This window comes from Photobacterium carnosum, from assembly GCF_021236965.1.
Taxonomy (GTDB): Bacteria; Pseudomonadota; Gammaproteobacteria; order Enterobacterales; family Vibrionaceae; genus Photobacterium; species Photobacterium carnosum.
Map to the genome: position 1 here is coordinate 57672 of NZ_WMDN01000005.1, position 57671 is coordinate 115342.

Annotated in this window: 50 protein-coding genes (2 of these 50 cut by a window edge); 35 read left to right on the forward strand and 15 right to left on the reverse strand. The window is 38.7% G+C overall.

Going from position 1 to position 57671, the window contains the following annotated elements:
* The 4 genes from GLP24_RS06805 to GLP24_RS06820 all read left to right on the forward strand — a co-directional run.
* Nucleotides 1–767, forward strand: the 3' portion of a protein-coding gene (locus GLP24_RS06805) for a fumarate hydratase (protein ID WP_152652826.1). 748 nt of this gene lie to the left of the window's left edge; only the last 767 of its 1515 coding nucleotides appear in the window; its start codon lies beyond the left edge, outside the window; it ends in the stop codon at nt 765–767.
* Nucleotides 768–973: 206 nt separating this feature from the next.
* On the forward strand, nt 974–2011 hold the full coding sequence (locus GLP24_RS06810; RefSeq protein WP_232615757.1) for an efflux RND transporter periplasmic adaptor subunit: 1038 nt from the start codon (nt 974–976) through the stop codon (nt 2009–2011).
* Complete coding sequence (locus GLP24_RS06815) at nt 2008–3102, forward strand: efflux RND transporter periplasmic adaptor subunit (protein ID WP_232615758.1); 1095 nt, start codon at nt 2008–2010, stop codon at nt 3100–3102. The genes GLP24_RS06810 and GLP24_RS06815 overlap by 4 nt, the downstream gene beginning before the upstream one ends.
* Nucleotides 3102–6179, forward strand: a complete 3078-nt coding sequence (locus GLP24_RS06820) for an efflux RND transporter permease subunit (RefSeq protein ID WP_232615759.1) — start codon at nt 3102–3104, stop codon at nt 6177–6179. The genes GLP24_RS06815 and GLP24_RS06820 overlap by 1 nt, the downstream gene beginning before the upstream one ends.
* 99 nt (nt 6180–6278) lie before the next feature.
* Here the strand turns inward: GLP24_RS06820 and pyrC are convergent, their stop codons facing one another.
* A complete protein-coding gene (gene pyrC / locus GLP24_RS06825) occupies nt 6279–7310 on the reverse strand; it encodes a dihydroorotase (RefSeq protein ID WP_232615760.1) in 1032 nt (343 codons plus the stop codon).
* A gap of 183 nt (nt 7311–7493) precedes the next feature.
* Complete coding sequence (locus GLP24_RS06830) at nt 7494–9461, reverse strand: methyl-accepting chemotaxis protein (RefSeq protein ID WP_101767376.1); 1968 nt, start codon at nt 9459–9461, stop codon at nt 7494–7496.
* 388 nt (nt 9462–9849) lie between these two features.
* Between GLP24_RS06830 and hinT the strand changes: the two genes are divergently transcribed.
* The 6 genes from hinT to GLP24_RS06860 all read left to right on the forward strand — a co-directional run bounded on the left by hinT (nt 9850) and on the right by GLP24_RS06860 (nt 14617).
* The gene (hinT, locus tag GLP24_RS06835; protein WP_080173196.1) at nt 9850–10200 is read left to right on the forward strand and encodes a purine nucleoside phosphoramidase; all 351 of its coding nucleotides are present in this window, start codon (nt 9850–9852) and stop codon (nt 10198–10200) included.
* A gap of 211 nt (nt 10201–10411) precedes the next feature.
* Nucleotides 10412–10792: a YcfL family protein gene (locus GLP24_RS06840; protein WP_167388488.1), complete on the forward strand. Its 381-nt coding sequence runs from the start codon at nt 10412–10414 to the stop codon at nt 10790–10792.
* Between the two features lie 34 nt (nt 10793–10826).
* Nucleotides 10827–11420 carry a penicillin-binding protein activator LpoB gene (lpoB, locus tag GLP24_RS06845; RefSeq protein ID WP_232602402.1) on the forward strand — a complete coding sequence of 198 codons (594 nt, stop codon included), beginning with the start codon at nt 10827–10829 and terminating at the stop codon, nt 11418–11420.
* 35 nt (nt 11421–11455) lie between these two features.
* Nucleotides 11456–12385, forward strand: coding sequence for a phosphotransferase (locus GLP24_RS06850; protein WP_232615761.1), 930 nt, complete (start codon nt 11456–11458; stop codon nt 12383–12385).
* A 212-nt stretch (nt 12386–12597) separates the two neighbouring features.
* Nucleotides 12598–13137 (forward strand): alpha/beta hydrolase YcfP, encoded by a 540-nt coding sequence (gene ycfP, locus GLP24_RS06855; protein WP_221942579.1) that lies wholly within the window; start codon nt 12598–12600, stop codon nt 13135–13137.
* A 190-nt stretch (nt 13138–13327) separates the two neighbouring features.
* Nucleotides 13328–14617, forward strand: coding sequence for an NAD(P)/FAD-dependent oxidoreductase (locus GLP24_RS06860; protein WP_232600005.1), 1290 nt, complete (start codon nt 13328–13330; stop codon nt 14615–14617).
* An 86-nt stretch (nt 14618–14703) separates the two neighbouring features.
* On the opposite strand, the gene GLP24_RS06865 is transcribed toward GLP24_RS06860, so the two are convergent.
* The 5 genes from GLP24_RS06865 to GLP24_RS06885 form a co-directional block, all read right to left on the reverse strand.
* Nucleotides 14704–15177: an FKBP-type peptidyl-prolyl cis-trans isomerase gene (locus GLP24_RS06865; RefSeq protein WP_045039373.1), complete on the reverse strand. Its 474-nt coding sequence runs from the start codon at nt 15175–15177 to the stop codon at nt 14704–14706.
* Nucleotides 15178–15282: 105 nt separating this feature from the next.
* Nucleotides 15283–15531, reverse strand: a complete 249-nt coding sequence (locus GLP24_RS06870; RefSeq protein WP_232615762.1) for a YecH family metal-binding protein — start codon at nt 15529–15531, stop codon at nt 15283–15285.
* 100 nt (nt 15532–15631) lie between these two features.
* Complete coding sequence (locus tag GLP24_RS06875) at nt 15632–16183, reverse strand: GNAT family N-acetyltransferase (protein ID WP_152652816.1); 552 nt, start codon at nt 16181–16183, stop codon at nt 15632–15634.
* An 84-nt stretch (nt 16184–16267) separates the two neighbouring features.
* Entirely contained in the window at nt 16268–19726 is a 3459-nt protein-coding gene (gene mfd, locus GLP24_RS06880; RefSeq protein ID WP_101767010.1) for a transcription-repair coupling factor, read from the reverse strand.
* Entirely contained in the window at nt 19716–20300 is a 585-nt protein-coding gene (locus tag GLP24_RS06885; protein WP_152652815.1) for a PilZ domain-containing protein, read from the reverse strand. Before GLP24_RS06885 ends, mfd begins: the two co-directional genes overlap by 11 nt.
* Before the next feature lie 241 nt (nt 20301–20541).
* Between GLP24_RS06885 and lolC the strand changes: the two genes are divergently transcribed.
* The 4 genes from lolC (at nt 20542) to GLP24_RS06905 (ending at nt 24833) form a co-directional block, all read left to right on the forward strand.
* A complete protein-coding gene (lolC, locus tag GLP24_RS06890) occupies nt 20542–21750 on the forward strand; it encodes a lipoprotein-releasing ABC transporter permease subunit LolC (protein WP_101767008.1) in 1209 nt (402 codons plus the stop codon).
* Complete coding sequence (gene lolD, locus GLP24_RS06895) at nt 21743–22432, forward strand: lipoprotein-releasing ABC transporter ATP-binding protein LolD (protein WP_101767007.1); 690 nt, start codon at nt 21743–21745, stop codon at nt 22430–22432. Before lolC ends, lolD begins: the two co-directional genes overlap by 8 nt.
* Complete coding sequence (gene lolE / locus GLP24_RS06900; RefSeq protein WP_101767006.1) at nt 22432–23676, forward strand: lipoprotein-releasing ABC transporter permease subunit LolE; 1245 nt, start codon at nt 22432–22434, stop codon at nt 23674–23676. Before lolD ends, lolE begins: the two co-directional genes overlap by 1 nt.
* A 605-nt stretch (nt 23677–24281) precedes the next feature.
* Complete coding sequence (locus GLP24_RS06905; RefSeq protein WP_152652813.1) at nt 24282–24833, forward strand: outer membrane beta-barrel protein; 552 nt, start codon at nt 24282–24284, stop codon at nt 24831–24833.
* 105 nt (nt 24834–24938) lie between these two features.
* On the opposite strand, the gene GLP24_RS06910 is transcribed toward GLP24_RS06905, so the two are convergent.
* The 3 genes from GLP24_RS06910 to GLP24_RS06920 form a co-directional block, all read right to left on the reverse strand.
* Complete coding sequence (locus GLP24_RS06910) at nt 24939–25604, reverse strand: DedA family protein (protein WP_101767004.1); 666 nt, start codon at nt 25602–25604, stop codon at nt 24939–24941.
* Nucleotides 25605–26206: 602 nt separating this feature from the next.
* Complete coding sequence (locus tag GLP24_RS06915) at nt 26207–26764, reverse strand: HdeD family acid-resistance protein (protein WP_101767002.1); 558 nt, start codon at nt 26762–26764, stop codon at nt 26207–26209.
* A gap of 302 nt (nt 26765–27066) precedes the next feature.
* On the reverse strand, nt 27067–27591 hold the full coding sequence (locus GLP24_RS06920) for a DUF2062 domain-containing protein (protein ID WP_101767001.1): 525 nt from the start codon (nt 27589–27591) through the stop codon (nt 27067–27069).
* 29 nt (nt 27592–27620) lie between these two features.
* Here GLP24_RS06920 and GLP24_RS06925 point away from each other — a divergent pair, with 29 nt between their 5' ends.
* The 5 genes from GLP24_RS06925 (at nt 27621) to kdsB (ending at nt 33759) form a co-directional block, all read left to right on the forward strand.
* Entirely contained in the window at nt 27621–29918 is a 2298-nt protein-coding gene (locus GLP24_RS06925; protein ID WP_232615763.1) for a DNA internalization-related competence protein ComEC/Rec2, read from the forward strand.
* A 140-nt stretch (nt 29919–30058) separates the two neighbouring features.
* Nucleotides 30059–31816 carry a lipid A ABC transporter ATP-binding protein/permease MsbA gene (gene msbA, locus GLP24_RS06930; protein ID WP_232615764.1) on the forward strand — a complete coding sequence of 586 codons (1758 nt, stop codon included), beginning with the start codon at nt 30059–30061 and terminating at the stop codon, nt 31814–31816.
* A gap of 2 nt (nt 31817–31818) precedes the next feature.
* The gene (gene lpxK / locus GLP24_RS06935; protein WP_232615765.1) at nt 31819–32853 is read left to right on the forward strand and encodes a tetraacyldisaccharide 4'-kinase; all 1035 of its coding nucleotides are present in this window, start codon (nt 31819–31821) and stop codon (nt 32851–32853) included.
* Entirely contained in the window at nt 32834–33013 is a 180-nt protein-coding gene (locus GLP24_RS06940) for a Trm112 family protein (RefSeq protein ID WP_036795220.1), read from the forward strand. The genes lpxK and GLP24_RS06940 overlap by 20 nt, the downstream gene beginning before the upstream one ends.
* Nucleotides 33013–33759 carry a 3-deoxy-manno-octulosonate cytidylyltransferase gene (kdsB, locus tag GLP24_RS06945; RefSeq protein ID WP_101766997.1) on the forward strand — a complete coding sequence of 249 codons (747 nt, stop codon included), beginning with the start codon at nt 33013–33015 and terminating at the stop codon, nt 33757–33759. The genes GLP24_RS06940 and kdsB overlap by 1 nt, the downstream gene beginning before the upstream one ends.
* Nucleotides 33760–33855: 96 nt before the next feature.
* Here the strand turns inward: kdsB and GLP24_RS06950 are convergent, their stop codons facing one another.
* Both GLP24_RS06950 and elyC read right to left on the reverse strand, forming a co-directional pair.
* Nucleotides 33856–34092, reverse strand: coding sequence for an RNA recognition motif domain-containing protein (locus tag GLP24_RS06950; protein ID WP_101766996.1), 237 nt, complete (start codon nt 34090–34092; stop codon nt 33856–33858).
* Nucleotides 34093–34338: 246 nt separating this feature from the next.
* Nucleotides 34339–35112, reverse strand: a complete 774-nt coding sequence (gene elyC, locus GLP24_RS06955; RefSeq protein WP_232583214.1) for an envelope biogenesis factor ElyC — start codon at nt 35110–35112, stop codon at nt 34339–34341.
* A gap of 119 nt (nt 35113–35231) precedes the next feature.
* Between elyC and cmoM the strand changes: the two genes are divergently transcribed.
* The 9 genes from cmoM to GLP24_RS07000 all read left to right on the forward strand — a co-directional run bounded on the left by cmoM (nt 35232) and on the right by GLP24_RS07000 (nt 48168).
* Nucleotides 35232–36065 (forward strand): tRNA uridine 5-oxyacetic acid(34) methyltransferase CmoM, encoded by an 834-nt coding sequence (gene cmoM, locus GLP24_RS06960; protein ID WP_232583215.1) that lies wholly within the window; start codon nt 35232–35234, stop codon nt 36063–36065.
* Complete coding sequence (mukF, locus tag GLP24_RS06965; protein ID WP_232574893.1) at nt 36062–37384, forward strand: chromosome partition protein MukF; 1323 nt, start codon at nt 36062–36064, stop codon at nt 37382–37384. The genes cmoM and mukF overlap by 4 nt, the downstream gene beginning before the upstream one ends.
* The gene (gene mukE, locus GLP24_RS06970; RefSeq protein WP_101766992.1) at nt 37365–38111 is read left to right on the forward strand and encodes a chromosome partition protein MukE; all 747 of its coding nucleotides are present in this window, start codon (nt 37365–37367) and stop codon (nt 38109–38111) included. Before mukF ends, mukE begins: the two co-directional genes overlap by 20 nt.
* A complete protein-coding gene (gene mukB, locus GLP24_RS06975; protein WP_232615766.1) occupies nt 38111–42571 on the forward strand; it encodes a chromosome partition protein MukB in 4461 nt (1486 codons plus the stop codon). The genes mukE and mukB overlap by 1 nt, the downstream gene beginning before the upstream one ends.
* Nucleotides 42572–42784: 213 nt before the next feature.
* Complete coding sequence (locus GLP24_RS06980) at nt 42785–42955, forward strand: periplasmic nitrate reductase, NapE protein (RefSeq protein WP_232602410.1); 171 nt, start codon at nt 42785–42787, stop codon at nt 42953–42955.
* A 40-nt stretch (nt 42956–42995) separates the two neighbouring features.
* The gene (gene torC, locus GLP24_RS06985) at nt 42996–44180 is read left to right on the forward strand and encodes a pentaheme c-type cytochrome TorC (RefSeq protein WP_232615767.1); all 1185 of its coding nucleotides are present in this window, start codon (nt 42996–42998) and stop codon (nt 44178–44180) included.
* Between the two features lie 32 nt (nt 44181–44212).
* Complete coding sequence (gene torA / locus GLP24_RS06990) at nt 44213–46693, forward strand: trimethylamine-N-oxide reductase TorA (protein WP_232615768.1); 2481 nt, start codon at nt 44213–44215, stop codon at nt 46691–46693.
* A gap of 100 nt (nt 46694–46793) precedes the next feature.
* Nucleotides 46794–47249, forward strand: coding sequence for a group II truncated hemoglobin (locus tag GLP24_RS06995; RefSeq protein WP_232615769.1), 456 nt, complete (start codon nt 46794–46796; stop codon nt 47247–47249).
* Between the two features lie 139 nt (nt 47250–47388).
* The gene (locus GLP24_RS07000) at nt 47389–48168 is read left to right on the forward strand and encodes a TSUP family transporter (protein WP_101766987.1); all 780 of its coding nucleotides are present in this window, start codon (nt 47389–47391) and stop codon (nt 48166–48168) included.
* Here the strand turns inward: GLP24_RS07000 and GLP24_RS07005 are convergent.
* Complete coding sequence (locus GLP24_RS07005; protein WP_101766986.1) at nt 48119–48964, reverse strand: LysR family transcriptional regulator; 846 nt, start codon at nt 48962–48964, stop codon at nt 48119–48121. The genes GLP24_RS07000 and GLP24_RS07005 overlap by 50 nt on opposite strands.
* 97 nt (nt 48965–49061) lie before the next feature.
* On the opposite strand from GLP24_RS07005, the gene GLP24_RS07010 reads away from it, so the two are divergent.
* Complete coding sequence (locus tag GLP24_RS07010) at nt 49062–49391, forward strand: hypothetical protein (RefSeq protein WP_101766985.1); 330 nt, start codon at nt 49062–49064, stop codon at nt 49389–49391.
* A 52-nt stretch (nt 49392–49443) separates the two neighbouring features.
* Here the strand turns inward: GLP24_RS07010 and GLP24_RS07015 are convergent, their stop codons facing one another.
* Nucleotides 49444–49950 carry a MarR family winged helix-turn-helix transcriptional regulator gene (locus GLP24_RS07015; RefSeq protein WP_152652803.1) on the reverse strand — a complete coding sequence of 169 codons (507 nt, stop codon included), beginning with the start codon at nt 49948–49950 and terminating at the stop codon, nt 49444–49446.
* Between the two features lie 477 nt (nt 49951–50427).
* On the opposite strand from GLP24_RS07015, the gene GLP24_RS07020 reads away from it, so the two are divergent.
* The 6 genes from GLP24_RS07020 (at nt 50428) to uhpC (ending at nt 57192) form a co-directional block, all read left to right on the forward strand.
* A complete protein-coding gene (locus tag GLP24_RS07020) occupies nt 50428–52086 on the forward strand; it encodes a L,D-transpeptidase family protein (RefSeq protein WP_232615770.1) in 1659 nt (552 codons plus the stop codon).
* Nucleotides 52087–52286: 200 nt separating this feature from the next.
* Nucleotides 52287–52841, forward strand: a complete 555-nt coding sequence (locus GLP24_RS07025; protein ID WP_152652801.1) for a YcbK family protein — start codon at nt 52287–52289, stop codon at nt 52839–52841.
* An 80-nt stretch (nt 52842–52921) separates the two neighbouring features.
* The gene (locus tag GLP24_RS07030; RefSeq protein ID WP_232615771.1) at nt 52922–53575 is read left to right on the forward strand and encodes an MBL fold metallo-hydrolase; all 654 of its coding nucleotides are present in this window, start codon (nt 52922–52924) and stop codon (nt 53573–53575) included.
* Nucleotides 53576–53694: 119 nt separating this feature from the next.
* The gene (gene uhpA, locus GLP24_RS07035; RefSeq protein WP_101766980.1) at nt 53695–54303 is read left to right on the forward strand and encodes a transcriptional regulator UhpA; all 609 of its coding nucleotides are present in this window, start codon (nt 53695–53697) and stop codon (nt 54301–54303) included.
* Nucleotides 54303–55859: a signal transduction histidine-protein kinase/phosphatase UhpB gene (gene uhpB, locus GLP24_RS07040; RefSeq protein WP_101766979.1), complete on the forward strand. Its 1557-nt coding sequence runs from the start codon at nt 54303–54305 to the stop codon at nt 55857–55859. Before uhpA ends, uhpB begins: the two co-directional genes overlap by 1 nt.
* Before the next feature lie 37 nt (nt 55860–55896).
* Complete coding sequence (gene uhpC, locus GLP24_RS07045; RefSeq protein WP_221942555.1) at nt 55897–57192, forward strand: MFS transporter family glucose-6-phosphate receptor UhpC; 1296 nt, start codon at nt 55897–55899, stop codon at nt 57190–57192.
* Nucleotides 57193–57194: 2 nt separating this feature from the next.
* Here uhpC and GLP24_RS07050 read toward each other — a convergent pair whose 3' ends face one another.
* On the reverse strand, nt 57195–57671 hold the 3' portion of the coding sequence (locus GLP24_RS07050) for a DUF2982 domain-containing protein (RefSeq protein ID WP_232615772.1). 186 nt of this gene lie beyond the right edge of the window; only the last 477 of its 663 coding nucleotides appear in the window; the start codon falls outside the window, past its right edge; the stop codon is at nt 57195–57197.

Consider the following 57671-nt stretch of genomic DNA (forward strand, 5'->3'; position numbering starts at 1 on the left):
TAACCACGGTACTTGATGTTAAGATTAAAAGTGCACCAACGCATGCGGCATCTAAGCCGGTATGTATGATCCCTAACTGTGCCGCTACCCGTCATGTGCATTTTACTCTTGACGGTACAGGCCCCGCAGAATTGACACCACCAAAGCTTAGTGATTGGCCACAAGTAACATGGGATGTCGGCGACAATGTTCGTCGTGTTAACCTTGATAATGTGACGAAAGCTGATGTACAAGAATGGCGTTCAGGTGAAACAGTATTACTATCAGGTAAGATTTTAACAGGTCGAGATGCTGCCCATAAGCGTATTCAAGAAATGCTCGCTAATGGTGAAGGTTTGCCTGAAGGCGTTGATTTTACTAATCGCTTTATTTATTACGTTGGACCTGTTGATGCTGTACGTGATGAAGTTGTTGGGCCAGCAGGACCAACAACATCGACTCGCATGGATAAATTTACTGAAATGATGCTGGGTGAAGCTGGCCTTACGGGCATGATTGGTAAAGCTGAGCGTGGACCGGCAACGATTGAGTCGATAAAACAACATAAAGCCGTATATTTAATGGCGGTCGGTGGTGCGGCATACCTTGTTGCAAAAGCAATTAAAAAAGCACGAGTAGTGGCTTTTGCTGATTTAGGCATGGAAGCGATTTATGAATTTGAAGTAGAAGATATGCCAGTAACGGTGGCTGTCGATGCTGAAGGTGTTAATGCTCACCAAACAGGCCCTGACACATGGCGTGTGAACATAGCTGAAATGGCAAAATAAGCCATTTAGGTATAGTTGAATAAAAGGAGCCTTGTGCTCCTTTTTTATTGTCTTTTTTATATCGGCAAGGATTGTGATATTGGCTCTATTCTAATCAATTAAAAGAGCTTTTTAGGTTATCCACTTCTATTATTCATAGATATATTTCATTCGTACAATATTTTAACAATAGTAAATATTCAGTATGAAACATCATGGAGAGTAGTATGAGATATCGCTCTTTTGCGGCATTATTTATATGTTTAGCATTAAGTGGGTGCAAGGATGATCAAGCTGTTATTGCTGAGCCTGAATCTCGCCCTGTAAAATTACAATCCGTTTCAGTTGGTAATAATGAATCACAACGTGCATTTCCTGCCATTGTTGAAGCTGGAAATAAAGCGGTTTTAGCCTTTCGAGTTACAGGTCAACTTGCGAGTGTTGATGTCCATCCTGGTCAATTTGTAACGAAAGGGCAGACACTGGCCACATTAAATATTGATGAATTATCACTGTTGGTAAAACAATCCCAAGCGCAATATGATTTAGCCAATGTACAATTTAAGCGTGATAAAAAATTACGTGAAAAAAAAGTGGTATCAGAACTTGATTATGATACTGCGAAAGCGAATCTTAAGCAGGCTAAAGCCGCATTAGATAAAGAAAAATCAAATTTAAGTTATGCTAAGTTAATTGCACCTTATGATGGGCATATTTCTTTGTCTATGGTTGAAAACTATGAATATATTGGTGCTAAACAACCAGTAATGCATATTCAAAGTGCCAAATTAATCAATATGACATTTCAGCTTCCTGATTACCTCTTAGCGCGTTTTCAAGGACATGCTGAAAATATTAATCCTACCGTTGCGTTTGATACTTTAGCCAATCAAACTTTTCCTGCCCAATTTAAAGAAATTGATACTGAGCCTGACAGCAAAACATCCAGTTATAAAGTGACACTCTCAATGGCACGTCCTGATGGTAGTAATATTATGCCGGGAATGTCAGGCAGCGTGACAATTGTGCTGCCACAAGGTAATGCGGGAGCAATACCAGTTAGAGCCATCATGGTTGACGGTAATAAAAGCTATGTGTGGCGTGTTGATGATAAGCAGCAAGTTGTAAGAACCGAAGTGACATTAGACAGTAATAACCGTGTTATTGCAGGGCTGAATGATGGTGATGTTATAGCAACATCGGGTGTTTCTGAATTGCAATCAGGTAAAAAGGTCCGCTCATGGATCAAGGAGCGAGGACTATGATTAAACGTTATAGTTTATTGGCACTGTCAATCAGTACTGCGTTGTTACTTTTCGGGTGTGATAAACCGAGTGTTGAGCCGCGTGACGAGCAGCCGTTGGTAAAAGTACAACAGGTTAAATCAGGGAAACAATCACCTAAATTAACGTTTCCTGCAGTGGCATCTGCCGCAGATAAATCTGTTTTATCATTTCGTATTGCAGGAGAAGTGACACAAATATTAGTGCGCTCAGGAGATAGAGTTAAACAAGGCCAAGTGTTAGCTCGATTAGATCCCAGCGATTTTAAATTAGAAGTTGATGATGCTCAGGCCAAATACAATGTGATAAATAGCCAATATCGTCGCTCAGCCATATTATTAAAAAATGGTTATTTACCTCAATCTCAATTTGATGAGTTAAAAGCCAAGCGAAGTATTGCGAAAGCCAATCTTGATTTAGCCCAATTAAAATTAAGTTTTACGGTGCTTAAAGCCCCTTTTAGTGGTGTGATTTCCATTGTACCTGTTGAGCAATTTGAAAATATCAAAGTTGGTCAGCAAATGATGAATATTCATAGTACTGATTCTGTCGATATCGAGATCCAAGCGCCCGATATGATTTATTCCAAGCAAAGTATATTGGAGATTGATAAAGGGCAACGCACGACTGCGAAAGCGATTTTACCTAATGGTGAAAAATATGCGGTGACATTAAAAGAGTTTACGACCGAACCTGATCCCACATCCGGTTCATTTCTGGTGACTTTAACCATGCCAATGCCTAAAGATCAGTTCATTTTAGACGGTATGTCGATTGAAGTTGAAGCCGATGCGCAGAAGTTACAAGTTTATACGGTAGGGCAACAAATAGTGCCACTAGAAGCCTTATTTAATTTGGATGGCGATGATCTTGCTTCATTAAATAAATATGTATGGGTGCTCTCCGCGGATAATACGGTGTCAAAACGTCAAATTGTGACGGATAAGGTTGTACCTGAAGGTGTGCGGTTAAAATCCGGCGTTAAAGAAGGGGAAATAGTCGTTGTTACAGGCGTTAACCGCTTAAGAGATGGACAGAAAGTGGTGGTATTTACTCAGGAGGAGGCACAGTAATGAAACAAGATATCGCGACGTATTTTATTAAAAACAAAGTGATTAGCTGGATGCTTACACTGATATTTTTAGTTGGTGGCACTGTGTCTTTCTTTGGTCTTGGACAGTTAGAAGATCCGGCTTTTACGATTAAAGATGCCATGGTTGTTACTGCTTATCCTGGGGCTACACCGCAACAAGTAGAAGAAGAAGTGACTTATCCGATAGAGAAAGCAATTCAACAACTGACTTATGTTGATGAAGTTAATTCACTGTCTAGCCGAGGGCTCTCTCAAATTACAGTCACCATGAAAAATAATTATGGACCTGATGATTTACCGCAAATTTGGGATGAGTTACGACGTAAAGTGAATGATATTTCATCAAACTTGCCGCCGGGTGTTGCAAAGCCAAAAGTGATTGATGATTTTGGTGATGTATTCGGCGTTTTATTGGCGATCACAGGTGAGGGTTATAGTTATAAAGAGCTAAGTGATTACGTTGATTATTTACGCCGTGAAATTGAGCTAGTGAGTGGTGTTGGTAAGGTTTCTGTTACTGGTAATCAGCAAGAGCAAGTGTTTATTGAAATATCGATGCAACGCTTAAGCAGTTTAGGTATTTCACTGGATACGATTTATAACATTTTAGCGACCCAAAACTTAGTTACAAGTGCGGGAGCTGTGCGTATTGGTGATGAATATGTTCGGGTTCATCCGACGGGTGAGTTTAAGAATGTTGATGAGTTGGGTGATTTAATCATTACCGATAAAGGCGCAAATGGATTAATTTATTTGCGTGATGTTGCTGATATTAAGAAAGGTTTTAAAGAGATCCCAGATAATTTAGTCAGCTTTAATGGTCATCAAGCGCTTAATATGGGGGTGTCATTTGTCGAAGGCGTCAATGTTGTTGAAGTAGGTCAACGCGTGATGCAGCGATTGGCAGAGCTCAAAGAACAACAACCCGTTGGTATTGATATCGATGAGGTATATAGCCAGCCGACAGAAGTTGATAAATCAGTCAGTGGTTTCGTGGTTAGCTTAGGCCAAGCGGTTGCGATTGTTATTATTGTACTGCTGTTTTTTATGGGGTTGCGTTCAGGACTGTTAATTGGCCTTATCTTGCTATTAACCGTACTTGGTACCTTTGTGTTTATGAAGTGGATGGCAATAGATCTCCAACGTATATCATTAGGTGCATTGGTTATTGCACTGGGTATGCTGGTGGATAACGCCATTGTGGTGGTCGAAGGGATTCTGATCGGGATGCAAAAGGGGCGAACACGTGCGCAAGCTGCCTCAGACATTGTCACTCAAACTAAGTGGCCGTTACTGGGCGCAACCGTGATTGCGGTCATGGCTTTTGCGCCTATTGGTTTGTCGCAAGATTCAACCGGTGAATATTGCCGAACTTTATTTACCGTGTTGCTTATTTCACTGATGTTAAGTTGGTTTACTGCTATTTCATTAACGCCTTTTTTTGCTGATATTTTCTTTAAAAATGTCAACGTTGAACAAGGTGAAAATCAAAAAGATCCCTATAGTGGTATTTTCTTTGTGGTATACCGAAAGTCACTAGAGTTTTGTATGCGCCGTGCATGGCTAACGATATTGACATTGATTCTAATGCTTGGTGGCAGCTTATACGGCTTTACGTTGTTGAAACAATCATTCTTTCCTGCTTCAACAACACCTATGTTTATGGTCGATGTGTGGTTACCTGAAGGGACAGATATTCGTGCCACTAATACTACCTTGAAATCGTTAGAAAAAGTGGTGAATGCAGAAGACGGCGTTGATTACGTTAGTTCGAGTGCGGGTAAAGGCTCACAGCGGTTTATGCTGACCTATGCACCTGAGAAAAGCTATGCGTCTTACGGTGAATTGATTGTTCGAGTTAAGAGTTTTGAAGATGTGATCCCTGTTATGCGTAAATTTAGTCAATCGATGAATAAGGATCATCCAGAGGTTGAATACAAACTCAAACAGGTGATGTTAGGTCCGTCATCGGGTTCTAAAATTGAAGCACGTATTGTCGGTTCTGACCCGACGATCCTTCGAGGCATTGCGTCACAAGTGGTTGATGTTATGAATGCTGATCCTGGTGCCTTTAACATTCGTCATGACTGGCGAGAGCGTACTAAAGTTATAGAACCCGTGTTTAATGAAAGCCAAGCAAGACGTTACGGCATTACCAAAAAAGAGGTTGATGAACTGCTACAAATGGCGTTTTCAGGGATTAACATTGGATTGTACCGTGAAGGAACAAACTTGATGCCAATAGTCGCCCGATTACCAGAAGAAGAACGGGTTGATATTAGTACCATTGAAGGCATGAAGATTTGGAGCCCAGCCATTCAAGGTTATATTCCATTACAACAAGTGGTATTAGGCGTTAATGTGCGCTGGGAAGATCCATTAGTGGTGCGTAAAAACCGAAAACGTATGCTAACCATTATGGCGGATCCTGATCCTTTAGGTGATGAAACGGCGGCATCAGTTCAAGCGCGTCTTTTACCTATTATTGAAACCATTGATTTGCCTGCAGGTTATAGCTTGGAGTGGGGCGGTGAGTATGAATCATCCGCAGACGCGAAAGCATCACTATTCCAAACCATGCCAATGGGCTATTTAGCCATGTTCTTAATAACAATTTTCTTATTTAAAAAAGTTAAAGAAGCACTGATTGTGTGGGCAACGGTACCACTGGCGATTATTGGGGTAACGATAGGGTTACTGTTACTGAATACGCCTTTTGGTTTTATGGCACTACTTGGATTTTTGAGTCTATCGGGGATGCTGGTGAAAAACGGTATCGTATTGTTAGATCAAATTGAAATTGAGATAGCCAGCGGCAAAGAGAAATATCTTGCGGTGGTTGATGCAGCCGTCAGTCGTGTACGTCCGGTGTGTATGGCAGCGATAACCACTGTTTTAGGTATGTTACCTTTGCTGCCCGATGTTTTCTTTAAGCCGATGGCGGTTACGATTATGTTTGGGTTGAGCTTTGCTACGGTGCTGACATTGATTGTGGTGCCCGTGCTATATCGCTTATTTCATAAATTGAAAATACCAGCAGATCAAACAGCACAATAGACGATAGTGTAAAGTAAAGAGGATTTAAACGAACAATAATATAAACTAAAAAGGCTTCCTAAAGAGGAAGCCTTTTTTATTATCATTAGAGCAACTGAATTAAGGGAGTACTTTCCAAGTCATCATTTCACCGGCTTTAATTGGCACCACGGTATCATGACCAAATTGCATTTCTTCAGCGACTTTCCATGCTTCTTTAGTTAATGTAATGGTGTCAGTGTTACGTGGTAGGCCATAAAAATCAGCACCATTGAAGCTCGCAAAGGCTTCTAATTTATCCAGCGCGCCTGCTTGTTCAAATACTTCAGCATATAATTCAATTGCTGCATGGGCGGTGTAAGATCCTGCACAACCACAAGCCGCTTCTTTGCGTCCTTTCACATGAGGTGCGCTGTCTGTGCCTAAGAAGAACTTCGCATTGCCACTGGTTGCCGCAGCCACTAATGCTTGTTGATGAGTATTACGTTTTAAAATCGGTAAGCAATAGAAGTGAGGACGAATACCGCCGACTAACATATGATTACGGTTAAACATTAAATGGTGCGCAGTAATGGTCGCCCCAACATTTGGACCTGCATTGGTTACAAACTCAACCGCATCAGCCGTAGTGATATGTTCCAGCACGATTTTTAACGCTGTGAATTCATTAACGATAGGTGCTAATACGGTGTCTAAGAACGCTTTTTCACGATCAAAAATATCAACATCATGATGGGTGACTTCACCATGAATCAGTAGCGGCATGCCGACCTGTTGCATCGCTTCTAATGCTGGGCGAATATGATCGATTGAAGTAACGCCTGAATCTGAATTGGTGGTGGCACCAGCAGGGTAAAGCTTGGCTGCGTAAACATGACCTGAAGCATGTGCTCGTTGAATTTCTTCTGCGGATGTTTTATCAGTGAGATAAATAACCATTAGTGGCGAGAAGGTATCTTGTTGATTTACTTGAAGAATGTTGTCACGGTAGGCTAAGGCAGATTCAGTATCTGTAACAGGGGGAATAAGATTTGGCATGATAATCGCGCGTCCCATATAACGGCTAATATCGCGAACTGTATCAGCGAGTACATCGCCATCACGTAAATGTGTATGCCAGTCGTCTGGACGTGTAATAGTTAACATCGTCATTTTTTCTTCCCTCCCAAAAAATTTGTCCGATTCTAAAAGTAACGCCGGCCGAAGTAAAGTTGATAAATCAAACAATGTGGATAATTACTCCTTTAAAAAGCAATCGTTTGCTGATTGGGACGTAAAATAAAGCAAACCCACCGATCGAATAGTTATTATTAGCGTGATCGGTGAGCTATATTGTTATAATTTGAAGCGACTAACGAGAGTATTTTGTTCGGTGGCTAAATGTTCTAGTTTTACACCAGTATCGGCCATCTCTTCCATGGTGTTATAACTATTATCTGCAATGTAGCTAATATCTTCTAAGCTACGAGCAATTTCAGTAGTCGTACAACGTTGCTCTTCTGCCGCTTGTGCAATTTGACTACTCATATCACTGATTTCAATAATAATCGCTTGAATTTCTTCCATTGAACTATTGGCATTAGAAGCCAGATTAATACTATTATCCATTTCAGTGACGCAACTTTGCATCATGTTCATGGCTTGACCTGAGCTGGTTTGTAAGTTTTTGATCATAACTTCAATTTCAGCTGTGGAATCAGTAGTACGTTTTGCTAATACGCGAACTTCATCGGCGACAACGGCAAATCCGCGCCCTTGTTCACCAGCTCTGGCGGCTTCAATGGCGGCATTAAGTGCTAACAGATTTGTTTGATCGGCAATATTACGAATAACATCTAAAATTGAGCCAATATTACGGCTCATTTTTTGTAATTGTTCAACGGCATGGACGGATTCATCTAAACGTGTAGAGAGCTGATGGGCTGTATTGATATTACTGGTCATGACTTCACGACCTGTCGCTGAAGCCTGTTCTACCTCATTAACGCGTTCCATGGTGATTTTGGCACTTTTTGATACGTCTGTAACAGAATGTTCCATTTCAACCATTGCTGTTGCCGCAGAAGCTGTTTGCTGACGCTGACTATTTAAACGCAATTTTGCTTCTGCTGTTGTAGCGTGATTTTCAGTTGCGACGGTACTTAATTCTGCTGATGTATGGCTGATTTGCGTTAAAATTTGCTGTAAATTTTGAGCCAACATATTAATGTGATGATTAAGCTGACTAAACTCAATAAAGGTGCTTGTTTCTGTTCGTTGAGTCATATTTCCTGCCGTTAGTGTTTCTAATGTTTTTAATATAGCCATTAAAGGTCGACGTACACTGCGGGCTAAATACCATCCGACGATAATGGCTAACAAGATAACTATAATGCTGATAATAAGTGCTTTTGTTACTACGTCAGAATAGGTTTTATCTGCTGTAGTAATCGTATTACTCATTTGATTATTTGCTTGTTTATTAAAATCCCCAACAATACCCATTGCTTGATTAATTTCTTTAGCTAATGTTGCAATATTACTGTAGAGAAGGTGTTGTGCTTGGATGTATTCAAAATGTTGATCGAGAACGCCACCAGTACGACCAATATCTAGTCCGTATTGTTCTACAGAGTTACCAAAGGCTTGTTTTAATTTTGGTTGTAATGTGGAGAGAGAACGGAAGGTATTTTTAAGGTGATTGACACTGATTTTATTGCTTTTAATTGCTTTTTCGATAGCAGTGGTATTATCAGATGCTAATGCGTCTAAAGTGATGATTTCTGTTTCTTTTAATTTTTCAAAATAGTTTTTAGACAATATTTTAACAGCAATATTATCTTGTTCGTTAATAAATTCCTTCATGCCAATATTTAGTTCTGTTTGTAGTTGTTGAAATTGACGTGAAGATTGTTGGCGTTTATTAGTCGCTAATAATAACGAACGATAGTTTGTCATCGCAATCGTCGCTTCATCAAAATAGCGTTGTTCTAATGCCGTTAACGCTTGAATCGATTTTGTTAATTGTGGGTTATTTTTAGTGATTTGCTGTAATTGATTGCGTGCTTGTTGAAAAACGGTAGTTTGTTTTTTAAATTCAGTACGATAAGTGGTCATTGCTTGAGGATCTTGGCTGGTTAAATAATCTTTGAATATTTTATCTGCGACCAGTAGTTGTACACTCACATTATTTGACATTGAAACAAGAGGAAGGGCATCAGCGGTAATGGATTTTAATTGGTTGTGAATACGGCCGACACCATCAAGCATGAATATAATTGTGATGACAAATAATGCTACCAAGATAGCGAAGCCTAAGTACATACGACGTATGACAGAGGATTGAGATTTTTTTTTCATAATATCCCTAATTTCATAAAGTCCGAGAATAGCGATCTTAATGATCGCAATATCCTTTATAACGATGGCACTTGGTATAAAAGCAATTATTAAAAGTGATTGATTTAATTGTTATAATTGATATTTCTAATGTTACGTTAGTTTGATTTATCTATCGTCTCGAACTTCAAAATCTTAACTTTTTAGGGCTAACATTGATTAATATTTTGATGGTGGTTGCAAAAAAAACGGTAAAACATGAAAAGTGGAGTGAAAAAATCGTTTAAAACGGTGTTCAATATTGCCCTCTAGACGTGGGTAGCGCATACTTAACCTAGAATTAATGTAAGCTGATTATTTAATGGAGTCAGATATGGCTGAAGAAACTATTTTTAGTAAGATCATTCGCAAAGAAATTCCAGCAGACGTTTTATATCAAGATGAGTTAGTGACGGCATTTCGTGATATTAATCCTCGTGCGCCAAGCCATATTCTTATTATTCCGAATAAATTGCTGCCAACAGTCAATGATGTTGAAGTAGAAGATGAATTAATGATGGGACGTATGTTTACGGTTGCACGTAAGCTTGCAGAAAGTGAAGGCGTTGCTGAAGATGGTTATCGTTTGATTGTTAACTGCAATCCTTTTGGTGGCCAAGAAGTGTATCATATCCATATGCATTTATTAGGCGGCCGCCCATTAGGTCCAATGATTGTCAGCTAATAAGTCCTCAATTCTTAGCATTAAATTGCAATAGAATAAATTGAGAATAAAGCTTGAGTATAAGATGGCTAATCTACTAACAATGATCAGCTATTGGTCACTCAAGCTTTTTTTATTTTATTGAGTAGACTTATAATATTGATCAGTAATCCATTAAAATGTAGGAGGCTACAGCCTAGCTGTATATTAATGTAGCATGAGATATATATCTATGTTGTCGATATTGTTTGCAACGCTTATTAGTGGGTGTAGCGGATCAGCAATATCAACGATCAGTCTTGAAAATAGTAACCATCATGTTGTTATCGGAAATACGGTATTAGCAAATAAGCTTCAATTTAGTCATTCGAAAACAGAACGACGTGACGGTTATTTGCATGCGTCTGTTGAAGTCATGAATAAAACTGACGCAACCATATCATTGAACTATCACTTTTATTGGTATGATGTGAATGGATTAGAAGTAAATCATTCACCGTCAATATCACGAGCATTGATACTTAATCATAATCAAGTTTTGTTACTGCAAGCTCTTGCTCCTAGTACGATGGCAACGCAATACCGTATTGTGGTACGTGATACATATAATTGATGAATTAGAATAGTGACAATTAAAGGTAGTTAAAATGAAAAAGAGTGTAATGGCCTTGTTAGCAGCAGCAACGTTATTAGGGGGTTGTGCTCAACCGATTAATTACGGTGGTGGCTTACATGGAATTGAAAATGCAGTGACTAACTTTGGCTCCAGTGACTTAGAAAAGTTATCATCATCAATGGTTGATAAGATGTTAGCGTCAACGGCTGTTCGTTCTATGACAGTACGTAGTGAGCCGATTGTTGTGGTTGATAGTATTAAAAATCAAACTCGTCATCATGTTGATACTGCAGATTTAACCGCGATAATTACTGAGCGTTTACAAGATTCGGGTAAATTCAAATTTGTTGATCCTGCACGTGTAAAAGCAGTACGCCAACAACTAAATTTCCGTGAAGATGATCGTTTTGTAAACCAAAGTACAGCCATTCAATTTGGTAATATGGTTGGTGCTCAATATATGCTTTATGGAAAGGTATCAACGGTAATGAAATCAACATCAAACGGTAAGCAAGCTTATTATAAAGTGACTATGCGCTTGATGGATCTGAAATCAGGCGCTATTGAGTGGTCTGATCAAGATCAAGTAATTCAAAGCGCAGCAACCAATAGCGCGGCTTGGTAATTACACTGCCTTAGTCTCAGGTGAGGAATAGCAATATGGTTGATTATGAACATTTTGATTGTGATCTTTTAATTGCCTTACCTGATACTGAATTGATATCAGCGTCCGAACTGACGGGAGGATTGACGAATCGGTGTTGGAAACTCACTCTATTTCATCCGTCAATCAATCAGATTAAAGACTATGTTTGGCGGCCATTTTCTGCATCTGCGCAAGCATTTGGTATTGAGCGTCAACATGAATATCAATTATTGTCGATGATCGCTGATACTGAGTTAGCACCAAAGCCATTACAGTTAGTTACTAATGCTAAACCATCGGCAGAAAAACCGACACAACAAGTGATAGGGTTGGTGGTTGAATGGTTACCAGGCGTAGAAGCAACAAAAGCATTTTCTAATCAAACATTGTGCCAACTACAAGCAAAAGTACACCAACTGCCATTACCTTGGTGGCGATTAGATGTCCATCAACGTGCAGAGCATTATTGGCAACACCTCCATACCGACCATCATACCTCGTCTCTATTCTCAATCTATCATTTCTTTCAGAGCCAGCCTTTACCCGTAGCGTTTGATGATTGTTGCTGCCATTTTGATCTGGGGCGCTATAACGTGATTGTACCGTCTACGGATGATGATTCTATCACCAGTGCCAAAATTATTGATTGGGAATATGCAGCAGCAGGGGATCCCAGTTTAGATTTGGCGATGACCATTATTGCTAATGCATTAGATATTGAACAAGCGGTTAATGACTATTGTGATTATCGTGTGCTTATCAATGACGAAACGGTATTTAATAAACAGCAGTGGTTAACGGCTGTTATCGCTTGGCTGCCATGGTGTCAGTATTTGGCATTATTATGGTATTTGGTTGGTTATGATCTCTGGCAGCAGCCTGAATATTTACAACAAGCGTTACAATTACAGCAACAACTTATTCAGTATATTAATTCGGATTAACTTATTATAGTTTGCTTGTTTTTGACCGCATAAGTAAATATGTATAAATAGCCATTGAGTTGAGATCAATATTATCTGAATGAATACATTTTTGTCGGTGAGATCATGTTTTTGTTTTGAATTTGTTAAAACAATGTCTGTATTATGGATTTAACTTGTCTATGTCGGTATAGATAGTACGTAAAATTATTACTAGATAGCGAGAGATAACAATGATTATTTATTTACATGGCTTTGACTCAACAAGTCCTGGTAATCACGATAAAGTATTGCAATTACAGTTTATCGATTCTGATGTTCGTTTTCTAAATTACAGTACTCTTCATCCTAAGCATGATATGCAACATTTATTAAAAGAAGTGCATAAATTGCTTGAGACGAGTGATGATCCTCAGCCTTTAATTTGTGGTGTTGGTCTTGGTGGTTATTGGGCGGAACGGATTGGATTTCTTTCCGGTATTAAACAGGTAATGTTGAATCCTAATTTACATCCTGAGTCTAATATGGAGGGTAAAATAGATCGTCCAGAGGAATATGACGACATTTTGACAAAGTGTGTAACAAATTTTCGTAAAAAAAACACAGGAAAATGTCTTTGTATCCTTTCAACTCATGATGAAGTGTTAGATAATCAGCAAACAAAAAATGCGCTAGATCAATTTTATGACATAATTTGGGATAAAAATGAATCTCATAAATTTACAAAAATCTCGCAGCATCTACAAAAAATAAAAGCGTTTAAAGCGCAGTAACAACGGAACCATTACCTCCTACATATTACAGACGGGTCGTAGATCCGTCTGCCTACACGTGTGAATTAAAAGATATAGATACTTTTTCGCCTAGCAGTCTTTATGCTTGATTATTTACTATCAGCAGACTGCTATGCAATTCAGTCTTTGTCAGTTTGTTAAAAATCATAAAATAAGAGAGGAAGCTATCTTGACACGTATAATCGTTGTGGGTGGTGGTGCTGGTGGCTTGGAATTAGCCACTAAATTAGGCCGTACATTAGGCCGTAAGCGTCGTGCTGAAGTGACATTAGTTGATCGTCGTGCTAGCCATTTATGGAAACCATTATTACATGAGGTAGCCACAGGTTCCTTAGATGCAGGCGTTGATGCGATTAGTTACCGCGCACATGCTAAAAATCATTCATTTGATTTTCAGATGGGTTCATTGCAGGATATTGATCGTGATGCAAAAACGATCACATTGGCAGCATTGTATGATAAGCAAAATGAACTGTTAGTACCTGAACGTTCGTTAGAATACGATCTTTTAGTGTTGGCACTAGGCTCAACCTCAAATGATTTCAATACTCAAGGTGTACGTGATAATTGTATTTTCCTTGATAGCCCAGAGCAGGCGCACCGTTTCCGTAGTGAAATGAATAATCAGTTCATGAAGTTACATGCCAACAAAGATCAAAAAACAGTTGATATTGCCATTGTTGGTGCAGGTGCAACGGGGGTAGAGCTTTCTGCTGAGTTACACAACGCAGTTCAAGAATTACATAACTACGGTTTTAGTGATCTTGATAGTTCACGTTTAAACATTAATTTAGTGGAAGCGGGCGAACGTATTTTACCTGCATTGCCACCGCGTATCTCACAAGCTGCGCATAATGAATTAACAAAGTTAGGTGTTAATGTTCGTACCGCAACAATGGTGACTAAAGCTGATGAAACAGGCTTAACAACCAAAGATGGCGAGCATATTCCTGCGCAAATCATGGTCTGGGCGGCAGGTATTAAAGCCCCTGATTTCATGAAAGATATTGCGGGTCTTGAAACTAACCGTATTAATCAGTTAGTGGTTAAGCCAACATTAGAAACTACCCGTGATGATAATATTTATGTTATTGGTGATTTAGCATCATGTGTGCAAGAAGATGGCTCATTTGTGCCACCGCGCGCACAGGCGGCACACCAAATGGCAAGTCGTTGTTTTTCTAATATCGTGGCTAAATTATCAGATCGTGAGCAAAAGCCGTATATCTATAGCGATCATGGTTCATTAGTCTCATTAAGCCGTTTCTCTACCGTTGGTAGCTTAATGGGAAATCTGTCTAAAGGTTCGATGATGGTTGAAGGCCGTATTGCACGTATAGTTTATATTTCATTGTACAGAATGCATCAAATGGCGTTGCATGGCATGTTTAAAACCGGTTTGATTATGTTAGTAGGGCGTATTAACCGTGTGCTTCGTCCAAGCTTAAAACTGCACTAAGATTTTTTTCACGCAATAAAAAACGCCAGTATGATAAACGCTTGTTAATTGAGCGTCATACTGGCGTTGTTATTGGTGTTGATTATTTAGTTAATTTTAAATAACTCAACATCAAAAATAAGTACTGAGCCTGGTGGAATACTACCTGCACCATTATTACCGTAAGCAAGATTTGCGGGAATAAAGAAACGTACTTTTTCACCGACAACCATATGTTGTAAGCCTTCCGTCCAACCTTTAATCACTCGATTTAGTGGGAATGAAATTTTTTCACCACGATCAACTGAACTATCAAAAACAGTCCCATTAAGTAATGTACCGTGGTAATGAACAGTCACTGTATCTGTTGCTTTTGGATGTTCAGTGCCAGTGCCTTGCTGTAGTACTAAATATTGCAAACCAGAAGCGGTAGTTTGTACACCTTCTTTTAGTTTGTTTGCAGCTAGAAATTCTTGCCCAATTTTAATATTTTCTTGCGCCGCTTGTTTGTTGTTGTAAGAGCGATAAAGAAAAAATGCAACTAATGCAGCGATAACGACTGCGATAATAATTTTTGGCACCAGTGTATCCTTACTAAATAAAGTTGATTTATCTTACCATTACTCGTAAATGTGAACAGCAATCTCGTGTAAATATTTGTTGTTTAAATCATATGGGATGACGGTTTAGTGATGACAGATTTTATCTTGATTGGTATGTAAGTTATCGCCGTCAACTGTGATTTTATTACGCGATAAAAGAAAGGTAACGAGTGCATCTAATGAAAGGTTATTGAGTTTACAGGTGTGAAAGCGAACGTTGGTTCCCCAATGTTGTTCAACATACGTATGGAGTGTCTTGATTGTAAATGGTGTTGATGCATCAGCAATCAGGTTTAATATATCGTGACCATGGCGACTTTCAGTGGCATGCATAATGGGTAACTACTATCTATGAAATAAAGAATATTTAATAATAACTGACATTGGGTTGGTAAAGGTTGATGTATACCAATCTCAATACGGTTAACGCTGTTTAATATAAATCTTGTGGTATGAGTGAATACACATAGCCATTGATGGGTTTATTTTGATAAAAAATACGGTTTCTCGCTTCGCATTCAAAAACGGCATTACAAGCGAGTGCTGTTTTCTGACTGGCATAATTATCAATATGGGTAATAATTTCTAGTCGAGTAAAGCCTAACATTTGAAAAGCAAATTGAATAATAGCGAGACTGGCTTCAGTCGCCATGCCTTGCCGATGATAACTGTGGGTGATCCAATAGCCAAGATTCGCAGAATTAAATAACGGCACAATAGCACTAAGAGAAACCGCACCCACAAACTCATCGTTGAATCGATCAAAAATAGCTAATTCATAACTATAATCATGCTGCCAACTTAAACGGCTTGCTTCGATCCATTCGTGAGCTTGTTGTTGATCAAAATCGGCATCACACCATTCTAACCAAGGTTGAAGCTGTTCTCTTGATTGGGTAACAGCTTCAAGAAAAGCGTTTAAATCTACAGTCTTAAAAGGACGTAAGATAAGTCGAGGCGTAGTAAGTTCAAAGTCAATTTTCATGATAATTCTAGTCTATGGCGTGGTTGTGGTAATTGATGGTAATAAAGATATCGCCCCAGATGCTACGTCTAGGGCGAGGCGATGTTAAATCATATTTTCGCGAAATTGATTAAGCAGATCTTCAATAAATTTAATTCTTTTCTTACGATCTGTCTCACTTGCCATTATTTTTAACTTTGTAGGCCCTTCCATTCTAAAGTTATGGGGTTGTGTTTGCAGTAAACCAACCAAGAAATGAGGGTTAATGGCGGCATCTTGTTTAAATTCAAGGTAACCCCCTTTTTCATTACTCTCCACTTTCTTAACTCCAATGATAGCCGCTTTTAGTTTAAGACTATTAACGGTAATTAGGTTAATAGCTGCATCAGGTAAAAGACCAAATCTATCGATTAATTCAACTTTAATCTCGTTGAGTTCATTATCATCTTTTGCGCTAGCGATACGCTTATAAAGTGATAAACGGATATTAATATCAGGAATATAATCGTCGGGTAGTAATGCTGGAATACGCATTTCCACTTCAGCTTGTTGCTTGAGCAAGTCATCAAGTGTTGGCTCTTTACCTTCACGTAATGACTCTACTGCTTGTTCTAGCATCTCCATAAAGAGGCTAAAACCAACCGATTGAATTTGTCCACTTTGCTCATCACCTAAGAGTTCACCTGCACCACGAATTTCTAAATCATGGGTAGCAAGTGTGAAGCCAGCACCAAGATCTTCAAGTGACGCAATGGCTTCTAAACGTTTAACCGCATCTTTAGTCATACGTTTTGGGTGTGGCGTTAGTAAATACGCATAGGCTTGGTGGTGGGAGCGACCGACACGACCACGTAATTGGTGTAATTGCGCTAAGCCAAGATTATCCGCACGATCCATGATGATGGTATTTGCGGTTGGCACATCAATACCTGTTTCAATAATGGTGGTACAAACCAATACATTAAAACGTTGATGGTAAAAATCACCCATGATCCGTTCAAGTTCACGTTCACGCATTTGACCATGAGCAAAGGTGACCCGAGCTTCAGGAATTAACTTAGCTAAATCTTCGGTAGTTTTTTCAATACTATCGACTTCGTTATGTAAGAAGTAAACTTGTCCACCACGGCTAATTTCACGCAATATTGCTTCGCGAATAATATTTTCATCACCTTGACGAACAAAGGTTTTAATCGCTAAACGACGTGCTGGTGGTGTAGCAATAATTGATAAATCACGCATGCCGCTCATCGCCATATTTAATGTACGGGGAATCGGGGTTGCGGTTAGTGTTAAAATATCAACATCAGCACGAATGGCTTTGATTTTTTCTTTCTGGCGTACACCAAAGCGGTGTTCTTCATCGACTACCAGCAATCCAAGATCATGGTAGTTAACGCTGCTATTGAGCAGTTTGTGAGTACCAATAAGAATATCAATCTTACCTTCTTCAACATCCGCTAGAATTTGTTTTTGTTCTTTGGCTGTTTTAAAGCGCGATAATACTTCAACGCGAACAGGTGTATTGGCAAAACGGTCACGGAAATTTTCGAAATGCTGTTGTGCCAATAATGTTGTTGGTACTAAGATAGTGACTTGCTTGTTGTTATCTACTGCAACAAAGGCAGCACGCATTGCGACTTCTGTTTTACCAAAGCCTACGTCACCACAAACAAGACGATCCATGGCTTTCGGTTGGCACATGTCAGATAAGACGGCATTAATCGCCAACGCTTGATCATAGGTTTCTTCATACGGGAAACTGGTACAGAAATCTGCATAGCTTTCACGATCAAGTTTGAACTTAAAGCCTGGTTTTAGCTCTCGCATGGCGTAAACTTCAAGTAACTCAGCTGCTACATCACGGACTTTTTCCGCCGCTTTACGACGTGCTTTAACCCACGCTTCACCACCCAACTTATGAATTGGTGCACTATCTTCAGCACCACCAGAGTAACGGCTGATTAAGTGCAGAGAGGCAACGGGTACATACAGTTTTGCACCACCTTGATATTCAAGAGTGACATACTCTGTTTTTATTCCACCTGCTTCTAGGGTTTGTAAGCCTTGATAACGCCCGATACCGTGATCGATATGAACTACCGGCTGACCCACTTGTAATTCAGCAAGGTTACGAATAATGGTATCAGCATTAACGGTGGTTTTTTTATCATTGCGGCGGCGCTGTTGAATACGTTCACCAAGCAAATCACTTTCACAAATAAAAGCGACTGCGGGTTTTTCAAGAATAAAACCATTTTCAGCTGCGCCAATAACAAGACAATGTTTGGCTTTATCAGCCATTGCCGCGCTAAGGTTATCAAATACAATTGGGCGTAGTTTTATGCGCGCTAATAGATCAAATAAGGCTTCACGACGACCTTCAGAAGCAACGGAGAAGATGATCTTGCCTTTAAATTGCTCAGTGAAGTGACGTAATTCTGTGAATGGCTCTTTGAGTTGATGGTTAATCGTTATAGCTGGAACGGGCGTTAAAGCAGGGTTATAGCGACCCACTTTTTCAGCGTCAATAGCTTCGCGTTGTATTCTTACGCGAGGCAGTTGTTTAAAGCCAGTAAACATTTCATCTTTAGTTAGCCATAATTCTTTAGGTGCAAGTAATGGCCGTAGCGGATCAACGCGACGTTGATCATAACGGTGCTCAGCATCGTGTAAGAATGTGTCTACAGCGGGTTCTAAATCACCTAATGTCACTAATAGCGTATTAGTCGGTAAATAATCGAATAAAGTCTCGGTATGATCAAAAAATAGCGGCTGCCAATATTCGATACCTGTTGGCCAGATTTTTTTACTGACTTGTTGATAGATAGATTCTGGCTCGCGACGGGCTTCAAATCGTTCACGCCAACGCATACGGAAGTTTTCTATTGCTAACTCATCGGTTGGAAACTCATGCGCAGGCAGTAGATCAATGGTGGTGATTTCTGCGGTTGAACGCTGATTTTCAGGATCAAATTGACGAATAGAATCCACTTCATCATCAAAGAAATCAATCCGGTATGGTGCATTACTTCCCATTGGAAAAAGATCAACTAATGAACCACGACTAGCGTATTCACCGTGCTCCATCACTTGGTCAACGTGACGATAACCTGATGCTTCTAGCTGTAATCGTAGCTTTTCAAGTGAGATACGATCGTCTTTTTTGACGATTAACGCATGTTGATGAATAAACTCTTGCGGTGTTAATCGCTGTAGTAAGGTACTGATTGGGACTAAAATAATGCCATTTTTCTGCGTTGGCATTTTATATAAACGAGCCAGACGTTCAGAGATAATATCTTGATGTGGCGAGAAATTATCATACGGTAGTGTTTCCCAATCAGGAAAAACATGGACATCAAGATCACAAAATTGGCTGATCTCTGGCTGTAGTTTTAGCGCAGTTTGCGTATCCGCGACAACGGCAAGTATAGGACCATTATGTTTAGTGGCTATTTCTGCTAATGACAATGCCAACGCAGAACCAGATAAATTACCGATGTAGCGATTATCCCCAGATTTTTTTGGTAAGGGGATTGAGAGTAATGTTTTATTCGTCATTGTTATTATTCATGTTTCGTTGTTGGGCCCGCTGACGTAAAAGCTTTTGTTGGCAATGCAGTGCGGCACGGATTAATAAATCACGATCTTCTTCTAACAGTCGCGTGTAGTGCAACTGAATTAAAAAACGATCATCTGAAACGGAGCAATTAATCACCTCAGCATAACAATAAATGGCAGCGGCAGGGTGATCTAAAAATAGTTTAACGGTAGTATTTTGCCCAATCGTAAAATGATGTGGACTATAAAAGCTTAGATTACTGGCACCAAAGGTTTCGGTAATATAACGATAATTAGCATTATCTTGTTGAGATAACACGTAAGATAGCAGCAGGTTTATTTTACTATTTTGAGCACCAAGATAGTCGATTAACGCTTTACTATCTTCTTTACCAAAGCCGTTTAATAGCCGTTCTGCATTTTCTTCGAGCGTGTTACATTCGCGGGCTATACGAAATAGCGGTGGTATTTCAGCACTAAAAGTTTCGGCATTAGGGAGCGGCTTGCCATCAGCTAATGGCTCGACATTGATTGTTAGTCCTAAGTGAACTGAAAAGTATTCATCTTGTCTCATTGCTTACTCACTGCCAGTTAATTGTCATCGAGTGTGTCATTATATTAATTATGTAACCAAGGCTAATATCGGTGACATTAGTGCTGATTATTACTTAGAGCGTACTTACGAGCAAGTGATCTCAGTAAAGTGGGTATCTTTTACCCTCTGTTTTTACATTACATTTACTTAGCTAGATGGTAAACAGTGCCGTTAACGCGTATTCTTGAGCTATCAAATAAAGGAGTGGTTTTTTAAGCCTATGTTTCATCCTGTATCTTTTTTTATTGGTTTACGCTACTTACGTGGGCGTTCTGGTGATCGCTTTAGTCGCTTTGTTTCTTACATGTCAACCGCAGGCATCACAGTGGGGGTGATGGCTTTAATTACAGTAATGTCGGTTATGAATGGTTTTGAACAACAACTCAAAGATCGAATTTTAGGAGTGTTACCACAAGCTATTGTCACCAATGCTGATGGTCGCGTTCCACTCTCGGAGCATGTGCCGAAAGTATTAAAACAATTACCGCATGTAACAAAAGTGACCGCAATAACACGTGGTGAAACCATCATTCAGAGTGCCAACTCATTAGCTGCCGGTATGATGATTGGTATTGAACCTAATCAATATGATCCTATTGCCGATCACCTTATGGTTGGTTCATTAAAAGATCTTCAACCGAGTAGTTTTAACGTTATTATTGGTCAAGCACTTGCCGTTGAATTAGACGTTCAACCCGGTGATAAAATTCGATTAATGGTGACTAGTGCGAGCCAATTTACACCATTAGGACGCTTACCAAGCCAGCGTAATTTCACTGTGTCTGGTATTTATGATACAGGCTCTGATGTTGATAAGCAGTTGGTGTTCACTAATATTTCTGATGCGGGGCGATTATTGCATTATAAATTGGATCAAATGTCGGGCTGGCGTTTGTATCTAAATGATCCTTTTGCGGTGACAGAATTAGCAAAAATACCCTTGCCTAACGATTGGAAATGGTCAGATTGGCGTGAACAGCGCGGTGAGTTATTCCAAGCGGTTAAAATGGAAAAAAATATGATGGGGCTGATGTTGGGGCTTATCATTGGAGTTGCTGCGTTTAATATTATTTCAGCGTTAATAATGGTTGTAATGGAGAAGCAAGCTGAAGTCGCCATTCTGAAAACACAAGGGATGACTCATCGACAGGTATTGATGTTATTTATGGTACAAGGTTCAAGTAGTGGTGTCATTGGTGCTCTGTTGGGTGGTGTTTTTGGCGTGATAATCTCTTACTACCTAAATCCAATCATGGCATTTTTAGGGGTCAATCTTGCGGTTATTGGTGGTTCTCTTCCTGTTGACTTTGAACCAATGCAAATTTTGGCTGTTATTGTTGGCGCTATTATATTGAGCTTATTAGCGACTATTTTTCCATCTTATCGTGCGGCAGCTGTCCGTCCTGCTGAGGCTCTTCGTTATGAATAATCCATTATTATCTTGTAGTCAATTATGTAAAACCTATCAAGAGGGTCAGTTACAAACTGAAGTATTGAAACAGGTTAATATTGATATCGCTGATCATGAGTTGGTGGCTATTGTTGGTTCTTCTGGCTCAGGTAAAAGCACGTTATTACATATTCTTGGTTCACTAGATGAACCTACTAACGGTGAAGTGTTTTTTAAAGGTCAGCGCCTAGATACCTTAAGTTCAAATAAACAGGCTAAAATTCGTAATCAAGATATTGGTTTTGTATATCAATTCCATCATTTGTTAGCGGACTTTACAGCGACTGAAAATGTAGCCATGCCGTTATTGATTGGCGGGGTTGCTATTAGTGAAGCCCGTACTCGTGCACAAGATATGCTAGATATGGTGGGGTTGAGTCATCGTCTTGAACATCGTCCATCAGAATTGAGTGGGGGGGAACGCCAACGGGTTGCCATTGCTCGTGCTTTAGTGAATAACCCTGCGATTGTATTGGCAGATGAACCGACGGGTAATTTAGATCATCAAACAGCGTTAGATATTTATGATCTAATGCGTAAGCTTAATACTGAATCAGGTACGGCATTTTTAGTGGTTACCCATGATACGCAATTAGCATCAAAACTTGATCGTTGTATGTATATGCAAGATGGTATTTTAGCTGAGATTAAGGAGAAGTAATGTTTCGTCCGTTATCTCTCTATATAGGTAGTCGTTTTAATCGTTCTAAAAAACGAAATAGAATGGTGTCATTTATCTCTTTATCATCAATGCTTGGAATTGCAGTCGGTGTTGCAGTGATCATCATTGGTTTGTCGGCGATGAATGGTTTTGAGCGTGAATTACAAACACGGGTACTGTCTGTTATTCCTCAAGGTGAACTACAAGCCGTACAACCACCATTAAATAATTGGAAACCGTTATTAAAGCAAGTAGAACTGCATCCACATATTACTGCCGCCGCGCCTTATGTTGAATTTACAGCCTTGCTTGAAAGAGGCTCTAAACTTAAAGCAGTTGCTGTACGTGGTGTCGATCCAAAAGAACAATTAAAAGTCAGTGAGCTACCTCGTTATGTTAAAGATAATGCTTGGTCGCGATTTACAGCGGGTAAGCGTGAAGTTATTTTAGGTCAAGGTGTGGCAACTAAGCTTAAATTGAAGGTTGGCGATTGGATCACCGCAATGATTCCAAATACTGATCCTCAAATGAAGTTACGTGCCCCAAAACGTATTCGATTACAGGTTGTTGGTTTGCTGGCCCTAGGTGGACAAATTGATCACAGCTTAGCCATTGTGCCGTTACAAGATGCTCAACAATATTTAGATATGGGACAAGGTGTCTCAGGTATTGAAATGAATGTTGATAATGTGCTTAACGCCCAACAAATCGTAAAAGAAGTGGGTGATACACTACCCGTTTATGTTTATCTAAAAAGTTGGACCCAAAAATACGGCTATTTATACCGTGATATTCAAATGGTTCGTACCATTATGTATTTGGTGATGGTACTCGTGATTGGTGTGGCTTGTTTTAATATTGTTTCTACATTGATGATGGCGGTGAAGGATCGTGCCGCTGATATTGCAATATTACGTACCATGGGGGCAACTGATCGACTGATTAAATCTATCTTTGTCTGGCATGGGGTATTGTCGGGTGTATTGGGTAGTATTATTGGTTCATTATTTGGGTCATTAATTGCTATTAATCTAACGCATATTGTTAGAGTGATAGAAAAAATCATCGGGCATCGTTTTTTATCTGGCGATATCTATTTTGTTGACTTTCTTCCAACGCAATTAGCATGGCAGGATGTGGCGATTGTTACGACCACTGCAATTGTATTGAGTTTGATTGCCACTTGGTATCCAGCGACACGAGCAAGTCGATTACACCCGGCACGAGTATTGAGTGCTAAGTAATAACTTATATAATTTACAGCTGTTATGTTAGTTGAAAAGCGGAGTACGAGACTCCGCTTTTTTATTTGTTGGTTAAGTAAATAGCCTTAATAGTCAAAAAAAAGCGGTGTTTAACGCATTATTAGAGATAAGTTCATTTTTAGTCTGTAAATAAAGATAAAATGCGTAATAAATAAACTCACAAATAGAGTGCGATGTGTCCTATTTGATTACAAATTAGCCTTAAATGTGATATTTATAAGTGTTGCTGGGCTCTTTTTTTTTATTTTCTTAATTTTTTTTTATTTTTTTAGTGATGATTTTTTATAAAAAAAGAAACACATGTCAGTATTGATGCTGCTTGATGTTTATCTGAAATTTCTAATCGTAATTTATATGACATATAAATTACGAACACTGTTCTTTTTTTTGTGAATTTATATTGTTTAATTTAACAGTGTCATATTTACATGATAATTTGTCGCTACTTAAAAACAAATCGGTTTTAGTCGTCGTTAGATCAAATTTATCCTGTATCGAATATGACTGTTATTCTATAATCGATAAGACTGTCATTCTATAAATAGACAGCGATTTGTTAATAAATAAAACAATTAGGAATTAAAATGAAAAAGAATGCACTAGGTTTATTAGTAGCTTTTGCTGTAATGGCTCCTGTTGCTGCACAAGCAGCTGTTCAACTTCCAGCTGGTACACAAGAAATTGGTATTCAAGGTAACGCTAAACTAGGTAGTGGTTGGGATCTGAACTTAAACGGTTCTTACGGTACATTTATTAAAGACAACTGGGAGCTAGGTGGTACTGCTTCTGTTGCAGCTAAAGACGAAAATGATGCAGTTAGCGGTAAACTAGGTGTATTCACTGAATACAACTTTGTTAACACTACTAACTGGGTACCTTACGTTGGTGCAGCAACTGAGCTTGCAGCTCTAAACTACAACAACAAAGATGGTCTTGACGGTGATGCTGGTCAAAGTGGTGATTCTTGGGCACTAAACCTTAAATTAGCGGCTGGTGTTAAGTACTTCATCAACCCTAATGTTGCACTAAGTGCAGAAGTTAACTACAACATCGCAACTGACGATATTGAGTTCTCAAGTGGTAAAGCGAAAGACAGCCTAACTAACATCGTATTCGGTACTCGCTTCTACTTCTAAGTTTTAGCCCGAATATTGACAATAAAAAACCCGCTAAATTTAGCGGGTTTTTTTATAGCTATTGATTTGTAAATCGGTTTTGTAACTTGATTTTGTAAAGAGAGATTAAGCGATATTATTTTTTTTAATACGCTTAATTAACCAACTACTAAACAGACTAATAATTGCAATACTCAAGGTAATAAACGGTGCCACCATTAATATCATGGTTGTTATGCGAGCGATATTTTCAGGTAATAGCGTTAATAAATATCCTAATCCTGTCAGTAATAAGATCCAAGCAGTAGCACTTAACCAAGCAAAACGGAAAAAATGTGCTTGGTTTTTGATTCTAAAGCCCATAACTAAAGGCAGTAAAGAACGTACAACGGGTATAAATCGTGCGGCAAACAAAGCCACAACACCATGTCGAATTAATAGTTTATCTACTGTTTGCATTCGATGAGGCGGAACCATCTCGACCCATTGTTTCACTTTAGGTAAATGATCTAGCCAACGGCCTTGTAAATAAGCTAACCAGCTACCGATAGCTGAAGCCATAATTAATAAAAATACGATTAATTTAAAATCAATGATACCCATAGCACCTAATGTACCCGATAAAATAACAATGCTGTCGCAAGGTAATGGTGCGGCGGGTAAAAATGCGCTTTCTAACCAAATAACAAAGGTGACACAAAAATAGATCATTACAATACTTTCAGGGTTTTGTAATGCTGCAAAATCTTGTTGCCATAGCGCTGAAAAAATAGATACAAATGAATCAAGCATCTATGTAGTCCTTGTAGTCAGAGTCATAATTAAAGTAAATGTCGTGGAAATTGAGTAACAGTAATTGCCGACGACTATGGGTAAAACGGTATTGAAAGTTAGCAAGAATAAGATGTGAATACCGTTGATGTTTAGAATAATGACTTGTTATTTGGTGGGCTTGTCTAGTGACATTGTTATCACAATATAGAGCTGGAACAAATTTCTTCTTGTCTATTTTTGATAGTTGTCGTGTTTTATGATTATTATTGGATAAAATTACGACATTATCGTGCCAGTTTTTTTCATTATTTATAATGTTAAATTCTGATGCTTGATGAGAGTCGTATTGATACCACGGTGTAGGCACTGCCATAGTTGTTATGCTTACTAGTAAAGCGTTTAGCAGTAAGCTAAATAGAGTAAGATAACTCATCAACAGTATCGCCTAAGTATCAAAAATACACTTTTACTTAAAATTATAATCAAAGGCAATGTTTTTATAATATTTTGTAATGAAAATGTTTTTTTAATTCTATTTTTTACCTATTACTTTATGATCTATAAAGAAAAAGCCTCAGTAGTTAACTGAAGCTTTAATTATGATTGTGTGCTGAGTGTGTTTATTTTAGGAGTGCTTTTTTCATTTGTGAACCAATGAAAATAAAGCTAATACCTTCAAAAATTAAAGAAACACCCACAAAGATGCCCAATAGTGACATTGAGAATTCAGGGTTATGCATTAGATTAAAGAAATAGATACCAATGATTGTTGATAATAAACCACTGAAAACAATCCAACGCCAGCCAGCAAGGTGCTCTCGGCTGCTAAAACCAAACATCATTCGTGTAATACCATTAAATACCATAGTGGCGATCATAAGAACGGTAATGGTAACTAAGCCAATGAATGGCTGTCCTAGAATGAATAAGCCGCCAAGAAGATAAAATAGCGCACTGATGACATACCAAATTTTAGTTTTCCATTGTGGAATACTAAAGGTGTGGTAAACCTGTACTAAACCTATGACTAAGAAGATCACGCCAATAATTGTTGTGATTGTCATGCCTGCTGCAACGGGCAAGCTAATTGCAAAAATACCGGCTAAAGCAACAATAACCCCAACGACAACAAACCACTTCCAACCTTTTGTGAGTAAATTCTTTACTGGATTTTCCATTTTATTTCCCTTTAATTAAAATATTAATGCTTATCATCTGGCAATAAGTTACTGCTATTTAAGGCTGTATTCTATTTTTAAATAGTAGACTGAACAATAACAATTACTAGGAATTAAGTGCAACTAATTAGCAATATAAGTTTTTGATGCCGTTATAAGAAAAATAAATGTGCGTTAGATCGAGTAATTGTGAAAAATTGACCATCTAGAAAGTGAAATGATGGAGGTGGTTTCTCAAAGAAAGGGGAGTTAACAATAAAACTCCGCAATTACAGAGTTTTATTGTTATAACAAAATTACAGTTAACGTGTTTTTGGAATCCGAAATTTACGGCGATTCCAACTACGTACGACTGAATAGCGCCATAGCCATCGAATACCAAAATAGCCAATAGATGCACTTAGAACACTGCAAATAAAGCAACCTAATAAGAACGGTGGGCCAATTTGGCTCATTTGATTTAAAAGGAAATCCCATGTTAACTCAAAATGAAAGCCAACATCAGGACTATGCAGTACCCAGGCACCTAGCTTATAAGCGCCATAAAAAAGTACGGGCATCGTGACGGGATTACTGACCCATACGAGTGCGACGGATAAAGGTAAGTTCACGCCAAACATAATAGCGAGACCAGCAGCCATTAACATTTGACTTGGAAGAGGGACAAAAGCCATGAATAACCCAACAGCAAAAGCACCAGACGCAGAGCGACGGTTTAGACACCATAGATTAGGGTTATAAAGTACATTGCCAAATATTTTTAACGCTTTTTGGCGTTTAATGACTTCATGGCTAGGCAGAAATTTTTTAATGAAATGTCTTGGCATAATATTTTTTTTTGACTGGCTAAAGCCATATGGTTCAAATATTTATAGCAAGCATAAGCGGTTATCTGTCGTTACATCTCTTTAACACGTTGCCACCGTATGGGTATTTACTATTAATAATAGTCGTTGGTGTCATTGTGTTTATGGTGTATCGAAGTGTTATTTTTATTTGCTTTTCACTTGCTATATTCTGGGCTGTTTTTGATGCTAATCAATATATTAACAATATTGATAGTATTCCAATAAACAGCTCTAATACTATCATAGATGTAAGCATTAGTACGCTTTTTAATGAAAATATACCCACGGAGTATTTTGAAGTAAAGGTGCTAAATTTACATTCACCTAATGTTGATTTTGTACTGCCATTACGTCTGATGGTTTTTTGGAAAGATGCACCAAGATTAAAACAAGGACAAATATGGCGCTTGCCTGTTAGGTTGAGTCGCATTGTTGGGCGTGTTAATCAAGCGGGTTTCGATCGTGAGCGATACGCATTAAGCCGCAGTATTCATGGTCGCGCAGTTGTTATCAATGCTAATGGATTACCGACGCGATTGTCATCTTCAATATCATTTCGCCAGCAATGGTTAGATAACGTAACCCCCTTACTAAAAAATACTCGTCATCAAAGTTATTTAACGGCTTTAACCTTTGGATTAAGAGAAGGGCTTGAAGCGCAGGATTGGATTGATTTACGTGATAGTGGGTTGGCGCATTTATTAGCCATTTCAGGATTGCATATTGGGTTGGCGATGCTTATCGGGTGGTGGATAGGTTATTTATTACGATTATGTTTACCGCAAACGGGTTATTGGTTATGGCTACCTTTGTTGTGCGGGTTGTTATTTGCTTTTGGATACGCATGGCTTGCAGGATTTAGCTTACCGACAATTCGTGCGTTATTAATGTGCTTAATCGTGGGTGTTTTACGCATTACTGCAATTAATTGGCGACCTTGGCAAATATTATTAGTCACGTTAGGTTTGTGTTTGTCATGGGATCCTTTTGTGAGTTACAGCGCAGGATTCTGGCTGTCATTTGGTGCGGTTATTATTTTCTTAATTATGTTTATTATTGAAAATTCACCGACAATGACAACATTGTCTTGGCAACAGCGATGGTATCAACGCATAAAGTCTTTATTTAAGGTTCAGGGATATTTATTGTTATTAATGTTGCCCATTCAATGGTGGTGGTTTGGTGGCGTTTCTCTTGCGGCACCATTAACTAATTTAATTGCGGTGCCTTGGCTTAGTTTTATTACCGTACCTTTAGTCTTGATTGGTGTGATAACCGTAGGGTGGCCGTGGTTATCATCATTGTTTTGGTTATTGGCTGATTTTTCATTAACACCCATTTTAAACGTTGCGGCATGGAGTAATGGTGCATGGATGATGTTATCGGCTTCAATAACGCCACTGTTAGTGATGATTGCGGTAATGATTGTTGTATGGCCATTATTACCATTAAAGTATTTTCGTTGGTTTTACGTCAGTATTATTTTTATTGCATGCAGTGGGTGGTGGGAGAATAGAAAGAGTGATCAATCACAATGGACGATGAAGATATTAGATGTCGGTCATGGATTAGCTATTTTAATAGAAAAACAGCAGCGGGTATTTATTTATGATACGGGTAATGCTTGGGAGGGAAAAAGTATTGCACAATCAATTATTGAACCGATATTAGCTTATAAAGGAATATCAGCTGTTGATGGGCTTGTTTTAAGTCATTCTGATAATGATCATGCTGGAGGCAGTGATTATCTTATACAGCGTTATCAACCTCTAGAAAAATACAGTAGTGATCAACGCGATGGCTTTTTAGCCTGTGTTATGGGACAAAAATGGCAATGGCAGGGACTTGAATTCTCAGTTAAATGGCCGCCAGCTACCACAGATCGAGCAACAAACTCAGATTCTTGTGTTATTCATATTCAACCAGTAGATGGCAGCGGTCCAAGTGTATTATTAACCGGAGATATTGATGCTAAGTCTGAGTTAGTTATGTTAACGCAGGTGCAAGATTGGCAAGCCGATATTATCGTAGTGCCACATCACGGTAGCAGCACTTCTTCAACACAAACTTTACTTGATGCAGTCAAACCATCATTAGCCGTTGTATCAATTGGGCATTTCAATCCATGGGGTTTACCGTCAATGATGATAAAAAAACGGTATCAAGCTAATAATGTTAATTGGATTAGTACCCAAGATAGTGGTCAAGTATCTATAATCATGAGCCCAAATAACTACAACGTTAAACAACAACGTTATCATTACTCTCAAGCATGGTATCGGCCACAATGGTTAGCTAAAGAATAAAATAATGAATATTAATGGTATTTAGTGTCGTTTTTATGAGCATAAAAAGTAGTTTAAGAGAAAAGGATTGTGGACAAATTTGGTTGATAGCAATCTTAAGGGTAGAATAGGAAGATTGTATTTCATCAAAATTGGCATTCATGACGCAATTAACAGAAAAATCAACCAAAGATACTTATAAAAGACTGTGGCCTTATATCAAGAGCTATAAAGCAGGCATTATTGTTGCTGTTATTGCGCTGATCATTAATGCGGCGGGTGATACCTTAATGTTATCAATGATCAAACCGTTACTTGATAAAAGTTTTGGTGGTTTTGATAACATAGATTCAGGCTTTCTTGCCATGATGCCCATCTATCTGGTTGGCTTAATGATCATGCGTGGTGCAAGTGGTTTTGTGTCAACTTATTGTTTATCATGGGTTTCTGGTAATGTTGTAATGAGCCTGCGTCGGCGGTTATTTCAACATTTCATGAAAATGCCAGTAGCATTTTTTGATAAAGAAGCGTCAGGTGCATTATTATCACGTATTACTTATGACTCTGAACAGGTTGCCTCTGCGACGAGTGGTGCATTAGTCAGTATTGTTCGTGAAGGTGCTTCGATCATTGGTTTAATGGTATTGATGTTTTGGAATAGCTGGCAGTTATCCGCTATTTTGATTGTTATCGCCCCTGTTGTTGCTATCAGTATTGGCATTGTTTCAAAACGTTTCCGTAAGATCTCACGTAATATGCAAGATGCAATGGGTTCTGTTACCTCATCAGCTGAGCAAATGCTAAAAGGTCATAAAGTCGTATTAAGTTACGGCGGGCAGCAGGTTGAAAAAGAACGTTTTGATTATGTAAGTAATTTAATGCGTCGCCAATCCATGAAATTGGTCTCTGCACAGGCGATTGCTAACCCTATTATCCAACTTATTGCTTCTTCAGCATTGGTTGTGGTGTTAATTCTTGCTAATACACCATCATTACGTGATTCATTAACGCCGGGTACTTTTGCTGTCGTATTTGGTGCAATGTTTGGCTTAATGCGTCCACTTAAATCATTAACGAATGTTACCTCTCAATTTCAACGTGGTATGGCTGCTTGTCATACATTGTTTGATTTAATGGATTTAGATACAGAAAAAGATCATGGTAAGCATGAAGTTGAACGCGTAAAAGGTGATGTATCAGTAAAAGAGGTTACTTTTACTTACCCAACGAAAGATACACCTGCGTTACGTAATGTAAGCTTTGAACTTCCTGCGGGTAAAACCATTGCTCTTGTTGGGCGCTCAGGGTCAGGTAAAAGTACTATTGCTAACTTATTGACGCGTTTTTACGATATCGATTCGGGCGATCTACATTTAGATAATATTGATATTCAAGATTACACCTTGTCAAATTTACGTTCCCAAGTTGCGGTAGTATCGCAAAGTGTTCATTTGTTTAATGACACGATTGCAAATAATATTGCTTACGCAGGTGGTGATGCTTATACCCGTGCTGATATTGAACGTGTCGCTGAGCTTGCTTATGCAATGGACTTTATTAAAAACATGGAGCATGGGCTTGATACTATTATTGGCGAAAATGGTGTGAGTTTATCGGGTGGTCAACGCCAGCGTCTTGCTATTGCTCGTGCGTTATTACGTAATGCGCCAGTGTTAGTGCTCGATGAAGCGACGTCTGCTTTGGACACTGAGTCAGAACGTGCAATTCAACAGGCACTGGATGAGCTGCAAAAAGATCGTACTGTTTTAGTTATTGCTCACCGCCTATCAACGATTGAAAAAGCGGATCAAATTTTAGTGGTCGATGATGGTGAAATCATTGAACGTGGCACACATGGCGAATTAATTAGCTTAAATGGTGCCTATGCGCAACTTCATCGTATTCAATTTGGTGATTAATTGTGGCAGCTATTATTGAGGCTCTGTGGTATCAATCTGCGCTTAAAGGTAAAGCGAGAATTGCTTATTTACTGTTGTGGCCATTATTGTGGCCCCTCAGTCAACTGTTTGGCATGATTAGTCGTCGTAAGCGGCAGCAGTATGTTGACGGTAAAAAAGTAGCATATCGAGCGCCAGTACCCGTGGTTATTGTTGGTAATATTACTGCTGGTGGTAATGGTAAAACACCTGTCGTGATCTGGTTGGTAGAGCAACTCTTAGCGCAAGGATTAAAACCCGGTGTCGTTTCACGTGGTTATGGTGGTAAAGCGCCGTATTATCCGTATTTTGTCGAGAGTGATACCAGTACTGATCTTGCTGGCGATGAACCAGTATTGATTCGTCGTAGAACTGGCGTGCCTGTTGCGGTTGCCCCGGTTCGAAGCGAGGCAGTAAAACTGCTATTGAAGCATGATATTGATGTCATCATTACTGATGATGGTTTACAGCACTATGCTCTTGAGCGCGATCTTGAATTAGTCGTTATTGATGGTAAACGTCGATTTGGTAATCAGCAATTATTGCCATTAGGCCCGTTACGAGAATCATGTCAGCGTTTAAATGATGTTGATTTCCTTATTTGTAATGGTGGCATCGCTCACGCTAATGAAGCGATAATGCATTTATCACCATCAGAATTAATTAATATTAAAACCGGTGCCCGTTGTGCGGCTACATCGTTAGCGTCGGTCGTTGCAATGGCGGGTATTGGTCATCCCCCACGATTTTTTGCGACATTAGATACGTTAGGAGTAAAGCCTGTTGTATGTCAGCCTTTTGCTGATCATCAAGCATTTACTCATCAAACATTATTAGAGTTAGCCCAACAAGGGCAACATTTAGTCATGACTGAAAAAGATGCGGTAAAGTGTTACCCATTCGCTGAGGATAATTGGTGGTATCTGCCTGTTGATGCAGTTATCTCTGAGCCACAAGCATCAGCCATAATTAAACAGATTATAGAGGTTAAGGAAAAGTATGGATCACCGTCTGCTTGAAATCGTTGCTTGCCCTGTATGTAAAGGCAAATTGAATTTCGATAAAGAAAATAATGAATTAGTGTGTAAGTTTGATCGTCTTGCTTATCCTATCGATGATGGTATTCCTGTTCTACTTGATTCAGAAGCGCGTACATTAAGTTCTGATGAGGTTAAGTAATGGCCTTTACTGTTATTATTCCTGCTCGTTATCAATCAACACGTTTACCTGGTAAACCGTTAGCTGATATTGCAGGTAAACCGATGGTGCAATGGGTTTACGAACAAGCATGTAAATCTGGTGCCGATCAGGTCATTGTTGCGACTGATGATCAACGTATTGTCGATGTGGTACATAGTTTTGGTGGTGAGGTCTGTTTAACCCGAACTGATCATCAATCAGGTACCGAGCGTTTGGCTGAGGTGGTTGCTAAATATCAACTTGCAGATGATCATATTGTGGTGAATGTGCAAGGTGATGAGCCGCTCATTCCAGATACAATTATTCGTCAAGTTGCAGATAATATTGCGAATTTCAATGCACCAATGGCAACATTAGCGGTAGAGATTGATCTTCATGATGAAATCTTTAATCCTAACGCAGTAAAAGTGGTGACGGATAAAGACGGTTACGCATTGTATTTTAGTCGCGCCGCTATTCCTTGGGATCGTGATAATTTTGCTAAGCAACCGCGGATTGTTCATCATAATATACTGCGTCATATTGGAATTTACGCTTATCGTGCAGGGTTTATTAATACCTACATTAATTGGCAGCCAAGCCCACTAGAACAGATTGAATCATTAGAGCAACTTCGCGTGCTTTGGTATGGTGAAAAAATTCATGTTGATGTTGCTATTGATGCACCGCCAGCAGGGGTTGATACATTAGAAGATTTAGAAAAGGTACGTCAATTAGTGAGTTAACAGAAATAGTTAGTTCGCAAAAAGAATATTATTGGCATAAAAAAACCGAGTATTATTTACTCGGTTTTTTTGTTTCTAAATAAAGCCAATATTGGATTATTCAGCAATTTTTACACGGATACGGCTTTTATCAACCATCATTTCATGAAGAGCTTTCATTGCGCGAGTTGCTTGCTCATCATCAGCCATTTCAACAAATGCAAATCCTTTTGATTTACCTGTTTTTTCGTCTAATACAAGATTACACGCACTAATTTTGCCAAATTCTTCAAACATTTTATGAATTTGATCTTCAGTGGTACTGCGAGAAAGGCTACGGATTAAAAGTTTCATGAATTAAATTCTTTGTTAAGTAATAAGTCATTATTTTATCATGAAATGCAGTAAAGCATGCTGAGATTAGAATAAAATAATGAGATAAAAATAATACTAGAACAGCATGAGTTTAATAATGATGCTAAAAATAAGGTTAGCTTAAAAAAGCCAGAGTTATACAATGTTTCCTCTGGCTAAAAATAAAGTAGCTAAAACATGATGTTGGATAATTTATAACGTTTCATGTTTTGCCTTCTCGGCCTGTTAATGTTCAGTTTTTGAGTTTAATAATAGACGGGTAATACGCTGCCATAATTGCCCTAAACGTTCGTGTTCAATAATTTCCATTTGAGTGAGGTAGGTTGAATCAGGCACAAAATCACGAATGTTATTACTGGCTCTAAAATTTGTTGGTGCGGCAATTGGCTGTAATCCAGCTTGATGGAAATAGTAAAGTGCACGGGACATTTGACTGGCTGATGTTACTAAAATCATATTCTTATCTTTAACAACATCAGCAGCTTGAAAAGCTTCTTCTTTGGTGTCTTTTGTCGATTCAAATAATAAAATATCCCGTTTATTAACACCTAACGCTATGGCTAAGTGCGCCATTAAACGAGCATGACTAATGCCATGAGAGGCTATTCCACCATATCCTGATAAAATTAATTTTGCGCCAGGATACATACGGAAGATACGAATACCTTCAACTAACCGTGCAATCGCAGTTTGAGATAGCTCAGAGGTAATTGGAAAGGTTTTATCAATCACTTGATCATTACCTAGCACCATTACATAGCTAATCGGTTTAGTGGTACTTACAAAGGCTGAATTTTCTTGTTCTAATGGTCGTAGTAAAAAGGTTGTTAGTGGTTGAAAAGAACATAAGAAAATACCAATTAGAGAGATACTTACTAAGATAGAAGCTAATTTTTTTCGACGTGTAAACCACAGTACGCATAAACCAATAACGCCGACTAATAATAGAAACGGTAGCGGCATTATTAATGTTGAGATGATTTTTTTAAGTATAAACATAATATGTCGTCCGAAATTTCAGCAGTTGAGCCCTAAAATCGATCACAAGCCTTTATTCCTTTACCGCTTGTGAGAAAATAAGCCATATTCTAGCATCGCTATCATAACGTAAATGAGCCATGAAAAAAGACCGAAATTTTGACGATTTAGCGAAAAAATTCGCTGATAATATTTATGGCACAGCGAAAGGTCAAATACGACAAGTTGTTGTTTGGCAAGATATCGAATATATACTGCAGGAATTGAATGGTGTCTCGCCATTACAAGTATTAGATGCTGGTGGCGGTATTGGGCAAATATCTCAAAAAATAGCGGCTCTTGGGCATTACGTAACATTATGTGATCTTTCTAGCGAAATGTTGACATTAGCGGAACAAGAAATTGCTAAAAATGGCTTAGTTGAGCAATATCGGTTAGTGCATTCACCGATTCAAGAAATTAGTGAGCATATTGAAGCTCCCGTTGATTTAATTCTTTTTCATGCGGTTATGGAGTGGCTGGCTGATCCAATTGCAACATTAACCGATTTATTAGATAACGTAAAACCCGGTGGCGTTATCTCTGTCATGTTTTATAACTACAACGGGTTATTGTTTAAGAATCTGATTTGTGGGAATTTAACCCATATAGAACAGGGCATGCCACACCGTAAACGGTTTAAATTACAACCTCAGCAAGATATAAAACCTGATGATGTATATCAGTGTCTAACGACGGCTGGGTTTGACATAATGGGTAAGACCGGCGTACGCACATTCCATGATTATATGCAGCATGATCGAATGGGTGATTACAGTTTCGAACAAGTTCTTGATATGGAGCAAAAGCTTTGTCGTCAGGAACCTTTTTTGTCATTAGGTCGTTACATTCATGTGTATGCGCGTAAGCCTCTCACAGATGTAACGTCAACAGTGGTGACAAATTTAAATAATAGCAATAAGGACAAGGGATGAGTGAAGTTATCCAGACTGTTCCTGAGTTAGTAAATTGGGTCAAAAATAATGAGTTTGCCCTTAATTTACCGACAGAACGGCTGGCGTTCTTGTTAGCGATTGCTGTCTTAAGTGGTGATCGCTTTGATGAAGAATTAGGGGAAGGTGAATTGGTTGATGCATTTCGCATTGTGAGCGATATGTTCGGTCAAACCAAGGAAACCCTAGCATTTCGTGCCAATAACGCCATAAATGAATTGGTAAGACAGCGGTTGATATCACGTTTTACCAGTGAGGTGACTGATGGCGCTAGTATTTATCGATTAAGTCCGTTAGCGCTCGGCATTACTGATTATTACGTGCGGCAACGTGAATTCTCAACACTAAAACTATCTATTCAGTTAGCAATGGTGGCAGATGAGATCAATAAAGCAGCGACAGCAGCACAAGACGGCGGTGATGAAAAACATTGGCATCTAAATGTGCATGCAGTTTTAAAATATTCCGTCGCTGAAATCTTTGATCGTATCGATTTAAACCAACGTGCAATGGATGAGCAGCAGCAACAAGTGAAGCTCAATATTGCAGAGTTATTAAATCAAGACTGGCAAGCTGCTATCAGTAATTGTGAAGCATTACTTGATGAAACATCATCAACACTACGTGAATTGCAAGATACATTGCAGGCCGCAGGTGATCAGCTTCAAAGTCAATTACTTACTATTCAAGAAGCGATTCAAGGACGTAATGATCTTGATTTTGTTGATGGTATGATTTATATCCTGCAAACGAAATTAGATCGCATTATCAGTTGGGGACAACAAACGATTGATTTATGGATTGGCTATGATCGCCATGTGCATAAATTTATTCGTACTGCGATTGATATGGATAAAAATCGCGCCTTTAGTCAACGATTACGCCAATCGGTTACCGATTACTTCGATGCACCATGGTTACTGACATTTGCAGATGCTGAACGTTTACTTGATATGCGTGATGAAACGTTAATATTACGTGATGATGAAGTGACAGGTATTGTGCCTGGAGAAATGGAATTTGAAGAACTTGATTTAGTTAACGATCTATTGGCTGAGAAAGTCGGTTTGATGTTACAAGCACATAAAGCAACAGGTGCCCCAATCAACTTGAGTGTTTTACTTAAAGATTATTTGGCACAACATCCGTATGCACAACATTTTGATTTAGCACGGATTGTGATTGATCAGGCTGTAAGAATGGGTTATTCCGAAGCGGACTTCAATGCCATTCAGCCTGATTGGAAAGCAATTAATGAATACGGAGCCAAGGTACAAGCCCATGTCATTGACAAATATTGAAGAATTTATGCCGGAGAAGTTGGCAAAAGCAATTGCTAACCCACTTTTCCCTACGCTAGATAACGCGTTGCGCTCTGGCCGCCATGTTTCAAGTGAAGATTTAGATAGCCACGCTTACTTAATTGAGTTTGAGAAAGAATTAGCGATGTTTTATCGTCGTTATAATGCTGAATTAGTACGTGCACCTGAAGGTTTTTTATACTTACGTCCGCGTTCAACCTCATTGATCGGTCGTTCAGTGTTATCTGAAATTGATATGCTCGTTGGTAAGGTATTGTGTTTTCTTTATCTTAGCCCTGAGCGTTTAGCACACGAAGGTATCTTTACTAATCAAGAGCTATTTGATGAGTTATTAGTATTAGCTGATGAACAAAAGTTAATGAAACTTGTCACCAATCGCGCATTAGGTTCTGATCTTGATCGTGAAAAGTTGTTTGATAAAGTAAAAACGTCATTACGTCGTTTACGTCGCTTAGGAATGCTTATTCCAATTGGTGAGAATGGTAAGTTCCGTATCAGTGAATCTGTGTTCCGTTTTGGTGCTGATGTACGTACTGGCGATGATGTCCGTGAAGCGCAGTTACGATTGATTCGTGACGGTGAAGCCGTGGTTCACCAGCAAACGTCAAGTCAATCAAGTTTACTTGATGATATTGACACCAATAATCAAGAAATGCTTGAAATGCAACAAGATGTAGAGCAAGCGGTACAGGAGAGTAGTATTTAATGGAACGCGGCAAGTATCAATCGCTCACTATGATCAACTGGAACGGCTTTTTTGCACGTACCTTTGATATTGATAATTTGGTGACAACGCTTTCAGGCGGTAACGGTGCGGGTAAATCTACCACGATGGCAGCGTTTATCACGACACTGATTCCAGACCAAAGCTTACTACACTTTCGTAATACCACTGAAGCTGGTAGCTCAAATGCTTCACGTGATAAAGGTCTTCACGGTAAATTAAAACCCGGTGCCTGTTATGCAGCACTGGATGTGGTTAACTCAAAGCAGCAACGTATTATTTTTGCAGTTAAATTACAGCAAGTGGCTGGCCGCGATAAGAAAGTGGATATTAAGCCATTTTTGATTCAAGGTTTACCGTCACATATCAAACCTGCTGAAATTTTAGTTGAAACGATTTCTGAAAACCAAGCCCGTGTTCGTCAGCTTAACGATGTCAAAGATCTCGTTAGCCAGCACGAAGGGGTGCAGTTTAAAACATTTAACTCGGTAACTGATTACCATACGCAAATGTTTGAAATGGGTGTATTACCGAAGAAATTACGTAATAGCCAAGATCGTTCAAAGTTCTATCGTTTAATTGAAGCCTCTTTATACGGTGGTATTTCAAGTGCAATCACTCGTTCACTACGTGACTATTTATTACCGCATAATTCTGGGGTAAAAAAAGCTTTCCAAGATATGGAAGCGGCGTTACGTGAAAATCGTATGACGTTAGAAGCGATCAAATTAACTCAAACGGATCGTGACTTATTTAAGCATTTGATTTCTGAAGCAACCAATTATGTTGCTGCCGATTATATGCGTCATGCTAACGAACGTCAGCAAAAACTAGAGCAAACACTGCGTTTACGTGGTGAGCTAATGGGTTCGCGTCAGGCGCTTGTTGATCAGCAATCATCGTTAAATAACATGAATGCAGAGCTTGGTGAACTTACCGAGCAAGAAGGTGCATTAGAGCAAGATCATCAAGCGGCCTCTGATCACTTGCAGCTAGTGCAAACGGCTGTTCGCCAAGCTGAGAAAATTGCTCGCTATAAAGAAGATCTTGAAGAGTTAACTGAACGTCTTGAAGAACAAGTGATGGTGGTTGAAGAGGCGGCTGAACAATTAGCGATAGCCGAAGAACAATCACAGCTAACAGAAGAAGAAGTTGATAGCTTAAAAACCCAGTTAGCAGACTACCAACAAGCATTGGACATGCAGCAAACCCGTGCATTGCAGTACCAACAAGCGGTACAAGCATTAGAAAAAGCACGTAATTTGTCTGGTGATCATCAAATGCTGCCAGACCAAGCGCCACCGTATCTTGCACAACTTAAACAACAGCAAGACACGCAAACAACGGCGTTATTGGCATTAAAGCATAAGCTTGATATGTCATCAGCAGCCGCGCAGCAGTTTGAAAAAGGCTTAGCAATTGTGACTACAATTGCGGGTGTTGTTGATCGTACTACTGCGAGTGATAAAGCGCGCGAGTTAATTGAGCATGGTCGTCAGCTTCGTTCTGTTTCTGAGCGTGGTGAACAACTTAAAGCACAATATCGTGATTTAGAACGTAGTGTGCGTAGTCAACGTCAAGCGATTGAACTTGCTGAAACGTATGCTAAAAAGTTTGCGACTACCATTGATGGTGAATTGGCATTAGCGGAAGAACAAGCGCGCCATGAAGCAACCTTAGAAAGCTTAGAGCAAGATCAAGCGAGCTTGGTTGAGCAACGTAATGACATGCGTCATAACGAGCAAAGATTGGTTGTACGTATTAGCGCACTTGAAGCTTCTGCACCAACGTGGATTGCCGCTTCAGATGCACTTGAAACCCTTGCCGACCAAGCCAATACTGAATTAACCAGTAGCCAAACGGTAATGGATGCAATGCAAGCAACACTTGATAATGAACGTCAAGTGTCAGCGAAGCGTGACCAATTAGCGCAACGCAAACAAACATTAGAGCATGATATTGAACACTTGGCACAACCAGGTGGTAGTGACAATTTAGGTCTGCGTGCGTTGGCTGAGACGCTTGGCGGTACGATGTTATCTGAAATTTATGATGACATTACGCTTGCGGATGCGCCTTATTTCAGTGCGATGTATGGCCCATCGCGTCATGCAATTATCGTCCCTGATTTAAGTGGCATTAAAGAAAAGCTGATTGCTCTTGATGATTGTCCCGATGATTTGTACATCATTGAAGGTGATGCTGATTCATTTGATGACAGTGGCTTTGATGTTGATGAACTTGAGAATGCAGTATGTGTGCATCTTAACGATCGCCAATTACGTTATTCACGCTTCCCGAAAGTGCCATTATTTGGCCGAGCAGCACGTGAACAGCGATTAGAGTCTTTACGTGATGAGCGTGATCAAGTGGTAGAAGATCACGCCAAAGCGGCATTTGATTCGCAAAAGCTACAACGTTTATACCAAAGCTTTAATAGTTTTGTGGCAACCCATATGGCGATTGCCTTTAATGCCGATCCTGAGGTTGAACTAAAACAAGCCCGTGATCAGCGTAATCAGATCATGCGCCAGTTGGCAGAGTCACAAGTACAAGAGCAACAACAACGTAGCCAACTGGCCGCAGCACGTGAAGGCTTAACCTTACTGGGCAAATTAAACCCCATCGTGACATTGCTTGAAGATGAAACGCTAACTGAACGTTTTGCAGAAGTTGAACAGCAACTTTCGCAAATGGATGAAGCGCGTAATTATTTGGATCGTTACGGTAAAGCATTGATTGAACTTGAAGGATTAGTATCAGCACTTAATGCCGATCCTGAGCAGTTTGATGCATTACAAGCCAATTACGAAGCCGCCGATCAAAAACTGCAACAACTTAAAACATTGATTTTTGCGATTGCAGATTTGGCCGAGCGTCGTCATTACTTTAGTTATGCTGATTCGGTTGAGTTATTGAGCAAGAGTTCAGAGCTTAATGATCAGCTAAAACTAAAATTAGCGACCGCTGAGCAACAACGTAATACAACTCGTGCAAGCTTGAAGCAATCACGTGCACAAACTAACCAATATAACCAGTTGTTAGCATCTCTGAAAAGTTCGCATCAAGCTAAGAATGAAACTGTGCTTGAGTTTGAACGTGAGCTGCAAGAGTTGGGTGTTCGTGCCGATGTTGAAGCAGAAGAACGTGCATTAGTGCGTCGTAATGAACTGAATGAACGCTTACACAGTTCACGTAATCGTCGCAGTACATTAGAGAAATCAACCACGTCAATTGAGCTTGAAATGAAAGGCTTGATGAAACGTTTACGTAAAGTGGGTAAAGATTACCAAGACTTCCGTAAGTTGGTTGTGAATGCTAAAGCAGGCTGGTGTGCGGTATTACGCCTTGCTCGTGAAAGTGATGTTGAACGTCGTTTACATCGCCGTGAAATGGCATACATGTCGGCTGACGAACTACGTTCATTATCAGATAAAGCGCTAGGTGCATTGCGCCTGGCGGTGGCTGATAACGAAAACTTACGTGATGCATTACGTGCCTCAGAAGATGTGGCGCGTCCTGAGCGTAAAGTGTTGTTCTATATTGCGGTGTATCAGCATCTACGTGAGCGTATTCGTCACGATATTATTCGTACTGATGATCCGGTTGAAGCTATCGAAGAAATGGAAGCGGAGCTTGGTCGTTTAACAGAAGAACTTACCGCACGTGAACAACGTTTAGCGATCAGCTCTGATTCTGTTGCGAAGATTATTCGTAAAACAATTCAGCGTGAGCAAAACCGTATTCGAATGCTTAACCAAGGTCTACAACATGTTGGTTTTGGACAGGTATGTGGTGTTCGTCTTAACGTTAAAGTACGTGAAACGCATGAATCGTTACTGCTTGGGTTACTTGATCAAAAAGATCAACATAACGATTTATTTGGTAATAATCGTCTAACGTTCTCAGAAGCGATTGCGAAATTATTCCAGCGTTTAAATCCACATATTGATATGGGTCAGCGTTCACCGCAAATTCTGGGTGAAGAGTTACTGGATTACCGTAACTACCTTGAGCTGAACATTGAGGTTAATCGTGGTACTGATGGTTGGCTACAAGCAGAATCAGGTGCGTTATCGACCGGTGAAGCTATTGGTACTGGTCAAGCCATTCTATTGATGGTTATACAAAGTTGGGAAGAAGAATCTCGCCGTTTACGCGGTAAAGATATTATTCCTTGTCGTTTGTTATTCCTTGATGAAGCCGCGCGTTTAGATGGTAAATCTATTGCGACCTTATTTGAGTTATGTGAACGTCTAGATATGCAGCTATTAATTGCGGCCCCTGAAAATATTAGCCCTGAAAAAGGTACGACCTATAAATTGGTACGTAAAATATTTAAAGATCGTGAACATGTACACGTAGTGGGTTTACGCGGTTTCGGTGCTAAACCAAAAGTAGAAATACCCGTACAAGGGATATTAGATATTGAACCTGTGTAAACAGTAATTATATCAATTAGTTCTTTTAGTACGCAAAAAAGCCAGCAGTGATGCTGGCTTTTTTTATGGCTGTAATTTGTCTCAAAGGCTGTTATTGATAGAACTAATTGAGCGTTAAACGTGAATGTTATTCATCATTGACTATAATTTCATCAATCCATTGTTATTCGTGAATGGTATATCGCTGTTGTAATGATTATCTAGAGGTCAATTATGGCTCGTACTGAAATTACTGAACAAGAACGTGGTCGCTATGAATGGTGGGCCTTTTTATTCATTATTATTCTATTATTTCCATTGTTATCCATGGCGTTAGTGAGTGGTTATGGTTTTACGATATGGGCGTTACAAGTGTTTGTTTTTGGTCCTCCTGGGCATGGTTAGGTTGTAATGTTTCGATGAACTAAGCAACGGAGGGAGAACAATGGTGACGTTCATAAAAAAATTATGGTTAACCTTTTGGCGTCCAGCAACAAAGATAAGCCTTGGTGTACTGACCCTTGGTGGGTTTGTTGCTGGTGTTGTCTTTTGGGGTGGGTTTAATACTGCGTTAGAAGTGACTAATACTGAAAAATTTTGTATCAGTTGTCATTCAATGCGCGATACCGTTTATCCAGAATTACAAGGTACCATTCACTGGGAGAATAATGCAGGAGTGAGGGCAACGTGTCCTGATTGTCATGTTCCCCATAATTGGACCGATAAAATCGCCCGTAAAATGCAGGCCAGTAAAGAAGTGTTTGGTGCGATTGTCGGCACCATTGATACCCCTGAAAAATTTGAAGCGAAGCGGTTGGAATTGGCTCAGCATGAGTGGAAGCGGTTTGCAGCTAATAAATCTTTAGAATGTAAAAGCTGCCACAGTTACGACAGTATGAAATGGGATGAAATGTCGCCACGGGCACAAGTACAAATGAAGCAAGCGGCTGCAAAAGATCAAAGCTGTATTGATTGTCATAAAGGGATTGCCCACCATTTACCGTCAAATATGGATTCATCAGGCGGCATGATTTCTGAATTAGCGGCTGTGGCACAAAATACAGATTATGAGAACGGTAATACTTACTACAGTATGCAGTTTATCCCTATGTTTGAAGATGAGGCAAAAACCCAAGATGGTGGATCATTAGAGCCAGCATCGGGTGTGAAAGTTGTCGCTGTTAAAGATGACATGTTACAAATTGAGATCAGTGGTTGGCGTAAGGAAAAAGGGTTTGGTCGCGTTATTAATCAAGATTTTGGTATGAATATACCAACCGCAGCATTAAGCAAAAAAGCGGCTCAAAACAAGAATATTGTTAAAGGGACGACCGCAAAAGAAGATGATATAACAGGGCTTAAATGGCAACAAGTCACAGCGACTCTGTGGGTAGAAAAAGCGAAGTTTGTGAGTAATGTTAATGATATTTGGTCAGTTGCACAATCAGCTTATAAAACCAATTGTAGTGTCTGCCATACTCAACCTGCCGAAAATCATTTTGATGCCAATACGTGGCCGGGAATGTTTAATGGCATGTTAGCGTTTGTGAATTTTGATACCGACAGTGAAGCCATTGTTTTGAAATATTTACAAAATCATTCATCAGATTTTGCAAAAGACAAACATTGATAGCGTATCCCGTTTAAAAAGAGGAAAGATCTATGTCTTTGAGTCGGCGTAAATTTTTACAAGGGTTAGCGACAACCAGTGCTGCTTCTGTGATTGGCCCAGGGTTATTATTACAAGTTGCACACGCGAGTGATACTAATACGCCAGCCGCCGATGCGCCGGGCATTTGGAAGGTATCGGGTTCTCATTGGGGGGCATTTCGAGCTCGAATATATAATGGCCAAGTCGCTGAAATAAAACCGTTAGAATTTGATAAAAATCCTACCGATATGTTAAACGGGATCAAAGGCTTAATTTATAGTCCTTCACGAGTGCGCTATCCGATGGTGCGCTTAGATTGGCTCAAGAAAAATAAATATAGTGGTGAAACTCGCGGTAATAATCGCTTTGTACGGGTGACATGGGATGAAGCATTAGATTTATTTTATCAAGAGTTACAACGGGTGCAGAAAGATTACGGTCCGTGGGCATTGCATGCTGGTCAAACAGGATGGCGAGAAACAGGACAGTTCCAAAGTTGTACGTCGCACATGCAACGTGCTGTGGGCATGCATGGTAACTTTATTAAGAAAGTTGGTGATTATTCTACTGGCGCAGGGCAAACTATTTTACCTTACGTATTAGGCTCAACAGAGGTTTATGCTCAAGCAACCACATGGTCAACCATACTCAAAGATTGTAAGACATTGATATGGTGGTCAAACGATCCGATTAAAAATAGTCAGGTAGGGTGGCAATGTGAAACCCACGGTTCTTATGCTTACTATGAGCAATTAAAACAGAAAGTGGCTGATGGCAAGATCCGCATGATCTCGGTCGATCCTGTGGTATCAAAATCGCAACAATATTTTAATTGTGAACATCAATACGTCAACCCTCAAACTGATGTGCCTTTCATGCTTGCCATTGCGCATACATTGTATAAAGAAGATTTGTACGATAAACAATTTTTAGAAATGTATACACTCGGCTTTAATGAGTTCTTACCTTATTTATTAGGCACAGGTAAAGACAAAATAGCTAAAACGCCAGAGTGGGCTGAGCCTATTTGTGGTGTAAAAGCAGATGCTATTCGAGAATTTGCACGTAATTTAGTGAAAGATCGCACCATGTTGATGTTTGGTTGGGCGGTGCAGCGTCAACAGCATGGTGAACAACCGTATTGGATGGGGGCGGTTTTAGCATCCATGTTAGGTCAAATCGGTTTGCCCGGTGGTGGGGTGTCTTATTCGCATTTTTATAGTGGGGTTGGATTACCTTTTAGCACTGCTGCTGGTCCCGGTGGTTTTCCGCGTAATGTTGATGAAGGTCAGCAACCTATTTGGAATAATACTGATTTTAAAGGTTATAGCTCAACGATTCCGGTTGCTCGATGGATTGATGCCATTATAGAACCGGGTAAAAAAATTCAATATAACGGCGCTAATGTGGTCTTGCCGGATATTAAAATGATGGTGTTTAGTGGTTGTAATCCATGGAATCACCATCAGCAGCGTAACCGTATGAAAGAGGCATTTAGAAAGCTGCAAACGGTGGTTAATATTGATTATACATGGACACCAACGTGCCGTTTTTCTGATATTGTTTTACCTGCTTGTACACAATTTGAACGTAGTGATCTCGACCAATATGGTACTTACTCAACCAGTGGTATTCTAGCGATGCACAAATTGGTTGATCCATTATATCAATCAAAAACCGACTTTCAGATATTCACTGAATTAACAGAACGATTTGGAAAAAGTAAACAATATACCCGTGGTATGACAGAAATGCAGTGGATTGAACAACTGTATAATGATTGTCGAAAAGCTAATGACGGTAAGCATGAAATGCCAGAATTTAAACAATTTTGGCAACAAGGATTGGTCGAATTTACCACAGACCAGACCTATGTCAGTCATGCTGCTTTTAGAGAAGATCCTGAAATTAATAGCTTAGGTACACCTTCTGGATTTATTGAAATTTATAGCCGTAAAATTGCGCGTTATAACTATGAGCATTGCCAAGGCCACCCCATGTGGTTTGAAAAAGAAGAGCGTTCACATGGCGGACCTAAATCTGATAAATTCCCATTTTGGCTCCAATCATGCCATCCTAATAAACGCTTACATTCACAAATGTGTGATTCTGAAGACTTCCGTAATACCTATGCCGTAAAAGGGCATGAACCCGTTTATATCAACCCTGACGATGCGAATAAAAAAGGCATTAAAGAGGGTGATATTGTAAGAGTGTTTAATGATCGTGGGCAGTTGTTAGCAGGCGCTGTGCTTTCAAGTCATTATCCAACTGGAGTGATTCGAATTGAAGAAGGGGCGTGGTTTGGGCCATTGAATAATGATATTGATGCGATTGATACTTATGGCGATCCTAATACATTAACCATTGATATTCCAACCTCAGAGCTTGCTCAAGCAACCAGTGCGAATACCGTAGTGGTCGATTTTGAAAAATTCACGGGTAAAGTTCCACCAGTGACATCGTTCAGTGGACCACTTTATGTTAGTTAATTAAAAATGTGATCACCGATCAACAATAAAGAGTAACTTTGGTAGCCATTTATTCATTTCTTATACAATTAATAAAGGATTGTAATTAAGAGAATATGACATGGCTGATAACACTGAATTCCCCGAAGGTGATGATTTTTCAGGTGTAAAAAAGCGTAATGTTCCCAAGTTTGAACAAGGAGAAAGCATTTTACAGGCGGCGGGTGGTGAGATTGGTGTACAACAGTTGGTTGCTGATTTTTATTATTACATCGATAACTTACCTGAAGCGGTAACAATACGTGCCATGTACCGTCATGATTTAACTGAAGCTCAGCAAAAATTGACGACATTTTTAATTGGTTGGTTGGGTGGAAAAGATCATTATAGTGAACGATATGGACGCATGAACCTTGCTAGTGCTCATCACCACCATCATATTGGTTTAGCTGAAAAACAAGCATGGCTCATGTGTATGCAAAAAGCCGTTGATGCTCAACCTTATGATGAGTTACTAAAACGCTTTATTATGGTGCAATTGTCTTTTCCTGCTGAGATCTGCCGTAATCGTAATTAGCTAAAAGGCAGTTATGGATGTATTACGATTTAATCAATTCCAAACTGGAATGGATTGCTATCCAAGCTTTCACTGTTCGATATACTCAATCACCGTTATTATTCTGCTATTAGTATGTTGATTAATAAAGTGATCGTAAATGGAATTAGGTATAGATGTATTAGTGATTTTATTTTTTGTGGCACTTGCCGCAGGGTTTATTGATGCGATTGCTGGTGGCGGAGGAATGCTTACTGTGCCTGCGCTTTTATCTGTCGGGATCCCACCGGCTCAAGCATTGGCAACCAATAAATTGCAAAGCTCATTTGGTAGTTTTTCTGCATCTTGGTATTTTGTCCGTAATGGATTAGTTAATCTAAAACAAATGCGATTGGCTATAGGTTGCACATTTGCAGGTTCGGCAATTGGGGCTGTATTAGTACAATATATTGATGCTAGCGTATTAACGAGCCTTATTCCTATATTGCTGGTCTGTATTTCACTGTATTTCTTATTATCCCCCAATATTGGCACAGGGGGAGGCACGCCTAAATTATCAGAAGCCGCTTTTGCATTTTCGGTTGGTACAAGTATTGGTTTTTATGATGGTTTTTTTGGTCCAGGAACAGGATCATTTTTTACCATCTGCTTTGTTGTTCTTGCTCAATTAGGGCTAGTAGAAGCTACCGCCCGCACTAAAGTTCTAAATTTTACCTCTAATATTGCCGCGTTAATCTTGTTTATTTTGGCTGGATTACCTGTTTGGAAGGTAGGGTTAATAATGGCCGTTGGTGGTTTTATGGGCGCACGATTAGGCGCACACGTTGTTATTAGTAAAGGTCAGCGCTTTATTCGACCAATGGTAGTAATAATGTCGATGGGAATGGCGATTAAATTGCTGTGGCAACAGCATCCGCAATGGTTTCAATTATGGTTTTAACTCGTGGTGATTTATAACTATTTTGACGGTAAATTAGATAAATAGGACGAGTGAGTTCAGCGAGTTCTTCAAATTCAAAACAGAAGCGCTCGTTGATTCCTAATGTTTTTACAATTGAGTTTGGTACAAGGGCAGGTATCATGCCTGCTAGTGCTAATTGTGCCGATGCAGTGTAAGAATCCATTTCCATTAAAGGCGTGATCCCTTGCTTTTGTAGTACCGCTGCTTGTGAAATATTTGATGGATTTTTTAAATCATTAGCGATAATAGCTTTAGGTAGCGCAGAGAGAGGCTGCTTAAAGACCACTTTAAATGGTTCATCCACTAAATGTTGAGCGATAAAGCGGTATTGAGTAGGTAAATGTCCGGCACAAAAACCAATGGTAGCCTTACCTGATTGGACGTTTTCAACAATCACTGGCGTGTGATGAGTAGTGATAGAAATATACTTATCGTGCTGAAAATACTGTCCCAAAGCATCAGATAAATACCCTGCAACTAAGGTTTCAGAACAATCAATCGTAATAATTGTTTGATCGTCTAAATTCTGATGCTCAAAAATCAACCCTCGAATTTCATTAAAACTTGGGCCTACATTTTTGATTAGAGCATGTGCATCTGGGGTGAGTTTAATTAATCGGCCAGATGGAATAATCAGCTTGGTTCCTAATGTTGCTTCTAATTTTGCGATCCGTTTGCTCACTGCCGATTGGCTGATATATAAACGACTTCCTGCGCGACTCATAGTGCCTTCTTGAGCTAACACTAATAATGTTTCAATGCCTTCCAATAGCATGTTATATCTCTTCTTGGATCGTGTTAACAAATTAATTATTAAATATGTATTATTATAAATAAATGTCTATTTTTCATTGATAAATAAGGATATTACAATGACACAATCATCACAATCGTTACTTAATACGATTTATACCTTAGATATGTTAATCCAACAGTTAAGCGTTTTGAGTCATGCTCAGAATACTGATTTAAATGCACAAGTTATTACTCAATTGGCCTTATCTGAACAAGAACAGATAATATTAATACAGGTAAAAGTTGAGGCGATCAAGCGGGCTCTGAATTGTGCTTTATCCGCGGTTGAGTTACATGATGAGGCGGCAACGCAACAAGCATTATTCTTAGCAATGTACGAGTTAACGCAACAACAGATACCATCAACGTTGATAAAGTATCAGGTTGATCCTGTATTAGCGGGTTAACCTTAATTAAGCAAAAAGAAAACCGACGAATAATGTCGGTTTTCTATCGATATTATTCGTTGTCAGGACTATCTTGATTTGGTTTTTCTGGTTTTGTAATGCTACCAACTTCAAGTAATGGCGCTGCATCTAGATGTTCGGCGTTCATCATGGTTGAAATACGTTGTACAGAAGAAAGCAGTAGTGATTGTTCCCAATCTTCTAAATCTTGATATTGAGAGATAAAGCTGTCTTGTAGTGGCATTGGAGCTTTATTAAGTAAGATAAGTCCAGCTTCTGTAAGGTGAGCATGTACCTTGCGCTTATCAAGTACACTACGTTTACGTACCACTAAATTGCGTTTTTCTAAACGGTCAAGAATTGTTGTTGCGGTTGCTTGGCTCATATTGGTGTTATTAGATAGTTGGCGAATAGTAATTTCGCCCGATCCACGAATTGCACGCATTAATACTAATTGTGGACCTGTTAGTCCAGCACTCTTATTTAGTTTTCTAGAATGTAGATCAATTGCTCGAATAATTTGTCTCAGAGCAACAAGTACTTCTTCGTGCCTATCCATCTAACTCTCCCAATAAAATTTGTATGCAATAACTCTATAAATTTATTCTAATATATAGGATCTTTTTATGGTGAGAGTATACAAGAATTATAATGTTTTCATCGGTATTTATCGGTATCTAATTAATTTATTTATAGATAAATGTAATTATATGAATGTAAATCCGCTCGAAATCTCAAGGTAATGATATTAATTATTATTTTCATGTAAGATCTATACGTTTGGGAAATTTTTGGGCTGTTGTATTGTTATTTGAGATGTTGGCATCAGTAACAACCTAGATTTAACCATCATCTGAGATTTGTCTGTTTTTTATTACTGCTGGTTTTTTAGATATTTATATCTAATTTAAAGATATTATTATCCTAAATTTGAATGATAATTGTACTTCTAAGATTTGAGAATATTTCCCCCATCTATATTTAATTATTAAATAGAGTTCTATTTTCATACTTAAAGTATGGACAGGGGTAACTAATGACATTAGTTAAGCATGTTTTTTTTATTGCCATAATATTATTTGTTAGTTTTTATTTGCAAGCATTATCTGCATATGCACAATCGCTTGGAGATAAAAATGAACACGTATTATTAAATAAGACTCAACCTTTATTTTTGTCGATGGATAAATCAGGGAATATGCTCAATAGCACAAGGCAATGGATTGAGGATGCTAATGCCAAGAGGGTTAATCTGAAATACTCATCAATATTAGTTGAATTATATGTGTCGACAGGATTTAGTCAATTTTGGAAAGATCAACGTGCAATTAATGATTTTATGGATCAGCTTCGTATAGTTAGTTTATCTAAAACAAATAAAGAACTTACCGCTAGGTACCATTTACTTATTCAATTACAACCGCTAAAAAATTGGCAGCAATATGATGTTATCGCGACAGATACGTTATTAATATATATTAGCTTTATTGAACAGTTGCATGGTAAAGGAAAGTTATGGCTATTTGGTGAAACGACACCATTAAAATTACCGCAACCTAGTCAAATTATTATTAACGATATGTTGAAAAATTATGAAAATCACCGATTTAATCAATTTATTCTTCGTTTAAAACCTCAAACTTCAGAATATAATCAATTAGTCACAACAATTAATAAATTAGATTCACAACAGACGTTACGTTGGCCTGTATTAGTATTTAATGGCAAAGTTAATCCGGAACAAACAATTAAAAATATTTCAAATTTGCTTATAGTACTTGAGCGTTTAGGTGATATTTCAGGTCAAGACGCCAAGCGTTATCAATCACAACATAAATCGTTATATACCGGTCGTCTTGTGTTGGCAATAAAACATTTCCAATCGCGACATGGCTTAATGCCTGATGGAATTATTGGACCGAAAACACAGCAATGGTTAGCATTAAATCCAACGCAGCGGGTGCGATTATTAGCGTTAAATGCTCAACGATTACGGCTTTGGTCTACAAGTCTTTATACTGGTATCGTGGTAAATGTCCCAAGTTACTACATGAAGTTATGGTTAGATGGACGCTGGATAATGACAAGTAAGGTGATTGTTGGTAAACCTTCACGTCAAACGCCAATTTTCAATTCGATGGTAAATTCAGTAGTCTTTAATCCATATTGGAATGTTCCTAATTCAATTATGAAAAAAGATATTTTACCAAAGGTAAAGCGTAGTCGAAGTTATTTAAAGCGTCATAATTATGAAGTTATTCGTAGTTGGAGCAGTACTGAAAAGATAAATATAAATTCAATTCCATATCGCTTATTAACACCCAATAAATTTCCTTATCGTTTACGCCAAAAGCCAGGTAAAAAAAATGCACTAGGCTTGTATAAATTTAATATTCCTAATAATCAAGCTATTTACCTTCATGATACTTCATACCCAGTATTATTTAATAAGTATGAGCGCGCATTGAGTTCAGGTTGCGTGCGTGTGCTTGAGTCAAAATCACTTGCGTTAGCATTATTTCAATATTCAGGGAAAAATGAATCGCAATTTAATGCATATTCTAATAGTAAAAAAACACGCACAATTAGGTTAAATAAAGGTAAAAAAGTGCCAGTGGAAATTATTTATCAAACGGCATGGGTGAATGATGACGGTGCGGTTAATTATCGTTTTGATATTTACGAATATGACTAATGACAACAAATAATGCGGTATTAATTTCTTCTTACAATAATAATTTAGTGTAAGTTAATGATATTTAAAAATAGATTTATCAATTTGATATTATGTGACTTGTGTATTTGACTGCTTAATTAACTAAAGATAATGTTCTGCAACATTGGTATATGAATTGCTTTGGCAATAAAGAACATTTTTATTTGGTTGTGTAAATTATGTCAAATTTAGATATTAGTCGCCGTAAGTTTTTAACATTAAGTGGATTAGCTGTTGGAGCATGTATGCTCCCGAATATTGTTCAAGCGAGTTCTTTTCAAGCAACAACACCTCGAACGATGCTATTACGCAATTTGCATACAGGTGAAGAGTTAGAAACGAAATATTTCAATGGTAAAACCTATGTGGGTAAAGAAGTTCGACGTTTAGATCATCTTTGTCGTGATTTTCGTCAAAATGAAATCGCGCGTATAGATCGACGTTTGTATGATGCGATTGCGCAAATCCAATCTTATCTTGGACATGAAGGTTATGCGCAGTTATTTTCAGGTTATCGATCATCTAAAACCAATAAGATGTTAGCTAAACGTGGTGGAGTTGCAAAGAAAAGCTATCATATGAAAGCTCAGGCTATCGATTTTAATCTTGAAGGAGTTCCATTAGCTAAAATACGTAAGGCCGCATTAGATTTAAATATTGGTGGGGTTGGTTATTATCCAAATAGTCAATTTGTTCATATTGATACTGGCCCTGTACGTACTTGGAGAGGGTAGTTTATTCCTGTCATAATCTGTATTTTTAAGGGTATTCGTGGCATGCTTCGTTAAATAATGTCTTCGTTTAGGAAGTATGAATGAGTCTTCAATATAAAATTGTGCCAGTAACTCCGTTTCAGCAAAATTGCTCTATTATATGGTGTGATGAAACCCATCAAGCTGCGATTATTGATCCTGGTGGTGATATTCAACAACTTCAGAAAGAAGTGGCGGCGCTTGGCGTTAACGTTACTCAATTATTACTTACCCATGGACATTTAGATCATGTGGGTGGGGCTGAACCTCTGTCTCAGATTTTTAAGGTACCTATGATTGGTCCACAAAAAGATGATGAATTTTGGTTACAAGGCTTACCTCGTCAAAGTGAAATGTTTGGCCTTCCAATGACAGAAGCATTTACGCCGATGCAATGGCTTAATGATGGCGATGTAGTAACTGTTGGTAATCAAACCTTACAAGTGTCCCATACACCAGGTCACACGCCTGGACATGTGATTTTCTATAATGCAGATGCTAAAGTCGCATTTGTAGGGGATGTATTATTTAACGGTGGTATTGGTCGTACTGATTTTCCACAAGGCGATCATCCAACATTAATTAATTCGATTAAGACTAAATTGTGGCCTCTAGGCAATGAAGTAACATTTGTACCAGGACATGGCCCATTGTCTACCATTGGTCATGAGCGAGCGACCAATCCATTTGTTGCTGACGAAATGCCATTATATTAATGCATCACTGTGTTAGTTTACGGTAATATAGCGCTATAGAAATAGATTAAATGAAAAACCACTGTTAATTTTATTAGCAGTGGTTTTTGTTGTTTTTTAATGCTTATGGGTGTTCCGTTATGATTACAGTTGCTTTAGTTGATGATCATGTCATTGTTCGTTCTGGTTTTGCTCAATTATTATCGTTAGAGTCTGATATGAAAGTAGCAGGCCAATATAGTTCAGCACAAGAAGCACGTAGTGGATTAGCTAAGCAAGCCGTTGATGTATGTATCATTGATATTTCAATGCCTAATGAAAATGGCTTAGTTCTACTTGAAGATTTAGCAGACAATGTCAGTTGTATTATGCTGAGTGTGCATGATTCAGCAACTGTAGTAAATAAAGCATTGGCTACTGGAGCAAAAGGCTATTTAAGTAAGCGTTGTAGCCCTGATGAACTTATTCAAGCTGTACGGAAAGTTGCAAAAGGCGAATGTTATTTAGCATCTGATATCGAAATGCAATTAGAGACAACCGATCCTTACCAACAATCTGTTGCATGTTTAACAAAACGTGAACGTCAAATTAGTGAAATGCTTGCTGCTGGCCTAGATGTTAAAGCGGTTGCGGTTGAATTAGGTTTGAGTCATAAAACGGTTCATGTACATCGTGCTAATGCAATGGATAAACTCAATGTTAGCAACAATGTTGAGTTAGTTAAGTATTTTCCATTAGAAATATTGTAATGCGCCATTATGTACTTACGTCATTAGGCGGATGTTTATTTTTTATTTGTAGTTGGTTTTGTTTATGGGTTATTGCTTTTTATTTTCTGGGTGATCCTGCATTAGCTATTTTATTTTTTCCGTTTGCGTTGCGATTAGGAATAACATTACATACAGCAAGTCGTTATTGGATTGCTATTTATAGTGCTGAGTGGGGCTTAATATTATTACTTGCGAAAGCGCTTAACGATTTACCTTGGTGGCCCATCTTAGTTGCGAGTGGCTTGTCTTGGCCAATATTATGGTTTTCTCGACGTTATTATTATGGCGATCAATGGCGACAGTTATTCGTTATGGCCGCTGTTATTATATCGACTGCAATTATTAATGTTGTTATGGTCATAGGGTTTGGTTCTCTTGTTAAAATACCATTATCACCAATAGGAATGATTTTCCTTATTAGTATTACTGGTGGGTTAATGTTAGTGCCAACCTGTTATTTATTATGGAGTTTTTTATTCAACCGATCATGGATCCCATTAACGGTTGCACTCATTTCTCGACCATTAGAATTACGACATCGTGATTTATGTCTATACGCATTACTTTTTATTACTAATATATTATTACAAGTAAATTTGCCTGATGAGTTAAGTCGTTTTGCACCATTTTGTTTAGCAATACCTATTATTGTTTTTGCCTTTCGACATGGATGGCAAGGTGCATTACTCGGAACATTATTAAATAGTATTGCATTAATAGCGGCACGAAGTGATGTCAATAACATGGAAATTACGGACTTATTATTATCACTCTCGGCGCAAAGTTTAACGGGAATTTTGTTAGGTCTTGGTATTCAGCGCCAACGGGATCTTAATACTAAATTATCCTCTGAATTAGGTCGTAATCAGGTTCTATCTCGTCAATTAATTAAGACAGAAGAATCGGTTAGACGGGATGTTGCTAGAGAATTACATGATGAGATAGGCCAAAATATTACCGCAATTAGAATGCAAGCCAGTATTTTAAAACGGATTGAGATAGCACCGGTAACCCAGCAATGCGCGTCTACTATTGAGCAATTATCTCTTAATATTTATGATACAACCAAAGGTCTATTATCACGACTACGTCCAAAAACATTAGATGATCTTGGTTTAGCTAAAGCCGTAGAGCAAGTTGTCTGTGATTTGAAGTTAGAAGCTAAGGGTATTGATGTTGCAATGGCATGGGGACGTCATCAACAATTGTTGTGTGATACGACAAGTGTGACTCTATACCGTATTTGTCAAGAAGCATTGAATAATATTGCTAAGTATTCATATGCGACAGAAGTGATTATTGAATTGCATATTGATCAACAAATCAGATTACAAATTGAAGATAATGGTATCGGTTTTAAAGTAGAAGATACCTTTAAAGGTTTTGGTCTTCGAGGTATTCGTGAGCGGGTAGAAATATTGGGCGGACAATGTTCGATTATAAGTCATTATCGTGATGATTCTCAAAAAAATATCTTACAAAAACAAGTTATAAATACGGGCACAACCTTGGTAATTTTATTACCATTAATATAATTACAACCTTTAATTTATTTATATAATCAGGTACAGCATGGCAATATTATTAACCCCAACTGTTGATCAACGCTATAAATATTGGCGTTTTCATATCATGGTGAGTATGTATATTGGCTATGCGGGATTTTATTTAACCCGTAAAAATTTCACGTATGCAATGCCCGCTATGATTGCTGATTTAGGTTGGGATAAAGCAGATATCGGTATGATGGGCACACTCTTTTATCTTACATATGGGTGTTCAAAATTCATTTCAGGGATGATATCTGATCGCTCTAATCCGCGTTATTTTATGGGAATAGGATTAATCGCTACGGGTATTATTAATATCTGTTTTGGATTTTCTAGTTCGATAACAGCATTTACGTTGTTATGGATAGCGAATGCATGGTTTCAAGGATGGGGATGGCCTGCTTGCTCTAAATTACTGACAACTTGGTATTCACGCTCTGAACGAGGGTTATGGTGGTCATGTTGGAATACTGCACATAATGTTGGTGGGGCATTTATTCCATTGTTGGTGGGTTTTTTGACTGTGCATTATGGCTGGCGCTACGGTTTCTTTATTCCTGGTATTATTGCCATTGTGATTGGTATTGGTCTCTGTTGGCGGTTGCGAAATAAACCGACAGCGATGGGATTACCCAGTGTCGGTTTATGGCGTAATGATTATTTAGAAGTTGCACAAGAAAACGAAGGTATTGGCCTTACACAGCGACAAGTATTATTTAAATATGTATTAACCAATAAATATTTATGGTTACTTGCTATGAGTTATGTGCTGGTTTATATCGTTCGTACCGCAATTAATGATTGGGGAAATATTTATTTAACGGAACAACACCATTATAGTTTGCTATCTGCTAATGGCGCTTTGTCATTATTTGAAATCGGTGGTTTTTTAGGGTCATTAGTTGGCGGTTGGGGTTCTGATAAAGTATTTGGCGGTAATCGTGGGCCAATGATTTTATTATTTTCAATGGGTATCTTTTTAGCTGTTGCTGCACTGTGGCTAATGCCTGTCACTAGTTATATTTTGCAGGCTGGGTGTTTTTTTGCGATAGGTTTTTTTGTTTTTGGTCCGCAAATGTTAATTGGTATGGCTGCCGCAGAGTGTTCTCATAAAGATTCAGTTGGTGCTGCTACAGGTTTTGTTGGTTTATTTGCCTATATGGGGGCTGCTTTGGCTGGATATCCATTAGCGATTATTATGAAGTATTACCATTGGACTGGTTTTTTTGTTGTAATTTCAGTGGCTGCAGCGTTAATTGGGCTATTGTTGTTGCCTTTTCTTAAAGCTCAAAAGGTTTCTGCTGCTGTTTCGTCATGAAATTAAGCGGCAGCTTTATAGCGACGTAATAGGCCAATAAAATCGTTTACAGGGCGATCAAGCACATCATCGGCAATGAAAAAATCAAAGCCAAGCAATTCTCGATTATATCGCATTCGATTAGCGATCATTGCTTGAAGCCCATGAAATTGTTCACCGTTACTCGTTATAAACGGATCATCATCAAATAATATATCTTCAAGTTGATGATTAGGGTGAACACTGTGTTTAAGTACCATGACCAATAAAACACGTTGCTCTAGTAATAACCTAGATGCAACGCGTGGGCAGATAGTACGAATAAAATCATCATAATTTTTTAGGCGAATACCAATCCAAGGCAGGGGATGATGCCATTCACCTGATGCTAGTGTTACATTCCCTATATGTTGAATATTGTGCCATGTTGTTGACCAACCCCCATAGTGACTATGAAATTGACAATGCATAAAGGTCAAGGTAAAACTCATGGAGGATGG

Bases quoted from the DNA above. Each gene is read 5' to 3' on its own strand.
- GLP24_RS06810 (WP_232615757.1), top strand. From the start codon at position 974: ATGAGATATCGCTCTTTTGCGGCATTATTTATATGTTTAGCATTAAGT.
- GLP24_RS06815 (WP_232615758.1), top strand. From the start codon at position 2,008: ATGATTAAACGTTATAGTTTATTGGCACTGTCAATCAGTACTGCGTTG.
- GLP24_RS06820 (WP_232615759.1), top strand. From the start codon at position 3,102: ATGAAACAAGATATCGCGACGTATTTTATTAAAAACAAAGTGATTAGC.
- pyrC (WP_232615760.1), bottom strand. From the start codon at position 7,310: ATGACGATGTTAACTATTACACGTCCAGACGACTGGCATACACATTTA.
- GLP24_RS06830 (WP_101767376.1), bottom strand. From the start codon at position 9,461: ATGTACTTAGGCTTCGCTATCTTGGTAGCATTATTTGTCATCACAATT.
- hinT (WP_080173196.1), top strand. From the start codon at position 9,850: ATGGCTGAAGAAACTATTTTTAGTAAGATCATTCGCAAAGAAATTCCA.
- GLP24_RS06840 (WP_167388488.1), top strand. From the start codon at position 10,412: ATGTTGTCGATATTGTTTGCAACGCTTATTAGTGGGTGTAGCGGATCA.
- lpoB (WP_232602402.1), top strand. From the start codon at position 10,827: ATGAAAAAGAGTGTAATGGCCTTGTTAGCAGCAGCAACGTTATTAGGG.
- GLP24_RS06850 (WP_232615761.1), top strand. From the start codon at position 11,456: ATGGTTGATTATGAACATTTTGATTGTGATCTTTTAATTGCCTTACCT.
- ycfP (WP_221942579.1), top strand. From the start codon at position 12,598: ATGATTATTTATTTACATGGCTTTGACTCAACAAGTCCTGGTAATCAC.
- GLP24_RS06870 (WP_232615762.1), bottom strand. From the start codon at position 15,531: ATGCATGCCACTGAAAGTCGCCATGGTCACGATATATTAAACCTGATT.
- GLP24_RS06875 (WP_152652816.1), bottom strand. From the start codon at position 16,183: ATGAAAATTGACTTTGAACTTACTACGCCTCGACTTATCTTACGTCCT.
- mfd (WP_101767010.1), bottom strand. From the start codon at position 19,726: ATGACGAATAAAACATTACTCTCAATCCCCTTACCAAAAAAATCTGGG.
- GLP24_RS06885 (WP_152652815.1), bottom strand. From the start codon at position 20,300: ATGAGACAAGATGAATACTTTTCAGTTCACTTAGGACTAACAATCAAT.
- lolC (WP_101767008.1), top strand. From the start codon at position 20,542: ATGTTTCATCCTGTATCTTTTTTTATTGGTTTACGCTACTTACGTGGG.
- lolD (WP_101767007.1), top strand. From the start codon at position 21,743: ATGAATAATCCATTATTATCTTGTAGTCAATTATGTAAAACCTATCAA.
- lolE (WP_101767006.1), top strand. From the start codon at position 22,432: ATGTTTCGTCCGTTATCTCTCTATATAGGTAGTCGTTTTAATCGTTCT.
- GLP24_RS06905 (WP_152652813.1), top strand. From the start codon at position 24,282: ATGAAAAAGAATGCACTAGGTTTATTAGTAGCTTTTGCTGTAATGGCT.
- GLP24_RS06910 (WP_101767004.1), bottom strand. From the start codon at position 25,604: ATGCTTGATTCATTTGTATCTATTTTTTCAGCGCTATGGCAACAAGAT.
- GLP24_RS06915 (WP_101767002.1), bottom strand. From the start codon at position 26,764: ATGGAAAATCCAGTAAAGAATTTACTCACAAAAGGTTGGAAGTGGTTT.
- GLP24_RS06920 (WP_101767001.1), bottom strand. From the start codon at position 27,591: ATGCCAAGACATTTCATTAAAAAATTTCTGCCTAGCCATGAAGTCATT.
- GLP24_RS06925 (WP_232615763.1), top strand. From the start codon at position 27,621: ATGGTTCAAATATTTATAGCAAGCATAAGCGGTTATCTGTCGTTACAT.
- msbA (WP_232615764.1), top strand. From the start codon at position 30,059: ATGACGCAATTAACAGAAAAATCAACCAAAGATACTTATAAAAGACTG.
- GLP24_RS06940 (WP_036795220.1), top strand. From the start codon at position 32,834: ATGGATCACCGTCTGCTTGAAATCGTTGCTTGCCCTGTATGTAAAGGC.
- kdsB (WP_101766997.1), top strand. From the start codon at position 33,013: ATGGCCTTTACTGTTATTATTCCTGCTCGTTATCAATCAACACGTTTA.
- GLP24_RS06950 (WP_101766996.1), bottom strand. From the start codon at position 34,092: ATGAAACTTTTAATCCGTAGCCTTTCTCGCAGTACCACTGAAGATCAA.
- elyC (WP_232583214.1), bottom strand. From the start codon at position 35,112: ATGTTTATACTTAAAAAAATCATCTCAACATTAATAATGCCGCTACCG.
- cmoM (WP_232583215.1), top strand. From the start codon at position 35,232: ATGAAAAAAGACCGAAATTTTGACGATTTAGCGAAAAAATTCGCTGAT.
- mukF (WP_232574893.1), top strand. From the start codon at position 36,062: ATGAGTGAAGTTATCCAGACTGTTCCTGAGTTAGTAAATTGGGTCAAA.
- mukE (WP_101766992.1), top strand. From the start codon at position 37,365: ATGTCATTGACAAATATTGAAGAATTTATGCCGGAGAAGTTGGCAAAA.
- mukB (WP_232615766.1), top strand. From the start codon at position 38,111: ATGGAACGCGGCAAGTATCAATCGCTCACTATGATCAACTGGAACGGC.
- GLP24_RS06980 (WP_232602410.1), top strand. From the start codon at position 42,785: ATGGCTCGTACTGAAATTACTGAACAAGAACGTGGTCGCTATGAATGG.
- torC (WP_232615767.1), top strand. From the start codon at position 42,996: ATGGTGACGTTCATAAAAAAATTATGGTTAACCTTTTGGCGTCCAGCA.
- torA (WP_232615768.1), top strand. From the start codon at position 44,213: ATGTCTTTGAGTCGGCGTAAATTTTTACAAGGGTTAGCGACAACCAGT.
- GLP24_RS06995 (WP_232615769.1), top strand. From the start codon at position 46,794: ATGGCTGATAACACTGAATTCCCCGAAGGTGATGATTTTTCAGGTGTA.
- GLP24_RS07000 (WP_101766987.1), top strand. From the start codon at position 47,389: ATGGAATTAGGTATAGATGTATTAGTGATTTTATTTTTTGTGGCACTT.
- GLP24_RS07005 (WP_101766986.1), bottom strand. From the start codon at position 48,964: ATGCTATTGGAAGGCATTGAAACATTATTAGTGTTAGCTCAAGAAGGC.
- GLP24_RS07010 (WP_101766985.1), top strand. From the start codon at position 49,062: ATGACACAATCATCACAATCGTTACTTAATACGATTTATACCTTAGAT.
- GLP24_RS07015 (WP_152652803.1), bottom strand. From the start codon at position 49,950: ATGGATAGGCACGAAGAAGTACTTGTTGCTCTGAGACAAATTATTCGA.
- GLP24_RS07020 (WP_232615770.1), top strand. From the start codon at position 50,428: ATGACATTAGTTAAGCATGTTTTTTTTATTGCCATAATATTATTTGTT.
- GLP24_RS07025 (WP_152652801.1), top strand. From the start codon at position 52,287: ATGTCAAATTTAGATATTAGTCGCCGTAAGTTTTTAACATTAAGTGGA.
- GLP24_RS07030 (WP_232615771.1), top strand. From the start codon at position 52,922: ATGAGTCTTCAATATAAAATTGTGCCAGTAACTCCGTTTCAGCAAAAT.
- uhpA (WP_101766980.1), top strand. From the start codon at position 53,695: ATGATTACAGTTGCTTTAGTTGATGATCATGTCATTGTTCGTTCTGGT.
- uhpB (WP_101766979.1), top strand. From the start codon at position 54,303: ATGCGCCATTATGTACTTACGTCATTAGGCGGATGTTTATTTTTTATT.
- uhpC (WP_221942555.1), top strand. From the start codon at position 55,897: ATGGCAATATTATTAACCCCAACTGTTGATCAACGCTATAAATATTGG.